Source organism: Leucobacter sp. UCMA 4100, from assembly GCF_027853335.1.
Lineage (GTDB): Bacteria > Actinomycetota > Actinomycetes > Actinomycetales > Microbacteriaceae > Leucobacter_A.
In genome coordinates this window covers 2,007,961-2,063,958 of sequence record NZ_JAFEUS010000002.1, presented here as the reverse complement: position 1 = coordinate 2,063,958, position 55,998 = coordinate 2,007,961, and the positions used below count along the sequence as shown (strand labels likewise).

Sequence of the window (55,998 nt, the reverse complement as noted above, 5' to 3'; positions counted from 1 at the left end):
TGGGTGTTCGGCATCGTCTTCCCTATCGCGCTCATCGCCCTCATCATCGGCACCAAACTCGTTCCGTCTGTCGGCGAGCACGCACGCACGCCCTTCGACCTCCTCTCGGTCATTCTCTCGGCGTTCGGCTTTGGCGGTATCGTCTACGGGCTCAGCCAAATCGGGCAGAGCACGGCCGGCTCCGGAGCACTCGCCCTCTGGGTTCCACTCGGGGTGGGAGCAGTGGGCATCGCGCTCTTCATTTGGCGCCAGCTCACCTTGCAGCGCGATGACGCCGCGATGCTTGACCTCAGGGTCTTCTCGTCGCTGAACTTCACGCTCTCGGTTTCTCAGTTCGGCGTACTCTCGTTTGCCTTCTTTGGCGCGATCACGGTGCTGCCGCTCTATCTGCAGCGCATTCACGGGCTCTCAGCACTCGACTCGGGCATGATCCTCCTGCCCGGTTCGCTCGCGATGGGCTTCGCAGGCCCATTCATCGGCCGAGTCTATGACCGTTTCGGCACCCGCGTGCTGCTCGTGCCGGGCGCGATCGCGGCCACCGCGGTGCTCTGGTTCTACACCACAATTTCTGAGACCACCGAGATCTGGCTGCTCATCGTGTCACAGACGGTGCTCTCGCTCGCTCTCGCGGCTTCGTTCACCCCACTGTCGACGGCCGCGCTCGCATCGCTCAGGCCACACCTCTACTCGCACGGTAGTGCGGTGCTTGGCACTGTTCAGCAGGTCGCCGGTGCTGCGGGCGTTGCGTTGCTCATCACCATCATGTCGTCGGTCTCATCGTCGACGGGCGGCGGCCCCGAGGCAATCACCGCCGAGGGTACGCAGCGTGCGTTCCTGATCGCGGCAATTGTCGCGATACCGCTCATCGTCGGTGCATGCTTTATTCGCAAGCCCGATGAGGTCGCAGTCGAAACGGCAAGCGCCTAGCGGCTTTTGACGGGTGCGGGCGCAGGCATACGACTCGTAATGCCCGCCCGCACTGCGTCGCGGTACATGCTCGTCTGGGCAAGGCCAGAGGCGAGCAGCGTGCTCTTCAGCAAGGTCTGCCACCCGGCACTCCAGGTGAGCTGCTCGGCGATGCCCCACACACTGAGGTCAGGGTTACGAGCGAGAATCGTCTCGACCTCGTGAGCCCGTTTGTGCACGTGCGCTGCCTGTTCGAGCCGCCGTTCTTTGAGCCCGTGAAAACGATACCCGTGGCCGGGGCACACCTCGTAGTCGTCAAAGGGTTCAAGCCGTTCAAGCGATGCTAAGAAGTCGACGACCGCGTTCTCGTTATCGCGGCTGCCACTCAGGCCGATCCCAGGATTCACGGTGGGCAAAACATGGTCGCCAGAGAATAAGAGTTTTTGCATGTCGTCAACGAGGCACATGTGACCGGCAGTGTGGCCGGGTGTTGCGACCACGCGCCAACCCGTCTCGGCGATCTCGTCACCGTCCTGCACGAGAACGTCGGCGCGAATATCAGGGTGCTCGCCGTAATCGGCGCGATCCATCATGTCGAGCAGGGCGCGCATCTCAGCGTCGGGCATGCCCCACGCGGCAACCTGCTCACGCAGCTGCGCAATGAGCCGGGACTGCGAGCCCTCAACCTCTTCTTGCTCACGCGCGTGCATCACCACCGTTGCCCCGCTCAACTCCCGGAGCCTCGCTGCGCTGCCGAGATGATCGGGGTGCGAGTGGGTGACGACGATCGTCGCGATATCGGCAAGCGAACGACCCTGCGAAGCAAGAAAATCACGAAAGATCTCGACCGTTGCTTCGCCCTCGCTGCCTGGGTCGATCACGTACACCTGCCCGTCAGCGTGCAGCATCACCATGCTCAGCGTGTACGAGAGAAACGAGCCGGGCATCGGAACAGCGACCGCCCAGAGCCCTTCACGCACCTCTTCATGGCGCGGCACCCCGTGCGCCGAGGCGGCCTCACACTGGTTGTCGCTCAACACTCGCACGGTGATCTCCCTTGAACGGTTATGACAGTGGCGATGTCGCCATATCCAGTCTAGCCACGTCCAGGGAAGGCCTTGATCGCGAGGTCGCTACGGTCAGTGACAAGGCCGTCGACGCCTAAGGCCACGAGTTCGCGCATGCGATGTTCGTCGTTCACGGTCCACACGTGCACCTCTACCCCGTGGTCGTGTGCGGCCCGCAGCAGTCGCGGCGTGAGTACACGGAATGGGCCCTGCCGCTCGGGAATCTGCAGAGCATCAAGCCCTCGAAGCGCACGTCCCGTGAGCGTGCGCGAACGAAGCGCCAACGCCCCGAGAAGCTGCAGGATGATCTGGCTTCCAGGAGAAGTCGCAGGACGCATTCGAGCCCCAGCACGACGAGCCGCCTCGAGACTCGCGAGCCGGTTCTTCTGTGAGAAGCTCGTGAGCAGCACACGGTCTGGGTGAGGAGCCGCAGCGCGCCCCGCGCCCTCTGCCGCGTCAAACACTTTGACATCGATGTTGAAGCGGGCCTCGGGAAACCGTTCGAGAGCCTCAGCGAGCGTGACGATGCCCCCGCGATCGGCAAACCTCGCTTCGAGTTCTGCCTTCGTTACGGCATCGACGCGCGTGGGATCACCCAGCACCTGCTTCAGATCAGCATCGTGGATCAGCACGACGTGGCCGTCTTTGCTGACGTGGCAATCACTCTCGATCGTCGTGACGCCAAGCTTGATCGCGGCGTCGAAGGCAGCAGCCGTGTTCTCGACGATGCCCTCGGCAGCAGCCTGGGTTGAAACAAACCCCTGGTGGGCGAGAACCCTTGGCCCCTTTTGGGGATGAAGAAACGGATGTTGCACCCACCCAGTATCGCACCCGGGGATAGCCCCGGGTGCGATAGCGAGTCTCGATTCGCCTAGTGGCGGGGCTTACGCTTTGGGCGGTCGTCGCGGAAGTCGCGTCGGCTATCGCCGCGCTCGCCACGATCGTCGCGGTATGACGAACGACCCTTGTCGCCGTAATCGCCACGGCCACCGCGTCGGTCGCCGCGATCATCACGGCGGTCACCGCGGTCGTCGCGGCGGTTGCGGTGCTGTGGCGGGCCCTGGTCTTCGCGCATCTCGATGAGTTTGCCGCTGATACGAGTATCTTGCAGGCGGTCAAAGACTTCTTTTGGCAGGTTCGCAGGAAGCTCGACGAGCGAGAAGTCAGGGCGAATCTGAATGTGCCCGAAGTCGTCACGCTTCAGCCCACCCTCGTTTGCGAGCGCGCCAACGATCTGACGCGGCTCGACCTTGTGACGGCGCCCCACAGCAATGCGGTACTGCTTTGTAGGGCCGTCATGGCGGCGGCGGGGGCCACGGTCTTCGCCGTCACCATCGCGGGTGGGGCGATCACGACGGTCGCCGCGACGTAACTCAAGCTCGTCTTCGGGCGAAAGCAGCAACGGGGTGTCGCCCTGCGCCACGACCGCGAGAGCGGCCGCGACATCGGCTTCTGGCACGTCGTGGTGCTCAACGTAGTGAGCAATGATGTCACGGAAGCGATCGATGCGATCGCGCTGCTCGAGCGCCGCGGTGATCGCGTCGTCGAAGCGCGAGAGTCTCGTTGCATTGACCTCGTCGACGTTGGGCAGCTGCATCTCGGTGAGGGGCTGCCTCGTTGCCTTCTCGATCGAGGTGAGCATGCGACGCTCACGCGGGGTAATGAAGCTGATCGCGTCGCCCGTACGACCCGCGCGGCCCGTGCGACCAATACGGTGCACGTATGACTCGGTGTCGATGGGAATATCGAAGTTCACGACGTGGCTGATGCGCTCAACGTCAAGACCGCGCGCCGCGACGTCGGTCGCAACGAGAATGTCGAGCTTGCCCGATTTCAGCTGGTTCACGGTGCGCTCGCGCTGCGCCTGCGGCACATCACCGTTAATTGCCGCCGCCGAGTGCCCGCGGGCCCGGAGCTTCTCGGCGAGGGTTTCGGTCTCGTTCTTCGTGCGAGTGAAGACGATCATGCCGTCAAAGTTCTCGACCTCGAGAATGCGGGTGAGCGCGTCGACCTTCTGTGAGTACGACACGACCAGGTAACGCTGGGCGATGTTGGCCGACGTGGTCGTCTTGCCCTTCACGGCGATCTCTTCGGGGTTGTTGAGGTGCTTGGCCGAGATGCGCTTAATCTGCGCTGGCATCGTTGCCGAGAAGAGCGCAACCTGCTTATCGGCGGGGGTCTCGGCGAGAATCGTATCGACGTCTTCGGCAAAGCCCATCTTCAGCATCTCGTCGGCCTCGTCGAGCACGAGGTACTTGAGCTCAGAGAGATCGAGCGTGCCCTTATCGAGGTGGTCCATGATGCGACCGGGAGTACCGACAACCACGTGCACGCCGCGGCGCAGTGCCGAAAGCTGCACGCCGTAGCCCTGCCCGCCGTAGACCGGCAGCACACGAACGCCCTTGAGGTGGGCTGCATAGCTTTCGAAGGCTTCACAGACCTGCAGGGCGAGCTCACGGGTTGGCGCGAGCACGAGCGCCTGGGGGTTCTTTTGTGACGCGTCGATGCGCGAGAGAATGGGCAGCGCAAAGGCCGCGGTCTTGCCGGTACCGGTTTGCGCGAGCCCCATCACATCGCGTCCCTCGAGCAGGTGCGGAATCGTCGCTGCCTGAATCGCAGAGGGTGTTTCGTAGCCAACATCCTTCAATGCTTTGAGCACGAGGTCGTCGAGCCCGAGCTCAGAAAAAGAAAGTTGTTCGCTGGTATTACTTGAAGCCATGCATTCAAGGTAACGGGTCAAGCCGTGTTTCGCCGCATCGAGAGGCAAGATTGTACAGATTTCTCGCGTTTTACGGCGTGGTGACCCCTCCGACGTACAAGCGGCACAAAATCTCGTCAGGATTCTTGGGGCGCTTGGGCGAGTAATCCGTCCCGGTAATCACGCACCGCGGCGAGCGCCCGCTGCACCGCAGCGACGAGCGGTGGCCCGAGCACCATCCCGATCACGCCGGCGACAACCCCGCCGACGATGGTCGAGAGCAGCACCATGACAGGGTGGATCTTGAGCGATGACCCCAGCACGTATGCGTTCACCGCATTTTGAATCGGGCCATTCGAAATAAGCAGGCCGATACCGACGATGAGCGCTGCCGGTGCTCCCCCGTACCCGAACGCGATGAGCACTGCGAAGAGTCCCGTGAGCCAAGCGCCGATGAAGGGCACGAAAGAAAGGAAGAAGTAGAGAATGATCATCGGCACCACGAGCGGGATGCCAAGCACGAGCAACGGAATCACGAAGATCGGCCCGGTGATGAGCGCGGTAATCGCGGTTCCCTTAAAGTAGGCCCGCAGCGAGGTGCGCACCTGAGCGTCAATCTCGGTCACGAGTACGGGATCGCGGTGGGTGATGCGCGCGATCCACCCGGGAAACATTTGCCCGTCTCTCAGGACGAAAAAGAGGAAGTACGTGGCGAAGAACGTGCCGATCGCAAAGGTGACCGCACCGTAGAGCGCGCTCGTCGCAAAGCCAACGGCGCCTCGGCCTGCCTGCGAGAGGTAATCGACTGCGGCCTCGCGCGCGGGTTCGATCCAGCTCGCATCAAGGCCCGCCGAACGCAGCGCCTGGTCGATGTGATGCCAGCCTCGCAACACCTGCTGTGAGATCTCGGGCACCTGCTGAATGAAGCCGTGCACGACGACGTACACGACACCGCCGAGCACCGTGAGGGTGACAAGCAAGACGACGGTCGCCGCGAGCGAGCGCGAGAGGCCCGTTTTGCACAGCCACCCCACGAGGGGCTCGAGCACTGCGCCGAGAATCACGGCAATCGTGAGCGGCACGAGAATGCCGCTCAGCGCACTCATGGCACCGGCGATAAGCACTGTGAGAACGATGACGCCAACGAGCGCCCAGCTCGTGAGGCCAAACGACCGAAGCTTCGAGGCGCCACCGACCTGAACCGTCACCGGTTCGCTCGGGGTTTCGGCGACTCCATCGCCGCCCTCCTTGGCCCAAGAATTCGACACCGATTACCCCATACCTTTCAGCGACTACCCTGCCACGTGCGCACCGCAGGGGCGCGCACGGCCTGCGCATCATCTTAGCGTCAGCCCCGCTCAGGGCTGTTGGTGAGGAGTACTCACACTTGGCCGGACACGAAGATTTTGGGTGCGCGTGTCACTGGTACCCGCTATCTTTGGGATATCTTTCGAGACAGGATCATCATGACCACTGCGGCCGAACTCACTGCTCGTATCGAGGCGCTCGAAGCAGAGAACGCTGCGCTCCGAGGCCCGAGCGAGTCACCCTCTCGCCGGAGTTTCTGGGGTCGGGGCCTGCTCTCGGTGCTCGCGATCTCACTCGGCCTCATTCTCGGCACCCTCAGCATCGTCACGACGCACGTGAAGACCCAACTCACGAACACCGATCTCTTCGTTTCGACCTTTGCGGTGTTGCCCGAAGAGCCCGCCGTGCAAACCACCATCATCGATGCGACTACGAAGGCGTTCACCGATGCCGTCGATCTGCCGGGGCTCACGAAAGACTTGTTTGACGGGATCCGCTCGCTCGGCCTGCCCGAAGAGGCCAAGGCGGCGCTCGGGCTCCTCGAAGGTCCCGCGGCACAGGGCGCTGAGAGCCTCGTGCACACCGCGGTGACCGAGGTGGTGACCTCGCCAACGTTTGCCCAGGTATGGCAGCAAGCGCTGCGCATGACGCACACGCAAATTGTTGCGACGTTAAGCGGTGAGGGCGACGGCGCCGTTTCGATCGGCGCTACCGGAACCCTCGAAATTCGTCTCGGGCCCGTCATCGAGAGCGTTCGAGACAAGCTCATTGCCGAGGGAGTGGGGCTCGCGCAGCTCATTCCACACACCAACTACAGCATCGTGCTCGTTCAGGACGAGGCGATCACGCAGCTCTCAACGCTGTATTCCCTCTTCACCACACTCGCGACGTGGCTGCCATGGGCCGCCCTCGCCCTCATCACAACGGGCGTCGCGCTCGCTCGTCGGCGCCGCAGGGCCCTCAAGATCACAGCGGTGAGCGCGGCCGTGCTCATGGTCACGCTCGGGTCGCTCCTCGCGGCTGGGCGGGGCATCGTCTCGACCCAGCTCGCGAAGCCACAGGAGTCGCTCAGCGCCGAGGCAATCGCCGTCTTTTACGATCACGCCACCGAGGCAGCAGGGCACCGAATTCTCGCGATTGGCGCAATCGCCGTTGCACTGTTGCTCGTGCTCTGGGCTACTGGTGCCTCGCGTCTCGCGGCAGTCATACGCCACGGGGTCGTCGCCTCATCGGCACGGCTGCGGGCAAAGCTCGGCACACCCTCGCGCGCTGCGCTCGCATGGGGGACGTGGATCGATCGTAACCACAGCTTCGTCTTGGGCGTCATTGCCGTCGCTGCCGCCGCGACCATCCTGCTCACTCGCCCGCTCTCGGTCACAACCGTGGTGCTCACGGCGCTTGGCGCACTCGTCATCGTGACCGCGGTGCAATTCGTGCGCATCCCGGCGGCTGCCCAGGCAAACTAGCCGCGTATCGCGGGCCCCTGGCCAAAGGTTTCAGGGTCGACCGGCCGGAGCCTTGCCGGCAGCTTCTCGACCACCAAGAGGTACGACTCGGTCACGAGATCATCAATGAGCTGATCACTCAGCTCATCGCCGGGCCCCAGCGTGATCCAGTGCTTCTTGTTCATGTGATAGCCGGGAGTAATGCTCTCGTAGGCAAGTTGCAGCACCCGCCCCTCCTCGGGAGTCACCTTGAGTACCACGACGGGCTGGCCCGGCATCTCGGTGTGCATCATGAACATTTTGCCGCAGACCTTAAACACGTCGACCTGCTCGCCGAAGGGATGCGAGCATTCAGCACCCGGCAGCTCGTTCGCGCGCGCCCTGGCCCGCGCTTGCACACGCGTCTGCCCCGGTGTCGTTTCATTCATGGGTCACCCATCTCACTGCCTGCTCGGCACTCGCCGCTCGAAAAGCCAGCTACAGAATACCGCGATGACCGCGGCAGCAACGACCGCCTCGATGCGCTGAACCCCGAGGCTCACGGCCGAGCCTTCGGAGGTGGTCGTGAGCAAGATCGCCGGCGTGAGAAACGTCACAAACATGGTGTAGTTCACCTCGCGCAAGTAGGCGACGCAGAGCAACAGCGAAGCCAGCGCCACCGCGAGCTGAACGGGCGCCGGCGCAAGGGTTGCGAGGGTGGCGAGCACGACGCCACCGAGCGATCCAATCACGCGGCCGGTTGCGCGCTCGGCCCTACGGTCGCCTCCGACCGCGAGAATGACGCAGAAGGTGAGCAACGCCCAGTCGGCATGCGCGAACGTGAGCGCCTCGGCGAGCAGCACGATGCTGACAGCACCGAGCGCGACCATGACGCCGTACCGCAGCCGGTCAGCGACCGGAACCTGCCGGTCACTGCCCTCGGTCCTGGCCGGAAGCTTTGAGGTCATGAGCAGAATGAACCCGGCCCCGATAACCGAGCCGAGCAGCACCTGCCAAGGGCGAACCTCGCCGTGTGAGATCGCGGCGAAGGCGATGAGGTTGACCGGTGAGCGGGTCAGGAACGCAACCTCGCCAAATTTGAAGAGCCCCTGTACGAGCGACACCGCCATGAGCGCGATGAGGGTTGCCCAGAGTCCAAGGGGGCCGACGAGGTAGCCGAGCATCGCGACGAGCACAGCCCAGGCGGCCGCAATGTAACGGTACCGTTTGCTCGGCGCGCGTGCCGCTGAGAGCAGCACCATGATCGAAAGGTAGCCCGCTTGCGCCGTGTGCGGCCCGATAAAGGCGTAACAGGCACCGAGCACCGCGGCGGCCGACCCGACGAGCACGAGTGCATACTTAGCGCTCGTCGAACCGATGCGCAGCGAGAAGCGAGGCTCAGACGCGTCGGGGTACGGCTTGGCCATCATGAACCCCCTCATCGCCCTCACGCGCGCCGCGCTTGAGGCCATTCTATTGAAGGGGCAGGGCCCGCTTCGCTAGCCGACGTCGGCTGGCATGTCGCCTGCGAGGTTCTGAGTCCAGTACCCCACGACGTTATGCCGGTCGCGCGCGAGTCCGAGACGACCCCGCAGATCTTTGCGGATCGCGCGGCTCGTTGCGGCCTCGCAGGCAACCCAGGCGTACCAGGGCACATCGGGCTCGCTGATCTTCTGCACCTCGTCGGCAAGTACGCTCGGTGCGAGGCCGTTGCCGCTTCCCGTTTTCCAGATCACCGTGACGTCGGCCTCGGTTGTGAGCTCAAGCACGTCGGCCTCGTCGCACACCTCAACGATCGCGGTCGCGCGCATATGGGCGGGCAGCTGCTCGAGAATTCGCCCGAGCCCTGGCAGCCCGGTCGCGTCGGCAACGAGCAGCTGGTACTCGGCGTCGGCGGGCTGGTTGTAGTACGAGGCGCTTGCGCTCTCTCGGTCGACCCCGAAGACGCCGATCATGTGCCCCGGCTCGGCCCGTTCTGCCCAGCTCGAAGCAATGCCACCGTCGTGCACCACGAAGTCGATGTCGATGCGCGCGCCCTCGTCGTGCACGTCGCGCACCGTGTAGTGGCGCCAGGGCGGCTCTTCGCCCTGCCAGCCGCGCCCGTATTCGGGCAGGTTGAAGGTGTCGAGTTCAGCGACCGTCTCGCCCGGGCGCGGAATCGCAATGTCGATGCGCTCGTCGCCCACCCCGTCGACGAACCAGCGCCAGCCGCCGACCGCCTCGAACTGAATGCGAATCATGTGCGGTGAAAGTCGCTTGGTGCTCACGACCCGTGCTGGTGAACAGGGAATTGCCATGGGTGGGCCTCGCTTCTCGAAGTCTTGAACGCTCAACGCCCCGCCGAACGCTTAGGCAAGGCTTACCTACATCAGACTACCCTCGTCAAATACCGCTATGTTGTGCAAACGTAGTGCTTTTTGACAGTGCCCCCGCACCTCCCGGGTATTACGAGAAGTAGGCCGCGGGGGTGCTCCCAAGCGTCGCGGTGAAGTGCTCAATAAACGTGCCCGCATTCGCGTACCCGAGGGCGCGAGCGGTCGCAACGACGGTCTCGCCCGAGGCGAGTGGCACGAGCGAGGCCTTCACCCGGGCCCGGATGCGCCACTGGGTCATACTGAGCCCGGTCTCATCGGCGAATGCTCGAGAAAGTTGCCTCGCGGGCATTCCCACCTGATCGGCCCAGTCGACCGTGGTCTTGTGTGCAGCCGGGTCGGCAAGAATGCGCTCAGCCACAAACAGAATGCGCGGGCTCACGGGCATCGCGAGGTCAACCTGAGCGCTCGGGCTTGGCCGCATAAGCTCAATCGCGAGCGCCTGCAGCCGCATACGCGTGTCGGCTGGCATCTCACTGCCCGCGTTCAAGAGCAGCAGTTCGCGGATCGCGGGCATGAGCTCAATCACCGTCGCCTCCCGCGGCAGGTGATCGGCGACCCCCACCGCGAGAAATGTCGCGTGCAGAATCGTGTCGGCCGAGGCTTCAATGGTGTGGGGAACGCCGGCCGGGATCCACACCGCTCGGTGCGCGGGGAGAGTCCAGAGCGCATCTCCCGCCCGCACCCGCGCGACCCCTGCCGTCGACCAGATGAGCTCGTCTTCGCCGTGCGTCTCATCGGCCCACTCTCGAATCGTGTGGGTCGTGTGTTTCACCGTCGTCAGGAGAAAGCCTCGGCTCTTGGCCGGGGTCTTTCGCAGCGAGAAGGCTCGGGTCACGGTTATAGCGTAGCGAGCAAAGCTGCGCCCAACGCACACCCCGGGTCGTTTCGGGCAGAATAGAACGATGATTCGAGAACTCCAGAGCGCCGAGCGCTCGTCGACCGCCATGCGCGGGCTCGTGTGGCTTGCCGCTGAGCTGCCAGACGAGGCCATCACCGCGATCATCACCGACGAGCTTCCCGGGCTCACGACGCTCGGGCTTTTCGGCGAGCAAGAGCCTCAGGAGCTCATCGGTTTCGTGTCGTTCGATGCCTCACGCGAACCCGTTGAAATTGAGTACATCGCGGTGGGCGCCGCTGCGCAACACGGCGGCCACGGCTCACGGCTCATCGAGGCGGTTCGCGATCACGTCGGCGGCGCCACGCTCTACGCCCAAACCGACGACGATGCCGTCGACTTCTATCGCAAGCGCGGCTTCACCATCACGAGCGCCGCGCCCGACCCGCGATGGCCTGAGCGGCAGCGCTATGACTGCGCGCTCACCTCGGCCTGAGCGCCAGGTTTCACGCCGTAGATGCGGTTGAGGATGAGGCGCTCACCGAGCGTCCACGCCGTCGTCGTCATGAGGTAGAGCGCCGCCGCGAGAGGAACGAACGTCGCAATCACCGCGGTCATGAACGGCATAAAGCTCAGCACCTTCGTGACGCCCGTGAGGTCGGGCATGCGCACCTCACCCGCGATTCCTGCGGGTTGCGGCGCCGGCTTCGCGGCCGGAGCGGGCGTGGGCGGCATGAGCAGTTTGCGCGATGTCGCAGCGCAGGCCGCGATGATGACCATGATGACGAGCATGAGCAGCGTCGACGCGAGCGTCACATCGCCGGCAAAAAGGCTCGGGAGAAACTTCGAAGAAAGCGGAACATCCCAGAGGGTGTGCCCCAGCAGCTCGTTCGGCTCGCCGCCGATGCGCTGCAACACAAAAAGTCCGTACACCGCCATGAGCACCGGCATTTGCGCGAGCACCGGCAGGCAGCCAGCGAAGGGTGAGGCTTTCTCGGCCTTGTACAGCTCCATCGTGCGACGCTGGAGTTCTTCGGGCTTCTTCGCGTACTTGCGTTGAATCTCGGCAAGCTGCGGCGCGAGGCGTTGCCTCGTGACCGTCGCTTTCACTTGCGAGCGGCCGACGGGAATGAGGCAGGCCCTCACGAGCACGGTGAGCGCGATGACCGCGAGGGCCGCGCTCTCGGTCCCGGCAAGCGGCTCAAGGAGCGCGCTCAGGTGCGTTACTGCCCAGTTCGCTGCACTCACCAGCAGCTTGATCGGGCCAAATTCGTAAATATTCATGGTTCTCTTTTCGTGCGTTTACGGTGCAAAAACCGCCCGAAAGCGGTGCTTTCGCTCGCACGGGAGTGAGCGCGGTGACGCGTGCCCCAAGAACGGGCAAGACGGCATCACTGTGATTCAGAGGGCAGCGCCGCATCGGCACGTCAAGCCCTCGAGACGGGTCTCACTCACGCGTGAGCGTGACCCGCGATCGCCGGTGCGCGCACGCGCACTGCCCCACGAATTCCGGGGTCACTCGAGACCCGCCAGCTGCGCGCCGGGGTGAGCGCCGCGGCCCGGCTTGAGGGAACGCCCCGAAAACCGTAGAAGCGTTTGTGGGCGAGGCTGATCCACCGCAGCATGAGGGTCAGCGCGGGAATGCCGAGCACGATCAGCACGAACAGCTGAACCGATGCTGGCTGCATTTCGGTGCCAACGGTGACCGCTCCCGTCACCGTACCGCTCACGCAGAGAAACTGCGCGAGCGCGAAGTAGCGTGCGAGCACCGAATCACCTCCGCTCTCAAACCAGACTCGGTTGTAGTCTAACGCGCGGTTCGTCTGAACGAACAGCCGCGAACACCTTAGGGCTTCGCTGCATTGTGGTGCGCCTGGTACAGCTCGACGAAGGCATCAGCCACGAGCGAGGCGCGTTCGAAGCCGAGCACCTCAATGACGTACTCACGATTCACCTCGGCCGCGACCACCTCGAGTTCGGCCGCAAGTTCAGCACCCTGAGCGGTGAGCTGCAAATAGCTCACCCTTCGATCGGCCGAACAAGCATTGCGCTCAGTGAACCCCCTCGCGGTGAGCTTGTCGGCCACCTTCGTGAAGCCGCCCGTCGAAAACCCTGCGGCCGTCGCGAGCGTATTGTGCCTGGCCTGATGATCGGGGCGTCGCACGAGACTTAATAGCGTCTCGACTTCTGCCTCGTTGAGATCAAAGCGTTCTTTGAACACCGCGTGCACCCGCCGGTTGGTCGCGGTGAACCCTCGAATGACGCGCCCCCAGAGCTCAACCGCGGTCGCATCGTCGACGGTGCTCGAACGATCGGTTGCCACGGGAGTCTCGCTTTCTGCGCGGGGCACCGCGCGTCGTGTGTCAAACCTACCAGCCAGGCATCTTCCCAGCAAGTAGTTTGCAAGCAAGATACTTTTGTGCAAACATTATTTCTTGTTCCGAGCGGCACGAGCGCCGCGTCAGCAACGCCAGCCCAAGGAGAACCATGGTCAAGATCGCCATCATCACCGGCTCAACTCGCCCCGGCCGCATTAACTACGGCCTTGCCGAGTGGCTGCACGCACGTGCAACCGAGCGCGGCGACGCACAGTACGAGCTCGTCGACATCGCCGACTACAACCTGCCCGTACTCAACGAGGGCCTGCCAGCGGCCATGGGCCAGTATGAGCACGCACACACCAAGGCTTGGGCCGAAAAGATCGCCCAGTTCGACGGCTTCATCTTCGTGACCGGCGAGTACAACCACTCGGTCCCGCCGGCACTCGCAAACGCACTCAGCTACCTGAACGCCGAGTGGGCCAACAAGGCAGCCGGCCTCGTGGGGTACGGCTCGGCCTTCGGCGTACGCGCCGTCGAGCATCTGCGCGGCATTCTCTCTGAGCTGCAGGTTGCACACGTGCAGAAGCAGGGCATGTTCTCGCTCTTCACCGACTTCGAGAACTTCCAGACGTTCGCGCCGACCGAACTGCAGGCAGCATCAGTAGAGCCAATGTTCGAGCAGGTCGTGACCTGGAGCAAGGCCATGCGCCAGGTGCGAACCGGCGCGCTCGCCGAGGCCTAGAGCCTCACGCCCGGCCCCCGCCTCAACGACGCAGTCGCCCGAACAGGGCTTCAGGCAAACAGAGGTGGGGGCAGGATTTGAACCTGCATATACGGCCTTGCGGGCCGCAACCTGACGTTCGGACACCCCACCGATCAACTTTCGTGCGCACGGCACGCCAGTTATTCGTGAGTATACGCGGTGATTATGAGAGACTCGAATCAGGAGCGAACGCCAGGGTTTCGCTCGCCGCAGGGGGTCACACATGTCAGAACAGTCATCATTCAAAGTCTCGCCGAAAATGATCATCGCGTTGCTCTTCATCGCAATCGGAGCCGTGTTTATCTTTTCGAACAGCGGCGACGCGACGATGCACTTCTTTGGCGTGGCCATGACGATGCCAGGCTGGCTCTGGGTACTGCTGCTGCTCGCAATCGGCGTCATCATCGGTTCGTTCTTCCCCTGGTTCCAGAAGCGAAAGAAGTAACGTGCTCGGCGGTATCACCGCCAGCATTGTGCAGCCTCAACAACACTTTTCCGCTTTCTTCTCATGAAAGCTATGGTGTGAGGCGTGTGGCATGGCAGCCCCACGTTTCTTCACACCATGCCAGGGGAGTCATCGTGAGTGAGCAAGCACCGGGTGAGCACGACATCACCATCGAATCACTGGTTTTCGAGGGTGAGGGCGGAGCGCCGCTCAGCGTGAAGCGGTTTTCGGCACCCGCCCAGACCGATCGGGTCGCGATCATTGCTGCGGCGATGAGCACCCCGCAAAGCTTCTACGCCCCGTTTGCAACGTGGCTCGCAGCTCAGGGCTTCACGGTCTACACCTTCGATTACCAGGGCTTCGCGGGCTCCATCGAGCCGGGCAAAACCCTCAAAGATACGAGGGCAACCATGACGACGTGGGGCGCAGACGCACGCATCATGCTCGAAACCGTTCGCGCTCGTGAAGGCCAAGACGCACGCATTCAGTGGATCGGCCAGAGCCTCGGTTCGCAGCTACTCGGCTTCACCGACACGACCGAGCTCGAGGCGGCGACGATCGTTGCGTGCGGAACCGGCTCGCTGCACTTCAGCCCCCGCAGCAACCGTTTCAAGGCCCCCCTGCTCTGGTACGTGCTGAGCCCGCTGCTCACGCGGGCATACGGCTACTTTCCGGGCAAAAAGTACCGCATTCTCGGCGACACCCCGCCCGATCTCATGCGCCAGTGGACAAGGTGGTGCAGGCGACGCGACTACATGTTTCACGAGCACCCCGAGCTTCGCGCGCAGTACGCCGCGGTCGAGATACCGATCACCTGCATCGCGTTCAGCGACGACGAGGTCATGTCGCCCGAAGCGACCGCCGAGCTCGAGTCCTGGTACTCGGGCGCCAACGTCACGAGCCTCAGCTACACGCCAGAGCAACTGGGGCGAAGCCGCATTGGCCACATGGGCATTTTTCGTTCAAGCAACGCCGAGACATGGCCGACCGTCTTTGCGCACCTCGTCGCGACCGAGGAAGCACACGGGCAGCACTAGCCCTGAAACGACGACGGCGGCTGCCCGAACACCTGCGAGAACGCAGCCGAGAACGCCGCGGGAGACTGGTACCCGAGCGTCGCCGAGACGTCGGTCACGCTCTCATGCCGCAGCATCCCGAGCGAGGCAAGCAGTCTCGCCCGTGCCCGCCATGCAGCCGGCGTTGACCCCGTGAGTTTCACAAAGTGCCGGTCAAACGAGCGGGGGCTCATGGCGGCCTCAGCTGCCCAGGCTCGGTTGTCGATCGCGAGGTGTGGTGCTTCGAGGTAGCGCTGGCACAGCCCCCGAAAGGGCTCTTCGTGCGGAACCGTGATGTGAAACGGCAGCGGCGTCTGGGCCCTGAGCTCGTGCAGCACGAGATCGATGAGCGAGCCGTCTCGCCCCCGCACCTCGTACTCGAGCGGCAGCGCATTTGCCGCTCGCAGCAGTTCGCGCAAGAGCGCGTTCACCTCGATCACCTCGCAGTGCTCGGGCCACCAGGGCACCGCGGCTGGCTCAATGTAGAGGCTCCACGTTGTCACGCCGTCCATGAGCACCTCGTGAGGCATGCCTGGCGGGATCAGTGCCGCGCGATCTTCGGGCACGATCCACGACCCCTCGTCGGTATCGAGCCGCATCACGCCCTTCGCGCCGTAGAGCAGCTGGGCCCTGCGGTGCTCGTGTCGCCGCAGCAGGTAGCCGGGCGGGTATTCGGTGCCGATGGGTAGCACCTGCGTGGCGAGGTGATCGGCGTCAGCGAGCGAGGTGTTAAGCACGCCTCCACTCTACTGGCTAAAACTCGCAAGAATCAGACAAACTATCGATTGTTTCACCGACGGCGATCAAGTGAAATGGTCTGGTGATCTTTTCTGCCTCGCTCCTCATCATCGTTCTCGTTGGCGTCATTGTCGGCATCACCACGGCGCTCTTCGGCTTCGGTGGCGGCTTCGTGACCGTGCCCATCATCGCGATCGTCGACGCGCACCTGGGAGGCGATGCCCTCGCGGTCGCGACAGCGACCTCAGCGCTCGTCATGCTCGTGAATGCCATCGTCGCGACGGTCGCGACCGACCGTGAGGCGCTCGCAACCCTGCGCGGGCACGGGTCACTCATCGCGCTGCTCGCACTCGGAGGAGCCCTTGGCGCGGCACTCGGCCGATTCTCGCCCGACTGGTTACTGCGCTGGGGTTTCGTCACCTACGTGCTCATCACGATCATTGACCTTGTAGCGCGGCCTGGCTTCATTACCCCAAAGCAGGCGGATCAGCCCGAGCAACAGCCCGCAACAAATGATTGCCGAACCCTCTTGCCCTCCTGGCTCGGCACCCCCATCGGCACGATCGCGGCCCTGCTCGGGGTGGGCGGTAGCGTCATGACGGTTCCACTCATGCGGCGCTCTGGCGCACCGATGTCACTCGCGACGACGCTCGCGAACCCGCTCACCCTCGCGATTGTCGCGCCCGCCCTGCTCGTCTCACTCTTGATTGCTCCTGGGCACGTCGCAGCCCCGGGGCTCGTCGGCTCGGTTGACCTCGTCGCGGGGCTCGCTCTGCTCGTGGGAGCCGTTCCCGTGATCGTGTACCTGCGCCGCAGAGCCCCGCGCATCAGCGATACCGTTCACGCCTGGAGCTACATCGGGCTCCTAGCGCTCTCAGCCTCGGCGGTTGCGCTCACGAGCCTCACCTGGTGAGCCCCGCCACCAACGACTGCTAGAGTATCGGGCATGCACATGAACCCCCAGCGCGGCACAAGCTGCCGCGAACGCAGGCCCCACGGCCTCATCTGGATCACGAGACCCGCGAACTAGCGCCTCTTCTCGGGCGCACAACGCACCCCTGTATTCATTGCTCGATGCGCGAGACTTCGCGCCTTCTTCGAGCGTTCTCGTGTGAGGTTTTTCATGTCTGCTTCTCGCAGCGAGGGCACCACTGTGCCCAAGGCCCGTTTTTGGGGCCCCGTCGCGGTCATTGGTACCGCGCAATTTCTTGTCATTATGAACAACGCGATCATCAACATCGCGCTCCCGAGCCTCGTCGCCGATCTCGGCATGAGCCCGGTCAACCAGTCGTGGGTGGTGACGAGTTACCTGCTCGCGTTTGGCGCGATGCTCGTGCTCGGCGGCCAGATCGGTGATTCGATCGGCCATCGCAGAGCGCTTATCATCGGCCTCGGCGTCACTGCCGTCGCTGCCATCGGCGCGGGCCTCGCGAGCGCCGGCTGGGCGCTTCTCGCGTGGCGCAGCCTGCAGGGAGCCGCCGCAGCACTCGTCTCGCCCTCGGCGGTCGCCCTGCTCTCGCTCACCTTCGCTGACCCGGCTCTGCGCAGGCGCGCGTTTGGCATTTACGGTGCGGTGACCGGAGCCGGAGGCGCGCTCGGGCTCATCGCGGGCGGGGTGCTCACCGATGCGTTCTCGTGGCGAGCGACGATGTTTGTCTCCGTCCCATTCGCCATTGTCGCAGCGGTCGGGGCGCTCTGGCTCCTGCCCGGCGCACGCAACACCTCGAAGCGCCAGTGGAATGTGCGGGGCGCAGGCCTCGTGGTGCTCGGCATCGGCGCACTGCTTTTGACCATTACCCGAATTGGCGCCAAGGGCGCTCCCCTCGTGGGTGTCATCGCTGGCATCGTTGCGGTCGTGTGCCTCTCGCTCTTCGCCCGCGCCGAGCGCACGAGCGCGAACCCCGTGATACCGCACGGCTTCTTTCGCTCACGCGATCGCTCGCTCGGGCTGCTCACCGTTGGTGTCGGGGCCCTCAGCATGACCGGAGTGTTCGTGATTCTGAGCGTGCACATGCAGGGCGAGATGGGACTCAGCGCGCTCGACACGAGCATCGCGACCCTTCCCTACCCCGTGGGCATGGTCGTCTCGACCCAGCTTGCGCCGAGACTCATTGGCCGCTTCGGCGCCCAGCGCACCGCCGTCACGGCAATGCTCGTGGCGGCGAGCGGTCTCGCCCCACTCGCTTGGAGCGGCACCCACTCATACTGGAGTCTCATGCTGCCATCGCTCATCTTCGTGAGCCTCGCGATCGGCCCGGCGTTCGTCGCCGGGTCGCAACTCGCGATGAGCGACGTTGCCGCCGAGACCTCTGGTGTTGCCGGTGCGCTCATGAATTCGGCCTCTGAGATCGGAGGGGCCATCGGCGTCGCGGCGCTGAGCGCTGCCTCGCTCTCGAGCCTCTCGCTACGGCCCGACGCTGGCAGCCCAGGCTTCGGCCTCGCCGTACTCCTCGCGACGGCGTTTCTGCTCATGGGCGGGATGCTCGGCGGCGTCTTGAATCGCCGAGCACCCCGCCTAGCTCGCTAGTCGCGGGCGACTGAGACCTCGCGCTGAGGCGCGGGAACCCGAATGCACAGCGCCAAAATGACGCCAGCGAGACTCACTGCCACGGCAACGCAGTAGAGGGTCTGGAAGGGTTCGGGGGCGAGGTGCGCTCCCGAACCCTGTGCGCTCAAGAGCAGTACGCCCGTAATCGGGGTGCCAATGGCCGAGCCGACGGTGCGCAGCACGCCGTTCAGTCCCGCGGCAGCCGCGATCTCACTCTTCGGGGCAAAGACGGTCACGAGGTCGGCCGCAACCGCGAAGCCGATGCCATTGCCGAGGCCAACGAGCCCGAAGAACACGATCACCGCGGTCATCGAACCGGGCATGAGCGCCGTACCCACGCTGCCGAGCAGCATGAGGAAGAGCGAGCCCGCAGCGACGAGCGAGCGGGAAAGCTTCGTGAGTAACCACGGCGTCGCGCGGCCACCAAAGAAGACGAGCACCGCGCTCGGAAGCATCGCGATGCCGACGCCCGTGACCGAGAGGCCGTGACCGATGCCGCCGCTCGCCCCCATGAGCACGGGAAGCCCAACGTAAAAGAGGTACGGCACCGCACCGAGAAACAGCGTGATGATGCTCGTAAGGGCGAGCCCCGGCTGCGGAGGTTCATGAGGGGCACCGTGGCGGCTCGCTCGACAATGACGAAGGCCGCGAAGCTCACGACGGCCGCTGCCACGAGCGACAGCACACCGATCGATGCCCAACCCCAGGCGTTGCCCTGCGTGAGGGCCAGCAACAGCGTGACAAGGCCGACGGTCAAGAGTGCCGCCCCAGCGAGGTCGATGCGACCGCCGCCCTTGGGTTGCGAGCGCGGCACCCACCGCACGATGAGGGCCATGCTCAGCAGCCCCATGATCGCTCCGATCGAAAAGAGCCAACGCCAGCCGATGAAGTCGGTCACGACCCCGCCGATGACGAGGGCCGCGCCGGCCCCGGCGCCCAGCATGCCGCTCAGCCAGCCCATTGCCGCGGGCTGGGCCGTGGGCATCAGGTCGCTGCGCACGATCGCGAGGGCGAGTGGGAACGTGGCGGTCGAGGCGCCCTGCAGAACCCTGGCGGCGAGGAGCGTCCCGAAGCTCGGAGCGACGAGCGCGAAGATGCTGCCGACCACGAAGAACCCGAGCGAGATAAGCAGCAGGCGCTTATGTCCATAGCGGTCGCCGAGCGCGCCGAGAATGGGCGCGGCGACGGCTCCGGCCAGAAGATAAGTGGTGAGGATCCACCCTCCCGAGGCCGCGTCGAGATCAAACGCGCGACTCAGCTCGGGCAGCGCGGGAACGAGCAGGGTTTGCATGAGCGAGAAGCTCAGCACCGCGATGGCGAGCGACCAGACGACCGGCCCCGCGTGGGCGACGGGTTCGGGGGTGTTCGTGTTCTGGGGCGCCTGGTACGCGGTCATATTCTCCCTTATTTCATTCGGAACGGAATGTTCCGTTCCGAATTACAGTATCACGGCGCTATCCTGTTGTCATGACTTCTTTTGCTGAAAACGGGCAGCCGCCGGCCGAGGCTCCCGCCGCGGCCCTTCGCGGCAGGGCCGCCGAGGCGCGCAGCAACGATGACGCGGTGCTCAACGCCGCCCGCGAGGTGTTCGTCGAACAGGGCTTCAACGCCCCCATGTCGGCCATTGCCGAGCGGGCGGGAGTTGGCGTCGCGAGCATCTACCGCCGCTACCAGAGCAAAGAACAGCTCACCCTCGAGCTACGCCTTCGGGCACTCCACCACGTCATCGACATCGCGCGCCGCATCGCCGACGAACCGGGCGACTTCGCGGTGCAGGGCTTCATGCAACGCCACCTCGCCGAGGCCGCCAGCCCCCTCGCCACCACCTTCGGCAAGCACGTGCTTCGAGACCCGAGCGTCGACGCCGCGGCCGAGGAGCTGCGGCAGGCGCTCGAAGCACTCATTGACCTCGACCGTCAGCGGGGCCTCGTTCCGAACGACTACAACGCGGGCGAACTCATGCTCGCGATCACCCACCTTCGCCCCTCGATTCCCGCCGAGCGCGAACGGGTCGTCGAACTCGGCCTACGCCAGCTCGACCACTACCTCATCGGCCTCAAACACAGTGCGAAGCACCCCGAAGCGGTGCGCGGCAAGCCCCTCACCTGGAACGAGTGGGTCGAGTTCAACAGCGCTGACTAGCGCGACTCGGCACCTGAGCCGAGCCTCGCGAGCTCTACGCGTGACTGAGCCCCCGTCTTCGCGTACAGCGCCCCGACGTGCGTTTTCACCGTCGTCACGCTCACGCGAAGCTCATCGGCAATGGCCTGATTACTCGCCCCGGTCACCACGAGCCGCAACACCTCACGCTCGCGCGGGGTGAGCTGCCCGAGTTCGAGCGGGCCGGGCGGCACCGGGGTGCGCTGGCTCGCGCGATCCGCCGCAAAGGTCTTGATGACCCCACCCGCGATCGCGGGATCGACGACGTGACGATCAGCGGCGACGTGATGAACCGACTGAATGAGCTCTGCCCCACTCGTGCTCTTCAGCAGGTAGCCGTGGGCGCCCGCGGCAAACGCCTCGCCGATGAGCTCGTCGGTGTCGTAGGTCGTGAGCACGATCACGCGGGTACGGGTTTCGCGCGTGATGCGCTGGGTGGCCCAGATTCCGTCGGTTCCGGGCATCCTGAGATCGATGAGGGCAACGTCAGGGTCGTGAGCGACACAGGCGGCGAGCGCGTCAAAACCATTCTCGGCTTCAGCAACCACCTCGATGCCAGGGTCGGTCCCGAGAATCGCTGCGACCCCGCTGCGCACGGCAACGTGGTCGTCGGCGAGCACCACACGTACGGGTGATATCACGCGGCCTCCTCTACCCGGCCTCGGCGATCAGAAGCTCTGCGCACCACACGGGCCCGTCAAGCCCATTATGCCGCTCCGGCCCGCCAGGCCGCTCTTCGGCGACGAGTTCGCCACCAATGTTCGCGAGCAAGAGCCTCGCGCCGGCGAGCCCCAGACTGTTCCCGGGGGAGCTCACCGTGTCGCCCGAGACCTCGTTCACCACCCGCAGGTTCAGGGTGCCGGCATCGCCAGCGCACACGAGCACGTCGCCGCGACCGTGTTTTGCGGCATTCGCGACAAGCTCCCGCATAACCCGCAGCAGCACCATCGCGCCGGCCTCGGGGAGCGATTCGCAGGCACGCATCAGGGCCTCGCGCGCGCCAGGCTGCCACGCGAGCTGACGGCCGCCCGGCAGCAGGTGTCGCAACTGCTCAATCCCTCGATCGATATCGAGCGTGCTGCCCTGCCCCGCTCCATCAACCTCGCTCAGCACTGCGATGAGCTCTCGCAGCCTCTGGTGTGCCTGATCAGCCCCGTGCTTCGCATGATCAAGGCTCGTGACGATGCGCGCGTCAACGGGCTCCTGGGCCGAGGCGATAAGCTTTGCCGCCTCGATGTGGAGCCCCGCGACCGCGATCTGGTTGGCCACGAGATCGTGCAAGTCGTGAGCGACGCGCCGCTGCAGGTCGCGGTGCTCGCGCTCGTGCAGGTCGGCGAGCCTCGCCTCGGTGCGCTTGCGCTCGCTGCGCACGTTCCATCCCCAGGCGCCAGAGATGAGCAGGATGAGCCAGGCCTGCACCACGATGACGGGAATCGCTCCGTCACGAAACGGCACCGCGATGAGCCAGACGGCACAGGCGACCGCGAGCGCCCCGGCACCCATGAGGGCACGCCGAACCGCCCGGTCGCTGCCGTACTTCATCGCGGCATACACGAGGTCGGTACCCACGATCACGACACCGAGGCTCCCGCCATACCCAAGGTCGACGGCGATGATCGGCACCCCGAGGCCGAGGGCCACGAACGGATGCCTGGACCGCACCGTCGCGACGAGCACCATCGCGACGAGCGTGAAGACGAAAGCACCGCCGCTCGTCTGCCACAGCGCCACATCGCCCCAGAGCGGGTAGGCGCCGAACTGCAGCAGCACAAGCCCGAGCGCGAGCCACAGCGCCGCGACGAGGGCGTCGCGCCTCGCCTGGTTCGCCCCAAGCGCCACCAACCACTCTTTCACCATGCCTCTAGTGTGCCGCACCCGAGCCACGGCCCCACTCATTCGATCGAACGAGGTGAGGCCGTTCGGTCGCACGATGTGCTCGCTCACGCGGGGCCCCACACTGGGTGACATGAACCTCATTGTGATCGGTATTCTCGCGTGCGAGATCGGCTTCTGGGTCGTGCTCGGCCTCGGTCTCGTCGCCCGCTATCTGCTGCGCCTGCGCGCCCTCTCGACCGTGCTGCTCTTGGGCGTTCCGGTTCTCGACGTGCTGTTGCTCAGCTTCATCGCCTGGGACCTGCTCGCTAACGGTGCCACCGCCGACTTCGCGCACGGGCTCGGAGCCCTGTACCTCGGGTTCACGGTCGCCTTCGGCCACCAGATTATCGCGAGGGTCGACGCTTCATTTGCCCACCGCTTTGCCGGCGGATCCGCGCCCGTAAAACCACCAAAGGAAGGCCTCGCGAGCCTGCGCTACGAGTGGCAACAGTGGCTCAAGATGCTCCTGTGCGCAGCCATCGCAACCGCGGTGCTCGGCGGCATCATCTTGCTCGTGGGCGACGCCTCGCGCACCGCCGAGCTCGACGGATGGATTGGCCGGGTGTGGCTCATCACCGCCGTCTGGTTCGTGGGCTGGCCAGTCTGGGCTACGGCCCGCTACGCCCTAAGTCCGCCGCGCGCGAACGCGAGTGAGCGCTAAGTATCATCTCGCGAGAAACCGCTCGGCCATACCCTCGAGCTCGCCCTCGATGCCGGCTGCGTCGCCCGCGAGCACGCGAAACGCGAGCGGCCCAATGAGCTCGGCGACGAGCCCCCGCAGGTCGCCCTCGCCCGCAAGGGCCCCGTGCGATTGAACCCGGCGGATCGTGCGCGCGGCCGCTCCCCCGAGAATGTCGGCCTCGCGCAGCAATTTCGCGACCGCTTCGTCGTGCTGCGCCTCGCCGAGCAGAGCCCGGTAGGCGAGCCCAGCATCAGAGCCGGTCAGAAACGCTGCGAGCGCCCCGAGAAATGCGGCGACCTCGGCCTCGGCGCTCTCGGCCGCGGGAACCGTGAGCTCATCGATCGCGTCATGCGTACATGCCTCGAGCAGAATCTCGGCCTTTGACGACCACCACCGGTACACCGTCTGCCGCCCGACCCCGGCGCGCTCGGCAATGCCCTTCATGGTCATCGCAGCATAGCCCTCTTCGACGAGCATGCCGTCGACCGCCTGCAAAATTGCCAGCCTGGCGTCTTCACTTCGGGGCCTGCCGGGAGACTTTGGGGGTGCAACCATGCCATCACCCTAGCAGTTTCGAGACAGGGTGAGCGGCAGCGATCCGCCGAAAATCATGTGTTATTCGGACTGCGCTCAGTGAATCGAGACACGGTGACTCGCAATGTGTTACGATTTCGAGACACCATGACTTGAATATAGGAGATCCCATGAATATCGCAGCACCGACGCCTGCGAACCGCACGCAGCGGTGGGCCGTCATCGCAACCGCCTTCGCTTTTCTCATCACGATGATGGGCACCACCCTGCCCACGCCCCTCTACGCCCTCTACGCTGAGCAGCTCGACTTCACACCGCTCACGGTCACCGCGCTGTTCGCCGTCTATGCGATCGGCGTCGTCGTCACGCTGCTGCTCTTCGGCAGACTCTCAGACGAACTCGGCCGCCGCCCCGTGCTCGCCGCCGCCGTCACCTTTGCGCTCATCAGCGCCCTGCTCTTTCTCCTGCCGACCAGGCTCGAAACGCTCATCATCGCCAGAGTCGTCTCAGGTCTCGGCGCCGGCCTCATGAGCGGCGCCGGAACCGCCGCGCTCATGGACCTCTTCGCCCCCGAGAAGCGCGGCACCGCCGGAGCCCTCGCGATCACCGTCAACACCGGAGGCCTCGCCATCGGCACCCTCTTTGCCGGGGTGCTCGCCGACACGATCGCGATGCCGCTCGTCGCACCCTTCATCGCACACCTCGCCCTCAGCGCGGTTGCCCTCGTGGGCCTCTTCGTCTTCACACCTGCGCCCGAGCGCATCGGCCGCTTCACGGTGAGGCCACAACGGCTGAGAGTCCCAGCGCATATCAAGGGGGCTTTTACTCGCGGGGTGCTCGCCGCGGGAGCCGGTTTCGCCGTGTGCGGCGTGCTCACCGCCGTCTCGGCACTCTTCCTCACTCGTGAGCTCATGCTCGACAGCCGCGCCCTCGCGGGCGGCGTCGTGTTTCTCGCGTTCGCCAGCATGGCGGCGGGCCAGCTCATTGCCAAGCGCGTCACCCCGCAGCGGGCACTGCCGATCGCGAGCGCGGGACTCACCGTGGCGAGCGCCTTTCTCGCATGGGCCCTGGCCGGCGTCGCACTCACGCCGCTGCTCATCTCGGCGGTCGTACTCGGCGTCTCGGCCGGCGTGTGCCTGAACGCAGGGCTGGCCACCACAGTCGAGCAGGTCGAAGCACACCAGCGCGGCGAGGTCTCATCGTCGTTCTTCGCTGGCCTCTACACGATGCTCGCGGTGCCCGCCATCGGCGTGGGATTCCTCACGAACGCCATCGGCCTGCGCCCCGCCGGGCTCATCTTCGCCGGCGCCATCGCCGTGCTCGCCACGATCATCGCGATCGCGACCTTCGCCGCCCGCGATCGCCGATAGCGGTAGCGCCGCCGCCGCTGCTCCGGGGAGGCGGGCGCCTGGGCGGCTGCCCTTGGGCTTAGTGCACGCACTTTTCGCGTCTACTTGACGAAAAGCAGGGTGTTTCGCGGCAAACACCCTGCTTTGTGACAAGTGAAGCGCCGCGCGCGTCGTCGAGGCGGCCACTCGACCCTCCTGGCGACTGCGCGAACACCCTCGCGAAAGCGTCCCTTGCCTCTACTTGACGGAAAGCAGGGTGTTTCTCCTCAAACACCCTGCTTTCCGTCAAGTGGATCGGCCAAGCCGATCTCGGGACGAGCGGGCGCCGCGGGGAGCGCCCCGCGTCACAGCCCCAGCTGCGCCAGCCGCGACTCGTAGCGAATCTGCACCTCTTCGTCATCGAGCACGCCCGAGCCAGCACCCTCGCCCGAGCCAGCACCAGCGCCATCACCAGCACCCCCGCCCACGTCAGTGCCCGAGTCGGGCCCGCCGTCAGCACCCGACCCAGCGCCATCGCCCGCGTCAGCGCCAGCACCCGCCGCCTCCCAGATCTGCGCGAGCTCGCGCTTCACGGCCTCGGGCAGCGCCGCGTACTTCTCGTCCCAGTCGGCGACCGGCGTCCAGTAGCCGATGACTTTGTAGCGCGCGGCTTCGAGGCCGAGCTCGCGGCGCAGGTACTTGCGCACGTCGCGCAGCGCCGCGGTTTCGCCAGCGACCCAGATGTAGCCGCCGTCGAGCGACTGGGTGGCGCCCACAGCGCTGCGCACGATCTCACCGAGACGGCTTGGGCCGTTGCCGTTTCCGCCGATAACCCAGGTCACCTCGACGTTCGCGGGAAGTTCGGGGTCGAAGCGGTCGGCCTCGGTCGGGATCTCGATGATGAGACGAGTGTGCAGCCCTGCGGAGCCTGCGGCGATGCGCAGCGCGGCGGGAACCGCAGTAAGGTCGGCGGCGAGCAGCTGCCAGGTGGTCTCGGCGGGCGGCGAGTAAAGGCCCGTCGGAGCGTTGAACCCGATGACGTGGCCGGGCTGAGCGGCCCGCGCCCACGGTCCCGCGACGCCAGCCTCGTGCACGACAAAGTCGATGTCGAGTTCGCCCCGTTCGGGGTTCACTCCGCTGATCGTGTAGGTGCGCTTGGGGGCCTCCGGCTGCCCCTCGGGCGTGCGCCACCAGTCTCCCTCGGGCACCGGCAGCGAGATATCGTGCGGATCATCGCCGTGCGGAAAGAATACGCGCACGTACTCGTCCGGTATCCCGGTCGAGATAAAGTCGGCGACGCCCTCGCCACCGAGCGTCACGCGCACGAGTGAGGCGCTCAGCTGGCTGGTCTTCATCACAACGGCTCGGAAAATGGTCACGGGGTTCCTCCTTGGTCCAGGGCAGCCTGGGTCGGGGCGCGGGAGGCCAACCCGCCCGACGTGCCGATGGGAAGCGCGTCGGCGTCTCGCTGGGCGATCCACAGGCCTCGGTATGGGCCAGCCTCGTCGGCGACGAGGGTTTCGTGCGGGGCGAGCTGCACCATGCGCCCGTTTTCAAACACGGCAATGCTGCTCGCGTCGATGACGGGGGCGAGCCGGTGCGCGATGAACACGGCCGTGCGCCCCTCGCGCAGCCGGGCGATCGCGGCCTCGACGTCGTCGCGGTACTGCAGCCCGACGTCGGCGGTCGGCTCGTCGAGAATGACAACGCTCGGATCGGCGATGAGCGCCCGCGCGATGGCGAGCTGCTGGATGCGGCCCTCGTCGGGAACCTCGTCGCTCTCGGCGATGGTGGCCGCGCGCTGCTCAGAGCCGGAGCGATCGAGTGCCCACTCGGCCCCGACGGCCTCCAGCGCAGCCACGAGCGTCGCGTCGCTCGCCTCGGGCGCGGCAAGCCGAAGGTTCTCGGCGATGCCTCCCCTGAACCAGTGCAGCTCTTGCGAGATCGTGTAGGGCAGCACGCCGCCCTCGATCTCGACGCTGCCCGAGTCTGGCACGTACTGGCCGGCGATGAGCTTCGCCACGGTGCTCTTGCCTGAGCCGGAGGCTCCAACGAAGGCGGTGGTGGTCGCCGGGTCGATGCGAAGGCTCACGTCACGCACCCCGCGGCCCGTGCGCGGGTAGCTGAAGCTCACGTCGCGCAGCTCGATCGCGGGGGCCGAATCGCTGCCCGAGCGCGGCTGCTCGGCGCCGCGCAAGGCATCGCGCTCGGCGTCGCCCTCTCGCCCGGTCACGATCACGCCAACGAGTCTCGCGAGGCCAATAGTCGCCCGCTGCACGTCGTCGAGACTGAAAATGAGTTGGCCGATGGGGCCAAAGAGGCGGTGAAACACGAGGGCCGCGGTGGTGACCATGCCCACCGTGAGCGCGCCTGCCCCGCTCAGCATCGCACCAGCGGCGAGCAGCGCGATCATGCCGAGCGCCTCGCCGCCGTGAATCGAGAGGAAGAGGCGGTTGCGCACGCGGGTGCCCTCGATTTGCATGCGGATCGACGCCTCTGCCCGAGTGGCAACGCGATCGAGCGCGCCTTCTTCTTCGCTCAGTGCGGTAAGGGTTTCGCGCCCCTCGACCACCTCAAGCACCGCCTGGCTGCGATGGGCCTCGCGAAGCCGCACCTCACGAAAGACGACCCGTGAGCGGCGCAGGAAGAGCCTCGTGCCGATCGCGTAGCTTGGCACGCAGACGAGGCCCGCGAGCGCGAGCCTGAGGTCGATCGCGGCGAGCGAGACGAGCGAGACCGCGATCGCAAAGCAGGCCGCGAGCAGCTCTGGCACGACGTCGCCGCCGGCCTCGGCGACCGCCTCGACGTCGCCGGTCACACGCGACACGAGGTCGGCGCTCTCGCCGTCGTCAATCGTCGCGACGGGCAGGCGCATGGCCGAGGCAAAGACCTCTTCGCGAAGCTTCGCGAGAATGTCTTGCACGAGTGAGACGAGCACCCGATTGCCCCAGAGCCCGAGCATTGCGGCGGCGATGGTACCAGCCGCCGCGGCCGCCACCCACCCGCCAATGATGAGCGGGCCAGCCTGCTCGACCACCGCGTCAACGATCTTGCCGAGGCTGAGCGGCAGGGTGAGGCCGAGCACGGCCGCGCTCAGAAAGAGGATGCAGACGCCCGTGGTTCTTGCGCGGTGGTCGCGCAGCAGCGCACGAAGCACGCCGCGCACCTCGGCGCCCGTGGCGATTGGAAGTTGATGCTCAGCCATGGTTTGCGGCCTCCTGCCCGGTCTCGCTACTGTCGCCGCCTGCCCCGCGCCACTCAATGACCCGGTCGCAGGCGGCGAGCATCGTCTCAGACGATGAGATGACGACGAGCGTGTCTTGTCGCTCACGAAACTTTGCCGCGATTTCGGTCTCGGTCACGGCGTCGACCGCCGAGGTTGGTTCGTCAACGACGAGCACACGAGCGCCTTCGTGGAGCCCCCGCGCGAGGCCGATGCGCTGCCGCTGGCCGCCCGAGAGCTTACGACCCGCCTCGCCAACGGGAGCCTCCCAACCGCCGAGCTCTGGTACGACCTCGGCGAGGTGAGCCGCGTCGATGATCGCGGCGTCTGGCTCGCGGGGCTCGGGCTCGTGCGCGGCTGCGAATGAACCGGTGACGGCCTCGCGTAGTGATCCGCTCATGACCATGTGTCGGTGTGGCATCGAGACCACGCGGCTGCGGTATTCGCCGGGTTCGAGGTCTCGCGCGTCGACGTGGCGACCCTCGCCTGCGCTGTCGCTCACAGCAATCGTGAGGTCGCCAGGCCCGACGGGGGCGCGCAGCCCAAGAACGCGTGAGGCCTCGCGGGCCTCGGCGGTCGTGCGGGGCCTGATGCCGAGGCGTTCGCCACTGAAAAGTTCGATGCGCTCGTCACCGTTACGAAAGGTCATGACGGCCGCCGAATGGAGTTGCTGCTCGCTTGACGATGCGGGCTGTTCGATGAGGTCGGGGGCGTTCATGAGACCCGCGAGACGCTTCGCCGAGGCGAGTTTGTGGGCCCAGTTTGCCGGGAACGACCCGGCGTATGCGAGGTAACCGCTCACGAACTGCGCGAGGCCAAGCACAGTGACGAGCTCGCCGATGCTGATCTGGCCTGCCGAAGCGAACCAGGCCGACATTCCCGCGAGCCCCGCCGTGGTGAGCGCCGCGAGGCTCTCGCTCACGGCCCCAGCACCAGCGATGGCGCGGCCGGCAGCGGTGCCGACAACGCGCGAGCGGTCACTCGCGGTGACGTAGCGCTTCACGGCCTCGTCTCTCGCGTTCATGCCGACGAGCACCCGGAAGCCGGTCATGAAGTCTGCTGCGACGGCGCCAGCACCGGTCGCTTCGTGCTGCTCGGCCATGCCGCGGCGCTCGAGCGGCCGCGACACAAAGCGCATCACAAACATCATGATGAGCGTCGAGGCGAACACCACGATCGTTGCCGCGGGTGAGATGACGAGCATCGCGAGCGCCGAGGCCACAATGGCGGCGACCGCTGCGCTCTGCTGCGCGACCGACCACGCGACGCCCGCCACGCGGTAGGTGTCAGAGGTCACGTAGGTGAGTGCCTCGCCTGCCGTGAGGCGCGTGGCGGTGAGCCGCGGGCGAAGAATCTGCTGCAGGGCTCGATGCCTGAGCGTCTGCTCGCCCCTTCCGTACACCGTCACCATGAGGCGCGAGGCGCTCTGGTACGAGGCGGTGAGCACGATGAAGACGCCGAGCAGGGCGCCCAGCCATGTGAAGAGCGCAGCGGTGTCGCCCGGCATGATCGCGCGGTCGACGACGACGCCGATGAGCACGGGAATCGCGGCCTCTGCGAGCGCGTGCACCATGAGCAGCACCGTGGCACCGGTGAGCGCGAACCCCCTGCCCTCACCCGTGAGCGCTGCGCGAAAAAGAGAGCCGGGAGCGACGGTCACGAATGACTCTTTCCGAGCGGCAACACGAGCGGCGCACCCGAAACCGGGTCGGTGATGACCTTGCAGGGCAGATCGTAGACCGCCTCAACGAGCTCTTCGGTGATGACCTCTCGCGGATCACCCTGGGCCACGATCGCGCCATCGCGCATCGCGACGAGGTGGGTTGCGTAGCGCGCCGCATGGTTCAGGTCGTGGAGCACAGCGACGACCGTCGTTCCCCCGCGGTGCAGCTCTGAGAAGAGTTCGAGCAGGTCGATCTGGTGCGCGATGTCGAGAAAGGTCGTCGGCTCGTCGAGCAGAAGGTGCTCAGTCTGCTGCGCGAGGGCCATCGCGACCCACACTCGCTGCCGCTGGCCGCCCGAGAGCTCATCGACGAGGCGATGCGAGAGTTCGGTTGTGTTGGTCGCTTCAAGCGCCTCGATCACCGCTTTCTCGTCCTGTTTGCTCCACGTGCGAAGCGCGCTCTGGTGCGGAAAGCGGCCGCGACCAACGAGGTCGCCCACCGTAATACCGTCGGGGGCGATCGATGACTGCGGCAGGAGCCCGAGGCGCCGCGCGACCACCTTGGGGCTCTGCGAGTGCAGGGTCTTGCCGTCAAGCAGCACGGCGCCATCAGCCGGCTTCAACAGTCGCGAGAAGCCGCGCAGCAGCGTCGATTTACCGCAGGCGTTGGGCCCGATAATGATCGTGAACGAGTGGTCGGGAACCTCGAGAGAAAGCCCCTCAATGATGTTCTTGTCACCGTAGCCGAGCGTCACATCGCGAGCGAGCAGTGAGGCGGTCATTGGGGTTTCCTTTCGTTCGGCTTGCCGTGAGCCGGTTGCGTGGTCAGAGGTTGCTGTGCGCATCATGCTCTGCTCCGATACTGGGTCGCGAGCAGCCACGCAAGGTATAGCCCGCCAACAGAAACCGTCACCACGCCAACGGGCACGGCGAGCAGCTGCGCCACCGCATCAGAGATCACCACGAGCGCCGCACCGGTCAGCATAACGGGCGCGAGCCCCATGGGAGTGTTCGAGCGGGTGAGCCGCTGCGAAATCTGCGGGGCCGCGAGCGCGATGAACGAGATGGGTCCCGCCGCAGCGGTGACGAGCGCCATGAGTGCGACGCCCAAGATCATAGCCGTGAGGCGCGTTCGTCCCGGTCTCATGCCGAGCTCCATGGCCGCGTCGTCGCCCATCTCGAGCACCGGAAGGGTTCGGGCGAGCGGCATCGAGGCGACCACCACGATCACGAAGACGACCGCCGCCGGCAGCAACTGGTCAAAGCCGAGGGAGGCGAGCGACCCCGCACCCCAGGTCGCGACCATCATCGCCTGCTCGACACTCACCGAAATGAGAATCCACGAGCTCAACGAGCCGAGGCCAGCCGAGACACCGATGCCCACGATGATGAGTCTGAACGATGACGAGGTGCGCTTCGCGGCAAGCACGTACACGAGCAAGGCCGTCAGCATGCCGCCTACGAGGGCGCCAGCTGCCTTGAAGAGATAGGTGTTGAGCCCGAACACGAGCAGCGTCAGCGTGACGCCGAATTGCGCACCAACGCCAAAGCCAATGATGTCGGGCGACCCGAGCGGGTTGCGCGTGAGCGATTGGAAGATGCCTCCCGAGAGCGCGAGAGCAGCACCGCACAGCACCGCGAAGAGCACGCGCGGCAAGCGCCACTCGAACACGACCTGCCGGGCATCGGGGTCAGACGCGGGATTGAAAAGCGCGTCAAGCACGGTCGCGAAGTCGAGTGAGTACGAGCCAATCGTCATTGAGAAGAGCCCCGCTGCGAGGGTGATGACGACGAGTACGAGACTCACGATGATCGAGCGCGTGGCGACTCGGCCTGATACCCGGTCACCGTCGATCCACGTCTGTTTTCTGCCAACGTTCACCGCTGATTGTTGCAACCTCATAGGGTGCTCACCCGCTTTCTGCGTACGAGGGCGATGAGCACGGGAGCGCCCAAGAGGCCGGTGACGATGCCGACGCGCAGCTCGCCGTTCGGCAGTACGATGCGGCCAAGAATATCGGCGATGAGTAAGAAGCTCGGGCCCACGAGCATCGAGATGCTCAGCACCCAACGCTGATCGGGGCCGGTGAACCAACGCACCGCGTGAGGAACCATGATGCCGATGAAGGCGATGGGACCTGCCGCCGCAACGCTTGTACCCGCGAGCAGCGTCACTGCAATGATGACCATGACGCGAGTGACGCGAATGCGCGTGCCGAGCGACTGTGCGAGGTCATCGCCGAGCGCAAGCGCGTTGAGCGACCTCGCACAGGCCATGCCGATGACGAGGCCCGCGACGATGAGTGGCAGCGCCCACTGCAGCTGATCCATGCTGCGGCCGCCGATCGAACCGACCGACCAGAACCGCATGACCTGCAGGGTGCTGTGGTTTTGCAACACGATTGCCGTGGTGAAGCCAGTGCAGGCGGCACCCAAGGCCACGCCAGCGAGGGTCAGTTTGGCCGGGGTCGCGCCGGCCGGGCCCACCGAACCGAGCACGTACACGAGCACCGTGAGGGCGAAGGCACCAAAGAGCGCGAAGGGCACGTACGCCCCAGGCGCGGTGAGGCCGAGCACGCCAACGGCAAAGGTGACCGAGAGCGAGGCGCCCGCGTTGACGCCCAGAATGCCAGGGTCAGCGAGCGGGTTGCGCGTAAACGCCTGAATGAGGCCGCCGCACATCGCGAGGGCGGCACCCACGAGAACGCCAAGAACGGTGCGCGGCAGCCGAAGCTCGTGCACCGTGAGGTGGGCGGGGTTTGTCTCGTCGTAGTGGAACAGGGCCTCGATGACGGTGGCCGGGTCAATCGCTTTACTGCCCACCGCCAACGACGCGATCGTCGCGGCGACCAGAACGGCCGCCGCGACGATCAATCCGATGATGCGGGATTTCACTTGCCAGAAATCGTCGGCTTGCCCTCGAGGGCGGCCGCAAGGTCATCGACGTACTTGGGCAGCATCGCCTGCAGTGAGAGCACCGTGGGTGCGCTCAAGGCCGAGGCTTCAGCTTCATCACCGTAAATGACGTACGACTTTGCTGCGATCGGCTGCCACCGAGCAACGATCTTGTTGTTCACGGTGTACTCGCCCTCGTCTTTACTTCCTGCCCATGCCGCAAAGAGATCGGCTTCGACCTCGTCGAGATTTTCGAGGCTTACGCCCGTGTACCAGTTGTCGCCCTCGGCGGTTTCGAAGAACGACTTCATTGCCGGGGTCGACTTGAAGCCGAGTTCTTCAGTGATGCGCACGCGGGGGTCGTAATCGAGGTAGACGCCAAGGTCGGTTGCTCCCTCGTTGAGGGTGAGCCCCCACACAAAGGTCTTGTCGTCAAACTCGGGGTGCTCGTCGGCGAGCGTCTCGATGAGCTCTTCGGTCTCACCGATGAGCTCTTCAGCCTTCTCGTCCTGCCACATCGCCTTACCGATGGTGCGGGTCATGTCTTGCCAGGTGCCCGGGTTCCAGGGCCCCTCGATGTAGGGAATGGTCGGGGCGATCTCGCTCAAGCGCTCGTACTCAACATCGGTAACGCCCGAGTACAGGCTCAGAATAAGGTCTGGCTTCAGCTCTTTAATGGCCTCGTAGTTCGGGCCCTCATCAGCGTAGGGAATCACCTCAGGCGTCTCACCGTACTCTTCAGTGACGAACTCTTCGAACCAGGGCTGGTAGCCGCTCTCGCCAGCGCCCCACACTTCTTCGATGCCGACCGGGTTCTCGCCGAGGGCCGCGACAACGTCGGGGCTCATCCAGCCGAGCGCCACGATGCGCTTGGGCTTTTCGGCGATATTCGTTGATCCGTGTGCGTGCTCGATGACGACACCGGTGGTCGACTCCTCTGCGGCCGGTTTCGCTTCTGCGCTCGCGCCGCAGCCGGTCAGCAGCAGGGCGGTCGTGGTCATGAGGGCAGCGAGCGCGGTGACTCGACGCAGCGGTCGGCGCGCGGGGGCGTGCAGCATAGTTCTCCTTCAGAACAGACGAAACCATCGCATTCATGCGATCTTCATTAGGCAAGCCTTACCTAACGTATCGATGCTAGGCCGTAAGCGCGCTCCCGTGTGTTCCCGAGCAGACAACTTCTATTGCAAAACGGTCATGCCGCTCAACCGAACGAACGCCAGTACCCCTGCTGAGCAGAATCGGCGCGCGCCCGCAGCGCGAATTGCCTTGGCGTCGACCCGAAATACCCCTTGAAAGCCGCCGAAAAGGCGCTCGTCGTTTCGTAGCCGCTCATCTGCCCCGCAATGCCAACCGGAGTGCCACCCACGATGAGCCTCGCCGCGCTCGTCATGCGCACTCCCGTGCGCCACTGCCCGAAGCTCATGCCCACCTCGCTCGTAAACACCCGCAGCACGGTGCGCTCATGCAGGCCGTGCTGCGCAAAGAGCTCCTGCGCTGTGCGCGGATCGCCGGGCTGCTCAAGCACCGCTTCGACGAGGGCCCTCACCCGTTCGTCGGCTGGCAATGGCACCTCGAGCGCCCCGTCTTCGCGGCTCAGCTCGGGGTCTTCAAGCATGTCGATGAGCACCTGCTGTGCTCGCACCCTGAGATCGGTTGGCATGTCGTGAATCGACAGGTGCAGCAGCATCTCTTGCACGGCACGCGGCACGACCACCCGCCGCACCTCGTCGACCTGCTCGGCGAGAGCCTCACCCGGTACATAGGTGTAGCAGCCCACGGCATCGCGCTCGTGACGCGCGGTGTGCGGCGTGCGCGGCGGCACCCACACCCCCTGCCCCGGCGAGAGGCGCCACATCGTGCTCTCGAGGTACACCCACACGGTGCCGCGATAGCACCACGCGAGCATCGCCTCGGGGTGGCTGTGTGGCGGCGAGACGAGGCGGCCAGGGCCGAGATCGTCGCCCATCACGACCCCGGTACCCATGAGGTACGGTTCGCGAATGGCCGTCGGGTGCTGCGCGCACGAGGCCCAGTCAGGCTGCCGGTACGAGTTCATCAGATGAATAGCGTAGCAGTGGCCTGGCCGCCAAACGCTTGAGAGTTGCCCGGCTCACCGCTATGCTGTCTCGCGGAGCGCTTTGTTAGGCGAGGCTCCTTTACGAACACAGGCCACTGATCTGACGACGTCGAGAGACGCCCAAGGTTAGGACAGATTTTCCCGGAGCAAGGGTTGATCCAATGTGGCTTCAGCGAGGCTGATACGTCGTGAAGTGCCAAAGCTCAAACGTGGAAGCCCAAGACTCGTGCATTTTGCACGTCCTTCCGTGCGCGCGCAGGAGGTGATTTCCCATGACTGATGGCTCTAGTCGATCTTTCTGGCTCACCTTTTCCTGCTCGCGCCGCTAACCTTCACCGGGTCTTGAAACCCGTTTCTCGTGCGCGCGAGCACGACTCGAACGGACGTTTCTCATGTTTGAAACCATCGATATTCTCTCGCGCATCGCAGCGAGCGTGCTGCTCGGCTCGCTCATCGGCATCGAACGCCAGTGGCGGTCGCGCTCGGCGGGCTTGCGCACCAACGCGCTCGTGAGCCTCGGCTCTGCGCTCTTCGTCGTGATGGGCGCTTACAGCTTCACGGGAACCGAGGCTGACCCGACGCGGGTCGCCGCCCAGGTCGCCTCCGGCATCGGCTTTCTCGGCGCCGGCGTGATCATGAAGCAGGGCGCCTCGGTGCGGGGCCTCAATACCGCGGCGACGCTGTGGGCCTCGGCGGCTGTCGGTGCCCTCGCGGGCGGCGGGATGCTGTGGATCGCTGCCGCTGGCACCGCCATGATCATGCTCGCGAACACGCTGCTCAGGCCCCTGAGCCGCGCACTCGATCGCAACCTCGCTGCCGCAGAGGCGCAGTCGAGTGGCCCCTTCTACGACGTCGAGGTTCGCTGCGAGCAGCGGCACGAGCCGCAGGTGCGCTCGCTCGTGCTCACGGCGCTCAGCAACGAAGACCTGCAAATTCACGAGGTCTCGACGAGCCTCGCAACTCCCGAGGTCTTTTCACTCACCGCGCGGGTGCAGGCCGAGCCCGGCATGGAGCGCCACATCGAGCACGCCCTCTATGGCGCGCTTCGCTCGCCCGAGGTCACGGCCATGCGCTGGGCCGCGGTATAAGTCGCGCTTCACCCTTCTGACCGATCGTTCATGCCCCCTGAAAGCGAGGCATCACCATGTCATTCGTTACCGTTTTTCTCACCAATGTGAGCTTTTACCGTCGCGCCCTCACCGAGACGAAGCGCGAGGCTCGGGCCGTTCGTACCCGGCGCGAGCCCGCTACCCCAGAACCGGCCCGCCCCCAGCCCCTCTCGCCGGGCGAGAGCATGGTTTTCTGGGGCGCCTGGCGCGGGCTCGGAATGCCGCTCTTGCTCACCCAGCTTCCCCGCGAGAGCGCCGAGCCCAACGACGAAAGCTGCGACCGCCCTCCCGCATGACTCGATTGTGCAAGGGTGAGACGCCCAGGGTCATGGCCCTCGTCAACGCCCAGGCTTACGGTTAGGTTAGCCTTCCCTTACTATTGATGTGGAGATGTTGACATGACTGAGAAAGCCACCCTGCCCCGCTTCGTTCACTACCGCGCAACGGTCGTTCGAACGAGGCTGCTTGGCCCCGATTTTCTTCGGGTGACCTTTGGTGGCGAGGGCCTCGTCGACTTTGCATGCTCGGGCGTCGCACCAAAGATCAAGGTATTTCTGCCCGACGAGACTCGCGCGCACGCGTCCGATGAGAGCCTCAAAGGGCTGCTCGAGGGGGCCACGATGCGCACCTACACCGTGCGGGCGCACCGGAAGCACGAGGCCGAGGTCGACATCGACTTTGTCATTCATCCAGAGGGGCCTGCGGGCCGTTGGGCAGCGCAGGCCGAGCCGGGCCAGGCGCTCGTGCTCAGTAACGCCGCAGGCAAAGACGCGCTCACAGCCAACGATGTGCTACTCATCGGCGACCCCTCGGCGGTTCCGGCGGTCATGACCATCGTCGAATCACTACCGAGCGATGCCAGGGCTCGCGTGCTCATTCGGGTCGACCGTGCCGAAGACCGCTTCGAGCTTGAGCCCGCTGCCGACGGTATTGCGCGGTGGATCGCGACGGGAGCCGACGCCGACCTACTCATGAGCGTCGTCGCCGACGAGATCTCGGTGCAGCGCCCCGACTACATCTGGGCCGCGGGCGAAGCCTCAACCCTAAAACCCCTGCGCCGCCTGCTGCGCGGCGATGCGCAGTACACGAAGCAGACCTCGCACACCGTCGGCTACTGGAGACGCCACTCAACCGCCGACGTGTACGACGCGCAAACCATCGCCCTCGCTTCACAAATGATCAACGATGGGCACGATCTCACCCCTCAGGACATGGATGAACTCAGCATCGATGTCGACCAGAAAGAGTAAGTACGCAATTGTTCACCATGTCTGATGCCGAAGTTATGCCAGGACCAACCATGATGGCTGCCGCAGAGCATGTCACGCTGAGCCGCGACATGTGCGCGCACACGCACGACTTCGCCGAAATCTCACTCGTGACGGCGGGAAGCGCCGAGCACTTTGGCGAGGAGGGCACGGCGTTTCTCAGCCCCGGCTCGCTCGTCATGCTCGGCCCCAGCAGTTGGCACTCAATTGCCAGCGCCAAGAACCTCGAGATGACCAACCTCTACCTCAGCACGCGCATGCTCGAGCTCGCAGCTCCCGTGCCTGCCGTCGTTGAGGCCATGCGCGCCGTGCTGAGCGAAATTAGCACGCTCGGCTCGGTCACCATGCGCGAACTGTCGCCAGCCGATACCGCCGAGCTCTCGCAGACTTTGAGTGCCTTCGTGCGTAACCCCGGCACGACCGTACTCGCCCAGCTCTCGGGCGTCTACGCGATTCTCGATCGCCTCGTCACCATTTGTCGCGAAGAGACGGCTACCGCCGCCGACCCTCTGCGCTATGAGCACGCGACGCTGCCAACGAACCTGTTGCGGCTCAGCCCGCGCATCAGCCACGCGGTGTCGATTCTGCACGATCGCCTCGAGTACTCGTGGTCGCTCGCCTCGCTCGCGAAGGAAATCGCTATCTCACCCTCGCAGCTCACGCGCGGCTTTCGGGCCGACCTCGGCATGGGGCCGATGAGCTACCTCCAGCAGCTTCGCGCAGAGCGCATGGCGTATCTCTTGCGCACCACGAATCTCACGGTGAGCGCTGCCGGCCGCGCTGTAGGGTGGAGCGACCCGAGCTACGCGAGCCGGCGCTTCAGCAAGCACTGGGGACTCTCGCCCAGCTGGTACCTCGTGCGCGTGCAAACCGGCACGGCGCCGGTGCCAGAGGTCGAACGCAACGAGCACCTCGCGGCACTCGGCTAGGGTCTGAGCCACTACCGAAGCTTCGAGTAGTCGCCAATCTCGTCACGCTCAAGCGCTCCAGATTTCCTGCGAATGTTTCGCAGGTGCGTCTCAACGGTGCGCACTGAGAGGCTCAGCGTCTCTGCGATCTGCGGGTTACTGAGACCCTTCGCAACAAGATCGATAATCTCGCGTTCACGCTGCGTGAAACCGATGCTCGACTCGACGCGAGCGGCGCTCGCAGCCGAAACCGACTGGTCACTCGCCATGAGATCGGCGATCTCTTCGCGCACCCGCTGCGCCTCATCTTCCTTACCCTCTGCGCGATACATGCGCACCGCAGAGGTGAGGTGGGTGAGCGCCGACTCGTTCGCCTGCTCGCGTCTGAGCCACCGAGCCGCTTCAACGAGCGAGGCGGCGTCTTGCCCGTGGCTCGCGATTTGCGCGTCGAGGTAAGCGAGAAACACCGTCGCCCCCATCTTGAGCAGCTTCTCGCGCTGCACGAGGGCAATCGTGAGGTCAAACTCGAGCAGAATGGCGAGCATGAGCGAACCGGCCGCCGAGAACTCGTAGCCGCGCTCAGTGAGGCCCTCGGCGAGCTCCCGGTAGAGCGCGCTCGTGACGGCGGGCTCCTCGTCAATCTCGGTCATGAGTGCCGCAGGGTAGCCCTCGGCCCCCATGGGCACGGCGTCGCTTCGCCCGTGGTACGAGGCCCCTCGCTCGATGAGTGTCTCGACCGATCCCGCGCGGCCGCTGCGAAGTGCGGCGGTCGCAAGCGCGTTCATGAGCGCCTTGTCTGGGCCAAACAGGAGATTCGCGGCCTGGAACTGGCCACCAGCCACAATGCTGCCCGCGGCGGTCGCGTCAGCGTAGCGGCTCATCGTGAGCAACGACATAACCGCGATATACGCCTGCGCAACCATCGCTGCTCGGTCGTACGCCTCACGTGCGAGGGTCAGCTGTGACGAAGCCCACTCGAACGCGGCGTTCGGGCTGCCACCAGTGACGAGCGCGAGACCGCGCAGCGGTGCGGCGAACCGGGCCACCCAGCTGCGATCCGCTTCTTGTTCAAGCGCTTCGATCTGCTCAAGCGCGAGCGATGGCTGCCCACCGAGCGCGTGCATCGCGACGTGCACGAGACCCGCGACCTGGCCATCGAGGCCAGGCATCTCGGCGAGCTCAGCAATGCGCGTGAGCGCCTCCTGCGTGATCGCGATGCGCTCGGCCCGAAACCCGATGATGAGGGCTTCGATCGCCGCCGGGTGGCCGAGGTCGCCCTCGCCCTGCAGCACCGCTTCGATCTGGTCGAGCGAAACCTCCTGCGTGACGAGCCAACGCGCGTGCAGATAGCGGTAGTAGAGAGCGTACATGCCCTCTGCTCCGCTCGTGTCGGTGCCATCGATAATGCGTTCGATCTGCCCGGCGGGCGACTCACCCGTGAGCCTCAGGTCGAGCGCGCGTATCGCGGGCATGAGGGTCTTATCGCGCTTCCACGCCTGCCACGTATGGGCAAGGTCAAGTTCAAAACGGTCACGAAAAGCACGCGCGAGCAGCGGCACCTCTGGCTGCGGAATGAGATCGGCAATAGCCCCGTTCTCATACACATGCCCATCCCACTCGAGCACCGCGTCGTCACCGAGCACCGCTTCGATGCGCTGCTTAAGGCGTACACCACGCACCGACTTCGGCTGGTGCCGAAAGTAGTCGCTAATCCCGGGAGGGTTCACCATCACAAGCGGCTGGCCGCCCGCGCTCAGGAGCCGCACAAGCCCACGGCCCTCAAGCTTCTCGAGTTCCTCTTGCCCGATGAGCCCGGCCGCCTGCTCGACGTCAATCGGCCCCGTGAGCACAAGCATTTCGAGGGCTTCTCGGGTGTGCTGCGGGTAGCGGTACAGCAGCGATTCGAAGGCACCCTCGAGCTCGTCTGACCAGAGATCGGGGCTGTCATGCCACACGCTGCCCTGTTTGCGGATCGTGCCGCGACGCTTACCAGCGTCAGCAAACGTGACCGCGAAGCCAGGCAGCCCGCCAGACTTCATGTGAATGCGACCGCTGAGCGATGGCGCGACGTGATCGCCGAGACGCTCTTCGAGCAGATCGTGGATCGCGTCGAGCGGCAACGGTTCTACGTTCACCTTGACGACCGGCTGGGCAACGCGAATCAACAGGTGGTCTTCTGGGTCAGGTCGCTGCGGGCCTCGACGGTGGCGATGATGGGCACACCGGTGGCCTTGTGCACCTGCTCGAGCAGCGCCCACGAGGCGTGGTCAAGAAAGTCGATGTCGTCGATGACCACGACCGCTGGCCCCTCGTTCAAGAGCTGTGAGACGACCCGCTGAATCTCGATCGCGAGATCGCTCTCGGGGTTGCGCACCTGGCGCAGGTTCGGAAACGCGACGCGAAACGCCTCGAGCGGCGGCGCATTTTCAATGCCCCTCAGCCGCAGCAGCGAGAGACCAATCCCGTTGAGCGCATCAGCGCACTGCCTCAGGAGCTCCGTACGCCCCGACCAGTGCTGGCCAACGATCGCCACCGAGGTGCCGTCGATGACATAGCGCACGACGCTTTGCACCAGTGCATTTCTCGGGTACATGAAACCTCCCCCTCCCGTGGTTCGCAGCCCGCTGGCCCCCAACGAACCATCATTCTGGGTGTCGCCATATGATGGCTTTAGCGTACCCGATATTGCTTCTTCCCAGCCACCATATTCATCTGGCCCGCGACCGGAAGACACGCCCCAAGCGCTTCGCTGTGGCATCTCTTGCGGCCGAGACTTGGCAGACAAACGATGCTCTCCTTTTCGCGTGGTAAAAGGCTCAAGCGAGCAAACTCACAGGGGCCCGTGAAGCTAATAAAAATAAGTCAGCGCCAAGCGGGACTCTTTGGGGCTCCTTACGGCTAGGGTCTTCCGAAAGGTTAGGGGTGAGTGCGGCTCGGCGCTGACTAGTTGTGTCTAATGGCGTCACAGCCATCAGGAGTTTTGAGTACCGCGGCCGGGATTCGGTTTCCCGTTTCCGTATTGGCCGTTGCGGTGATAGTTACTAGTAAACGCCACCGCTCAACCCCAACGAGGGCTTTCGCACAAAGATGCGTGCAACTTCGAGGCGAACTACGCGCACCTAAACTCTTGACTACGTGGCTGGGTAGCACCCCTCCCGAACGCTACGTGTCGTCGGAACCAAAGCACTCGCGCCGGGTACGCGTCGCGGGCACACGCCGGGCGCGATCCGCCACACGTCAGGCCGGAACCCCCATGGCGCGACGAAACCTCGGGTGCAGCCAGACAAACAACGCCACGAGCGCCATGAGCAGCGCCCCAACGATGAGCGGCAGCGGCTGCCACACGGCATAGAGCACGGTACTTGCCGTGGGAGCCAGCACAAACGTGAGGCCGTTCGTCGCGCCAATGAGCCCCGCAACGGCGCCCTGCTCTTCGGGCTGAACGCAGAGACTCGGGCCTGCCGTGTAGCCGGGCATCGCAATGCCGAGACCGAAGCCGATGAGCAAGATCGCGATGAGCAGCACCGCCATGCCGAGATCGGGCACGAGCAACGCGAACCCCGCGAAGGCGACGAGGCTACCAACGCGCAAGAGCGTGACCGGCCGCCACCCACTCCTCGGCACCACGACCGCCTGCGAGAAGACCATGCCGAGCCCCGCTGCGAGCAACGAAGCCCCCGTGACGACGCCCGTCGTTTCGGGGCTCAGATGCAGCCGGTCCTGCACCACGAAACCAATGAGTACCTGCATGAACCCGAGCGACGTAAACATGCCGAAGCCCGCGAGCAAGAAAGGCCAGATGCGCGTGTCAGTCGCCCGCACCCGCACCGCCGTCGCCGTGCTCTCGGTCGAGGCGCTCGAGCGAAGTTTCACGGCCACGAGCACGAGCGCACCAGCGAGCAACACCGGCACCGCCGAGATAGGTAGGAGCAGGTGTACGCCGGCGAGCGCCCCGCCAACGACGGCACCGCCGATCATCGCAACGCCCTGAACCGCGCCGATGCCAGCCATACCCTTCGTGCGGGTCGCCTCATCGTGCGTAACCGAGGCAACATACGACTGCGCGGTCGGGGCAACCGCGGCGATCGCGGCCCCAAACCCGACGCCGCGCAGCAGCAGGAAGAGGCAGAAGAGCGTCGCTCCGACGACGACGCCGCGCACGCCAAGCGCCACGACCACCGAAAAGCCCGCCATGCTGAGGGTCGCGAGCCCCAGGGCAACGATGAGCACCCGCTTGTGCCCTCGCACCTGCGAAGCCCTGCCCCAGAACTGGCTCGTGAGCACGACCATCATCGCGGCAACACTGATCGTCACCCCGACCTGCCACTCGGCAAGCCCCACCTTTCTCGCGAGCGGCGCGATGATGGGGTTGAGCGTCATTTGCCCGAGGTAGGCGAGAAAAACGGTGAGCAACAGCAGAACGATCTGCGGCTTCTCGGGTGCTGGGGCCTGCGAGCTTTGGGTGTGCATCGTATGGTGACTTTCTAGCCGGTGGTTGTCAGTTTTGCATTCAACGCCCTGCAACCCGCCTAATCAGTCGCTTGCTGGAGGAGCGCACAACCTGACTTCACGCGTTCTAGAACACTGATCTAGTATCATCACATGATAGTAAGGCCAACCTAATTAGCGCAACTGTCGGTACAACTGTCGACACAACTGTCGACACACTTTGTGCAGGCTGGGCTGGCGTTCACGTTCGCTTGCCCCCCGCCGCACGCCGGCACGGGGCACGAGACTCTTCACCGTGTGGTCAAAAAGTGTCGAAAAATCTCGAGAAATCGACACTTTTTGACCACACGAAGTGCCGTAGGCGGGTGGGCGCGAGCTCCCGTCGCGCCTAGGCCTGGAGCTGTTGCTCGAGGCCCGCTATCATCACCGTGATGAGTAGGCGGTAGTACTCGAGGCTGAGGGCCTTGCCGGCACCTTCGGGATCGGTCGAAAGCGGAACAAGCATCTCGTCAATCATCGTCGCGATACCGATGCTCCCCTCACGAATCGATTCGAAGCCGCGCTTCATGGCTCCGTGGTCACGCGGGCCATCTTCGCCGCCCTCGAGGCGTTCGTCGTTGAGCATTACCGTCAGCACTGCCGAGTTCACGAGCAGCGCGTACACGACAGCGGGTCGCTCAAAGCCAGCACGGGCAAGCGAGGTGTGACCGGCGTCAAAGAAACTGCGCACCGAGGGAAACGACGGGCCGTGCATCATGAGCCACTTGGCAGATCCGGGGTACTCGCGCAGAATCGGGTACATCTCAAGTAGGAACCCTCGAAAGTATTCCTGCCAGCACACGTCGGTGCGGGGTGGGGTGAGTTCGGCGACTGCGCCCTCGATCACGCATCGAATGATCTCTTGCTTACCGCCAATATGGTGGTAGATGACCGAGGGGGCGACGTCGAGGGCGGCGGCGAGGTCACGCACCGTCCAGGAGTGGAAGCCGCGCCCACGCGTGAGTTCTCTGGCCTCGGCGACAATTTTCGTCGGGGTCAACCCGACGCGTCGCTCCGGCCCCTTCGCCTGCTCGCCTTTTTCTCTCACCCTCTCAGCGTACCCTCCTTGCGTCAGGGCGCCACCCCCAGATCAGTCGGCGCGTCACGCCAGGAAACATGGCGCCGCAAGGTCTCACGGCCGCATCACGCCGCCACCTCACGCCACCACATCACACCGCAACGCGCGCACCCGCCGAGATGTAGGTGAAGGCAAGGTTGCCGCGCGGGTCGCGGTACGTCTCGCACGCAACCCCGTACACCTCGGCGATGAGCTCTGGCGTGAGTACCTCGACGGGTTCTCCCGCGGCCACAATACGCCCGGCCGCGACCACGTAAATGCGATCGCAGTAGCGTGCCGCGAGGTGCAGGTCGTGCAGGGCGGCCAAGACCCCAACCTCAAGCGCACGTACGGTGTCGAGCACCTCGAGTTGGTGCCGCACATCGAGGTGGTTCGTAGGCTCGTCGAGAATGAGAAACTTCGGCTCCTGCGCGAGCGAGCGAGCAAGAGCGACACGCTGCCGCTCACCGCCCGAGAGCGTCTGAATGCTGCGCTCGGCATCCTCTGAGAGCCCCACGACAGCGAGCGCCTCGGTCACAAGGGTCTGATGCACGTTTAGGTGACAGTTTGGTCAGGCAGCAAGTGCGACCTGTTTGTTCATGATGGTCTCGTATTCGATCGGCGTCAATCGCCCCAGCCGGGCTTGTCTGCGGCGTCGATGATAGGTGCGCTCGATCCAGGTCACGATTGCTGACCGGAGCTCGTCTCGGGTGGTCCAGGTCTTGCGGTTCAGGACGTTCTTCTGGAGCAGACTGAAGAACGATTCCATCGCCGCGTTGTCACCTGCAGCACCCACTCGCCCCATCGAACCAGCCATCCTATGACTGGTGAGTGCGCGCTGTAGTTTCCGGCTTCGGAACTGAGATCCACGATCCGTGTGCAGCACACACCCACGCACGTCACCGCGACGAAGCACGGCGTTGTTTAACGCGGTCACCGCAAGCGCGGACGTCATCTGCGAGTCGATGGAGTATCCCACGATCCGGTTGGAGAAGAGGTCTTTCACCGCGCACAGGTAGAGCTTGCCTTCACCAGTCCAATGCTCAGTGATGTCCGAAAGCCATAACTCGTTCGGAGCAGCTGCTACAAACTCGCGCTGCACAAGGTCGTCATGAACAGGCGGGCCGGGCTTCTTCCCTTTCCCGCGGGCTTTCTTCTTCCCGAATGCTGACCACCACTGCTGATCGCGGCAGAGCCGCCACGCAGTCCGGTCACACATCGGTTCCCCGAAGCTCTTCGCTTCGTCGGCGAGGAACCTGTATCCAAACTCCGGATCCTCGATATGGGCGTCGTGGAGCGCGTTCGCACGATACGCCTGCGTAAGGTCACGCTCAGTCACTGGGCTGCGGAGCCAGCGGTAGTAAGGCTGGCGTGAGAGCTTCAATACCCGGCACGACACCACGACAGGGACCCCGTCGCCGGCGAGCTCTTTCACGAGCGGGTAGAGCCTTTTCCCGGCAGATGCGCCTGCGAGAGATACGCGGCCGCCCGACGAAGCACTTCTACTTCTTGTTCAAGGAGCTTGTTCCGTTTACGAAGTTCACGCAACTCAGTGTTCTCGGAACGGGTCACGCCAGGTTTCTGTCCGGCCTCGACGCGTTCCTCTCGAAGCCATTTATCGAGAGTTCCGACGTGAATACTGAAGTCCTTCGCGATCTGCGCGAGCGTCACTTCCGGGCCGCGATCCAACGTGATCTTTACGACGTCGTCGCGGAACTCTTTGGGGTAACGAGGGGGCATAGATACATCCTTCCAGGCCAGCCGAAACTAGCCATGTCGAATGTCACCTAAACGTGCATCAGACCCGGGTGGGCTCAAACGCGAGCTTGAGGTTCGGGTTCGTACGGGGAGGAAGATCCGACACAGTCACCGTTCTGGCCAGTCTAGGCAGGGCCGAATTGCTGGGATGGTGAACATTGTTGACCGTCCCGCAGAAGCACTTGATCGGGCTGTTCCTGGGCATTGGGAAGGTGACTTAATTATCGGGAAAGATGGCAAGAGCGCTATCGGGACGGTCGTTGAACGCCACTCGAACTATCTATTCCTTGTTTGGTTAGACCCCTCGTTACCGCGGGTAGAAGCAGTCACTGAGGGGCTTATCGCGAAGATGAAAGAGTTACCTGATGTGCTTCGTCGGACTCTCACCTGGGACCAGGGCAAAGAGATGAGTAAGCATCAAGAAGTCGCTATGGGAGCTGATATTGATGTGTTCTTTTGCGACCCGCACTCGCCCTGGCAGCGGCCGACGAATGAGAACACGAATGGGTTACTGCGGGAGTATTTCCCCAAGGGCACTGATCTGAGTGTGTTCAGTCAGGCAGATCTCGATTATGTTGAGTGGGAGATGAACGACCGGCCCCGGAAACGGTTAGCGTTCGCGAAGCCGGCCGAGGTCATCGAAGAGATACTGTTGCGCTGACCGCTAGAAACCGCCCGCAATTTTCGACACTTTTTGACCACACGACGGGCGAAAGTGACCACAGGACGAGCGGATCGCGCCATTCGGCAGGCGGGCGGCGGCAGGCGTCACGACTGGCGGCGAGCGCCACGACGGACGGAACGTGCCGTCCGGCGAGTGAACGCAAACCAGATGCGCAGGATCCACCTGCCGAGGCATGCAACGGCCCAGCCACGCACCGAAGAACCCCCAGAAAACAGAAAAACCGCGATCTCTCGCGGTTTTCTCTCGGTCGGGCTGACAGGATTTGAACCTGCGACCCCTACACCCCCAGTGTAGTGCGCTACCAAACTGCGCCACAGCCCGATGTTGATCACGACCTGCGTGATGGCAACCCTTATATCTTACCCACATTTTTCCTGAACGCCGAACCAGAACGAGAACCGGGCAGAAAACTCCCACGAAATCATGGGGCTCGTCGGCTAGGCTCCCGCTATGACCATTGCTTTTATGAGACACGGGCAAACCGACTGGAACTTGGCCGGGAGGGTGCAGGGTCACACCAACATTCCGCTGAATGAGACCGGTCGCGAACAGGCGAGGCAGGCGGCGTCTGCCCCACTCGTGGCGCAGACCGAGTGGGGCCACATCACGAGCTCACCGCTCGACCGTGCCCGCGAAACCGCCGAGATTGTCTCTCAGGCCATGGGCGTTTCGCTCGGCGATGCGCTCGACCTGCTCATCGAGCAGAACTACGGCGAGGCCGAGGGCTGCAGCGTCACCGAGCTCGAAGAGCGCTGGCCCACCCGCGAGTTCGAGCGGGGCGAGTCACCCGCAGAGGTTGCGAAGCGCGCGCTCGATGCGCTGCACCTCCTCGAAGAGCGCCACGGCGATTCACCCGTGCTCGCCGTCACGCACGGCGCATATATTCGCAGGCTCATCGCGACCGTGCACGATCTTGATTACGGCGATGTGCCCGGCATCCTCAACGCGAGCCTCACGATGTTCGAGCGCGACGCCCAGGGCAACTGGCAAGCGACGCTCATCAACGACCAGCCAGCGTCACAGGCGCTGGATCTTTCACCGCAGAAACCCGCGGCCCCCTTCGCCGGCTTTGTAGCCCTCGGCGATCAGGGCGCCGGCGTCTGCTCGACCGACGGAGTGTGCACCGTATGACCACCCTGACCATCGACATCTGGAGCGATGTCATGTGCCCCTTCTGCTACCTAGGCGATTCGGTTCTCGCCAAAGCTCTCGCAGAGTTCGAGCACCGCGACCAGGTGACGGTGACCTATCACAGCTACCAGCTCATGCCCGAGCTTTCGGTCGAGCCGGTCAATTTGCAAGAGCTGCTCGCGGGGCGCTACGGCCCAGAGCAGCTCGCGGCCCAGCACGAGCACCTGGCGGCCCGTGGCAAGGAGCACGGTCTCGAGTACAACTTCGATACCTCGCTCGCGGTCAACACCCGCAAGGCACACGAGCTCAGCCACTTCGCGACGAGCAAGGGCAAGGGTCACGAGGCGATGCTGCGTCTTTTCAAGGCCCACTTCACCGAGGGCCTCAACGTTGCCGACGTCGACACTCTCGCCCGTCTCGCGGGTGAAGTCGGTCTTGACGAGGCCGAGGCACGCGCCTCGCTCGAGCGTGCAGAGTTCGCCGATGCGGTCGATAAAGACATCGTCGCCGCGCAGCAAATGGGCATCAACGGTGTTCCCTTCTTCGTGTTCGCCGGTAAATACGCGCTCTCTGGCGCGCAGCCGAAAGAGATGTTCGCGCAGGCCCTCAACACCGCGTGGGGTGAAACCGAGTGACGTCTGAAGAAGACCTCGAGATCCAGGCGCTCTTGCGCGGCGTGCGCGACCCGGGCGACGCCTGGGTGGTCGCCGCCGACGGCAACCGGTACTGGGGCACCTTTGGTGCTGCCGGCCTGCTCGCGGTCGACCCCGAACGGGGCATCCTCATGCAACACCGCGTCGCGTGGAGCGATCACGGCGGCACCTGGGCTGTTCCGGGTGGCGCGATCAACAAGGGTGAGTCGGCGATTGCGGGCGCGATCCGCGAGGCTCAAGAGGAGGCGGGCGTGCCCGACGACTCGGTTGACGTTCGTTTTACACACATCGTGGATCGCGGCGGCTGGACCTACACGACCGTCATCGCCGCCGTCACCACCGCCTTCGAACCGACGATCTCAGACCCCGAGAGCGTGGCGCTCGAGTGGGTCGCGCTCGACAAGGTCGCCGATCTCAAGCTGCACCCCGGGTTTGCGGGGTCATGGCCAGCGCTGCTCTCGCTCATCACCGCCGAGCAGTCGGGCTCAGGCGATGCCGAGCTTGAGCGGCTCACCGCTGCCGGGCTCGACGTCGCGCGCTGCCGGTAGCCCCCAGGTGCCTCCGGTTCGAACGCCGCTTCGTACCGGGGTACCATGCACCGCCGCGAAAGATCGTGCCTGAGAGCGATGCCAAGGGGTTCCGATCGCGGTTGAATAGAACCATTAAGCGATTGGAGCACTCATGAACGAGTCACAGAACACCCAGCCCGAAGAGGCCACCGGCACCGACCAGGCCTCACAGCCGACGACTCAGCTGCCAAACGAAACTGCCGCGCTTGGCGACACCGCCGTGCTTGGCGATACCGTTCAGGTGCCTGAGTTCGCCGCGCAAGATGCGCAGCCGACCGTGAACTACGGGGCCGCCGAGTTTGCGTCGTCGGCTTCGGGGCAGATTCCGCAGGTGCAGGCTTCAAGCCAGGTGCCCTCGGCCGAGCCCTATGCAGCGCCGAGCTTCGCTCCTGGTGCTGAGCAGTCGAGCGTTGGTGGGTCGCAGTACTCCGCTGGCGGATCACCCGTGGCCCAGTATGCTGCCCCACAGCAGTATGGCCCCCCGTACGCTGGCCAGCAGGGACACTACGCCCAGAACCCGTACACGCAGCAGGGCTCATATGACGCAGGCGCTTACGGGGCTGGCACTCAGTACCCGGCTGGCGCCCCTTACGCGGGCAACGCATCGTATGCGCAAAGCTACACAGCCCCCAGTGCCCCGGCCGCCCCCGGAGACGCCTTCTCGATCACGAGCTTTGTGATCGGTATCGTCTCGGTGTTCGCGGGCTTCACCTTCTTCGCGCCACTCGCCGGCCTCATCTTCGGCATTCTCGGCCGCCGCCGCGGCACCAACCATTCAGCCCTCAACATGTGGGGCATCGTCTTGAACGCCGTTATGCTCGGATTCTGGGCCCTCATCGTCGGTCTCTTCTTCTTGCTCGGCACCATCAGCTACTTCGCTAGCTACTCCTGGTACTTCTAGGCTCGCGGGGTCCTGGCCTCGCGAGGTTCCCACCCTCGCGATCCACCGATCGAGTCACCGTGTGGTCAAAAAGTGTCGATTTCTGAGCGAATTTCGACACTTTTGACCACACGAGGGTGGAAAGTGACCACACGACAGCGAAAACTGACCACACGGCGAGGCACGCCGCTCACACGCACCACATGCACTAAACGCAGTGCCCGAAACCTCCCGAACCCCCCAGAAACCTCCCGCAAACACGAATGGCGCCCCCGAAAATCACCGGGGGCGCCATTCGCGCATGAGGGCCGAGCCAGGACCGCGTTAGCGCTGTCGCTTCTCGCGAATGCGCATGTTCATGATGATCGGCGAACCCTCAAAACCGTAGGTTTCGCGCAGGCGGCGCTGAATATAGCGGCGGTAGCCGGGGTCGAGGAAGCCCGTCGTGAAGAGCACGAACGTTGGCGGCTGGCTCTGCACCTGTGACCCGTAGAGAATGCGGGGCTGCTTGCCGCCGCGCAGCGGGTGCGGATTCGCCTGCGTGAGCTCGGCGAGAAACGCGTTGAACTTCGCCGTCGGAATGCGGCTGTCCCATGACTCGAGCGCCTTGTCGAGCGCGGGCACGAGCTTCTCGAGGTGGCGGCCGGTGCGGGCCGACATGTTCACGCGAGGCGCCCAGTCGACATGGTCGAGGCGCTGCTCGATCTCGCGCTCGAGGTACTTGCGGCGTTCGTCGTCGAGCAGATCCCACTTGTTGAAGGCGATCACGAGGGCGCGGCCCGAATCGAGTGCGAGGTCGATGATCTTGAGGTCCTGATCGCTGAGTTCCTGGGTCACGTCGAGCACGACGATGGCGACCTCGGCCTTTTCGAGGGCGGTCGCGGTGCGCAGCGAGGCGTAGAAGTCGGCGCCCTGCTGCATATGCACGCGGCGGCGAATACCGGCGGTGTCAACGAAGGTCCACACGCGGCCGGCGATTTCAACCTGCTCGTCGACGGGGTCACGGGTGGTGCCAGCGACGTCGCTCACGACGGCGCGCTCCTCACCGGCAGCCTTGTTGAGCAGGCTCGACTTGCCCACGTTCGGGCGGCCAATGATCGCGACGCGGCGCGGGCCTGCGAGGCGGTTCTGCGCGACGGCAGATTCCTTGGGCATCGCTTTGACGGTGAGGTCAAGCAGGTCGGCAACGCCGCGACCGTGAAGGGCTGAAACGGGGTGGGGCTCGCCGAGACCGAGCGACCACAGAGCCGCGATCTGGGGCTCCTGCACCGCATCGTCGACCTTGTTGGCGACGAGCATGACGGGCTTCTTCGTGCGGCGCAGCAACTGCACCACGTGCTCGTCGGTCGCGGTCGCACCAACGCGCGAGTCGACGACGAAGAGCACGACGTCGCACAGCTCAATGGCAACCTCTGCCTGCATCGCGACCGAGGCGTCGAGCCCCTTCGCGTCAGGCTCCCAGCCGCCGGTGTCAACGAGGGTGAAGCGCTTGCCGCCCCACTCTGCGGGGTAGCTCACGCGGTCGCGGGTCACGCCTGGAACGTCTTCGACGACCGCCTCGCGACGACCGAGAATACGGTTTACGAGGGCCGACTTGCCCACGTTCGGGCGCCCGACGATCGCGACGACGGGCACTGACTCTTCGAGGGCGAAGTGTTCGATGTCGTCGAACGATCCCTCGATAATCGCTTCGTCGTCGTCGTCAAGCTCGAAGCCTTTGAGGCCCGAGCGCATGACGCGCGTGACCTCTTCGTCGCTCAGCTCGAGCGAGTTCGAGTCAAAGACCTCGGTTGGTTCGAGGTCGTCGTGTGAAAACTCTTGGCTCATGATGTTTCTCTCAGGGCATGCTGCCCGGTTATGCGCGAGCCTCGGCAGCGCGTACGACGTCGATGACGGCCTGTACTGACTGCGCGAAGTCGAGCTCGGTGGTGTCAATCAGCGTGACCCCGGGAGCGGGGTTCATGAAATCAACCACGAGTTGGTCTTTTGCGTCTCTTTCGAGAATCGCAGCGAGCACCTCGGCTTCTGATGATCCGCTCAGTTCGCCCGTGCGGCGTTTGGCACGTACCTCGGGCGAAGCGGTCATGAGAATGCGCACGGGTGCGTCAGGGGCCACCACGGTCGTGATGTCTCGCCCCTCAATAACAACCCCGGGAAGGCCTGACTCGGCCACAATGCTGAGAAACATGCGGTTGAGGCGCTCGCGCACCCCCGCGTGCTGTGACACACGGCTCACCTGTTTACTCACTCCGGGATCGCGAATTTCGTGGGTGGCGTCGGCCCCACACACGATGACAACTTGGGCTCCCTTGAGCGAAATTGAGAAACCCCAGTCGTCGAGCACCTCTTCGACCGCGATCGGGTCGTCGAGGTTTACATCTGCTTCGAGCGCTGCCCACGCGAGTGCGCGGTAGGCGGCGCCGGTATCGAGAATGCCGTACGAGAGCGCCTCGGCGACGGCCCTCGACACGCTTGATTTGCCACTGCCTGCCGGCCCGTCGATCGCGACGAGAAGTGGCGCGGTCTCGTGCGTTGCTGGTGTCTGCGTCACAGAATTCTCCATCCTCGTTCGGTCAGGTCGATGACCGCCTGCGGTGCGACCTCTGGCATCACGCCGATCTGGGCGAAGCCAATCTGGGCTCCGGGCGAGTGCTCAAGCTGTAGGTCTTCCATGTTAATGCCCAAATCACCAAGATCAGTGAGTAACATCGCAAGTTGGCCAGGCGTATCGTCGATGAGCGCCGTGAGGGTCGTGAAACGCGCCGATGAGCCGTGCTTCCCGGGAATGCGTTGCACGCCTCGATTACCAGAGGCCATGAGGTTCGCGATCGTGCGTTTTGCCCCTGGTTCGTCGGCGTCGCGAAGCGCCTGCACGAAGGTTGCGAGGTCGTCCTGGAAGGCCTCGAGCAGGCCCACGATCGATGCGCTGTTGGCGCCGAGAATCTGCACCCAGAGCTCGGGATCGCTCGATGCGATGCGCGTCGAGTCCCTGAGCCCCTGCCCCGCGAGCCCGACGGCGTGTTCGGGCGCCTCGACGAGGCGTGCGGCGAGCATCGAGGCAACGACCTGCGGCAGGTGCGAGACAAGTCCAACCGACGCGTCGTGCTCCTCGGGGGTCATCTCGATGGGGGTTGCCCCGACCTCGAGCGCGAGTGACTCGACGAGCGAGAGCGCGGCGGCAGGCGTTTCATGGTCGCGGCAAATAACCCAGGGGCGCGCGACAAAGAGGTCGGTGCGCGCCATGACCGCGCCACCGCGTTCGCGCCCTGCCATGGGGTGCGAACCGATGTAGTGAGTGAGGTCGACCCCGCGGCGACGCAGCTCGGCGTAGGGGGCGTATTTCACGCTTGCGACGTCGGTGACGACCGCTCCGGTAAAGCGTTCGAGCGCGTACTGCACCACGTCGGCGGTCACGTCTGGCGGAGTCGCAACGATCACGAGTGTCGGCTCGGCGTCGCCCTCGGCGCGCGGCCTGCCTGCCCCGTAATCGGCGGCGAGCGCCACGGCCGTCGGCGAGGCGTCTTCAAGGGTGACGTCGATCGAGCGTTCTGAGAGGGCAAGCCCGATGCTCGCGCCAAGCAACCCGGTGCCGATGATGTGCACGGGGCCTTGAACGCGGTTTGCGACCTGGGGTTCGCTCACGCTTTCTTCCCCTTCTTGTTCGGTTGGTTGCGATTCGCCTTGCGGGCGTTCGGTTTCTGCTGTTTTGAGGGTACCGTACGCTGGTGCGGCGCTGCGATTCCGCGCATGCCTTTTGCGCCGCGTCCGTCTCCCGGCCGCCCGGCGGTCACGCGAGCTTTGCCGCTCTGTGGTTCTCCGCCGCCAGCGGTGAGCAACGCCCCGCGTTCGGCGGCCGAGAGCTCACGCATCTCTCCGATTCCGAGCGACCCGAGGTGCAGCGGGCCGAATTGGCGGCGTACGAGCTCGACGACGGGGTGTCCCACGTGGTCGAACATGCGCCGAACAATGCGGTTCTTGCCCGAGTGCAGGGTGACCTCGACGAGCGAGTGCGAAGCGCTGCGACCCGCGGTGAGAATCTTGGCCAAGTCGACGCTGATGGGCCCGTCGTCGAGCACGATCCCGTCTTTGAGGCGTTGCAGCGTCGCGGGCGTCACTGAGCCTTTGACCTTTGCGACGTATGTTTTTTGCACCTCGTACTTCGGGTGGGCGAGCTCGTTGGCAAGCTCGCCGTCGTTCGTGAGAATGAGCAGGCCCGAGGTGTCGGTGTCGAGCCGGCCCACGTTGTAGATGCGCTCGGTAATCTGATCGGTGAACTCGGTCAGGTCGCGCCGCCCGTGCTCGTCGGCCATGGTCGAGACGACTCCGCGAGGCTTATTGAGCACGAAGTACCGTTTCGTCTGATCGAGCTGCACCACGACGCCGTCGACGCGCACCTCATCGGTCTCGGGGTCGATACGGGTGCCGAGTTCAAAGACCGTCTCACCGTTCACCTCAACGCGCCCGCGGCCAATGAGCACCTCGCATGCCCGCCGAGAGGCAACGCCAGCTGCGGCGAGCGCCTTCTGTAAGCGTTCCCCCGTGGGCTTTTCGCCGTCGCTTTCGCCCCACCCGCTGCCGGGATTCCAGGTGATCTCGACATCAACGATGTCACGCTCGTTTTTCTTGTTCACAGTACCGCCTCGTCAAAGTCGTTGTTTCCGTCGTCAAGCAGCGGCGCAATGGGCGGCAGCTCGCTGAGGCTCTGCACCCCAAGGTGCTCGAGCAGCATGTCGGTGGTGCCCCACAGCACGGCTCCGGTTTCGGGGTCGCTGCCGGCCTCGGTGATGAGCCCGCGGTTTGCGAGCGTGCGCACGACCGAGTCGACATTGACCGCGCGGATCGAAGCAATCGCTCCCCGCGAGATCGGCTGCCGGTACGCGATCACGGCGAGGGTTTCGAGCGCCGCCTGCGAGAGCTTCGCCGGCGACTCCCGGTGCACGAAGTCGGTCACGAGGTCGTCGAAGGTTTCACGCACGTACAGGCGATAGCCGCCGGCTGTCTCGCGCAGCTCGAAGCCACGCTCTGGCCCCTCGAGCTCGCCGTTATAGTCGGCGGTGAGGGTCTCGACCGCCGCGCGAACCTTCGCGACCGGTAGGCCGAGCGTCGTGGCGAGCCCCATGAGGCTCACGGGTTCTTCGGTCACGATGAGCAACGATTCAAGGCGCTGCATCGTGTGGCGGGTCTCTTCATCAGTCATAGTCGGTTCCTAGCATCGCGAGCGCGTCGTCTGACCACTGCTCGCTCGTCCATCGTACGTGCAATTCGCCGAGCGGCTCGGCCTGGTCGAAGCCGACGGCGGCCGTACGGTATAGCTCAAGGATCGCGAGAAAGCGCGCAACGATGACGCCCCGCTCGGTCACCCCGGTGATCATTTCGCGAAAGGTCACACTGCCCTGCGAGCGCAGCATCGACACGACGATCGCTGCCTGCTCGCGAATCGACACGAGCGGCGCGTGCAGGTGATCGAGGCCGAGCACGGGCAACTCCCTCGGGGTGAGGGCGAGCAACCCAATCGCCGCGAAGTCTTCAAGGCTGACCGTCCACTCGATCTCGGGGGCGCGTGAGCGGTATTTCTGGTCGACGGGCACCTGTCTCGCGTGGCGCGATGCCTCGGCCTCGATCCGCTTCCCGAACCACGAGCTCGCGAGTTTGAAGGCGCGGTACTGCAAGAGCCGCGCAAAGAGCAGGTCTCTCGCTTCAAGCAGCGCGACGCCCTCTTCGTCGATCACCTCACCCTGCGGCAAGAGCGACGCGATCTTCAGGTCGAGCAGCGTCGCCGCAACGACGAGAAACTCCGAGGCCTGGTCGAGGTCGTAGTCGCCCCTGCGCTCGCTCTCTGCGAGGTAGGCGATGAACTCGTCGGTCACGAGCGACAGCGACACCTCGGTGATGTCGAGCTCGTGCTTCGTGATGAGGCTGAGCAGCAGGTCGAAGGGTCCGTCAAAAACGTCGAGCGACACCGTGAACGGGGCCGTTGGCGCAGCCTCGGTCATGACTTCTCCCTACGCGACGAGGCCGCGTTGCACCATCTCGCGTGCGAGCGTAAGGTGGGCCTCTGCTGCCGGGTTCTCGGGTGCGTAGTCGAGCACGGGCTGGGCGGCAACCGATGCGTCGGGCACCTTCACGGTGCGGCGAATGACGGTGTCAAATACCGAGTCGCCGAAGGTGTCAACCACTCGTTCGAGTACCTCGCGCGAGTGCAGGGTGCGCGAGTCGTACATCGTGGTTACGATGCCATCGAGGGTGAGCTGCGGGTTGAGGCGGCTCTTGACCTTGTCGATCGTTTCGATGAGCAGTGCGACGCCGCGCAGGGCGAAAAACTCTGAGGCCAGCGGAATGAGCACGCCGTGGCTCGCGGTGAGCGCGTTCACGGTGAGCAGGCCGAGCGAGGGCTGGCAGTCAATGAGAATGACGTCGTACTCGTCAGAGACCTTGCGCAGAACGCTCGCGAGAATCTGTTCGCGCGCGACCTCGGTCACGAGGTGCACCTCGGCCGCCGAGAGGTCAATGTTCGCGGGAATCACGTCGAGGTTTGGCGTCTCGGTCGCCTGAATGACCTCGTGCGGGTCATC

General features: G+C 64.8%; 57 protein-coding genes, 2 tRNA genes, 1 pseudogene and 1 riboswitch (2 of these 61 cut by a window edge). Of the genes and pseudogenes, 20 read left to right on the top strand and 40 right to left on the bottom strand.

What is annotated here, in order from left to right; translation table 11 throughout:
• Window positions 1-927, top strand: the 3' portion of a protein-coding gene (locus JSO19_RS09640) for an MDR family MFS transporter (protein WP_270911380.1). 534 nt of this gene lie to the left of the window's left edge; 927 of the gene's 1,461 nt are visible here — the last part of the coding sequence; the start codon falls outside the window, past its left edge; the stop codon is at window positions 925-927.
• Here JSO19_RS09640 and JSO19_RS09635 read toward each other — a convergent pair.
• The 4 genes from JSO19_RS09635 to JSO19_RS09620 form a co-directional block, all read right to left on the bottom strand.
• Window positions 924-1,952 carry an MBL fold metallo-hydrolase gene (locus tag JSO19_RS09635; RefSeq protein ID WP_270911379.1) on the bottom strand — a complete coding sequence of 343 codons (1,029 nt, stop codon included), beginning with the start codon at window positions 1,950-1,952 and terminating at the stop codon, window positions 924-926. The genes JSO19_RS09640 and JSO19_RS09635 overlap by 4 nt on opposite strands.
• Before the next feature lie 50 nt (window positions 1,953-2,002).
• Complete coding sequence (locus JSO19_RS09630; protein ID WP_270911377.1) at window positions 2,003-2,788, bottom strand: glycerophosphodiester phosphodiesterase family protein; 786 nt, start codon at window positions 2,786-2,788, stop codon at window positions 2,003-2,005.
• A gap of 56 nt (window positions 2,789-2,844) precedes the next feature.
• Window positions 2,845-4,692, bottom strand: a complete 1,848-nt coding sequence (locus tag JSO19_RS09625; protein ID WP_270911374.1) for a DEAD/DEAH box helicase — start codon at window positions 4,690-4,692, stop codon at window positions 2,845-2,847.
• A gap of 116 nt (window positions 4,693-4,808) precedes the next feature.
• Window positions 4,809-5,939 (bottom strand): AI-2E family transporter, encoded by a 1,131-nt coding sequence (locus tag JSO19_RS09620; RefSeq protein WP_270911373.1) that lies wholly within the window; start codon window positions 5,937-5,939, stop codon window positions 4,809-4,811.
• Window positions 5,940-6,137: 198 nt separating this feature from the next.
• Here JSO19_RS09620 and JSO19_RS09615 point away from each other — a divergent pair, with 198 nt between their 5' ends.
• Window positions 6,138-7,445, top strand: a complete 1,308-nt coding sequence (locus JSO19_RS09615; RefSeq protein ID WP_270911372.1) for a hypothetical protein — start codon at window positions 6,138-6,140, stop codon at window positions 7,443-7,445.
• On the opposite strand, the gene JSO19_RS09610 is transcribed toward JSO19_RS09615, so the two are convergent.
• From JSO19_RS09610 to JSO19_RS09595, 4 genes are all read right to left on the bottom strand, one after another.
• Complete coding sequence (locus tag JSO19_RS09610) at window positions 7,442-7,852, bottom strand: MmcQ/YjbR family DNA-binding protein (protein ID WP_270911370.1); 411 nt, start codon at window positions 7,850-7,852, stop codon at window positions 7,442-7,444. The genes JSO19_RS09615 and JSO19_RS09610 overlap by 4 nt on opposite strands.
• A gap of 12 nt (window positions 7,853-7,864) precedes the next feature.
• Window positions 7,865-8,833, bottom strand: coding sequence for an FUSC family protein (locus JSO19_RS09605; RefSeq protein WP_270911368.1), 969 nt, complete (start codon window positions 8,831-8,833; stop codon window positions 7,865-7,867).
• Window positions 8,834-8,902: 69 nt separating this feature from the next.
• Complete coding sequence (locus JSO19_RS09600) at window positions 8,903-9,700, bottom strand: siderophore-interacting protein (protein ID WP_270911366.1); 798 nt, start codon at window positions 9,698-9,700, stop codon at window positions 8,903-8,905.
• A gap of 148 nt (window positions 9,701-9,848) precedes the next feature.
• Window positions 9,849-10,613, bottom strand: coding sequence for an AraC family transcriptional regulator (locus JSO19_RS09595; RefSeq protein ID WP_270911364.1), 765 nt, complete (start codon window positions 10,611-10,613; stop codon window positions 9,849-9,851).
• 67 nt (window positions 10,614-10,680) lie between these two features.
• Between JSO19_RS09595 and JSO19_RS09590 the strand changes: the two genes are divergently transcribed.
• Entirely contained in the window at window positions 10,681-11,109 is a 429-nt protein-coding gene (locus JSO19_RS09590; protein WP_270911362.1) for a GNAT family N-acetyltransferase, read from the top strand.
• Here the strand turns inward: JSO19_RS09590 and JSO19_RS09585 are convergent.
• From JSO19_RS09585 to JSO19_RS09575, 3 genes are all read right to left on the bottom strand, one after another.
• Entirely contained in the window at window positions 11,082-11,897 is an 816-nt protein-coding gene (locus JSO19_RS09585; RefSeq protein ID WP_270911360.1) for a YidC/Oxa1 family membrane protein insertase, read from the bottom strand. The genes JSO19_RS09590 and JSO19_RS09585 overlap by 28 nt on opposite strands.
• Window positions 11,898-12,064: 167 nt before the next feature.
• Complete coding sequence (locus tag JSO19_RS09580) at window positions 12,065-12,382, bottom strand: hypothetical protein (RefSeq protein ID WP_217135011.1); 318 nt, start codon at window positions 12,380-12,382, stop codon at window positions 12,065-12,067.
• Window positions 12,383-12,459: 77 nt separating this feature from the next.
• Window positions 12,460-12,936 carry a MarR family winged helix-turn-helix transcriptional regulator gene (locus JSO19_RS09575; RefSeq protein WP_270911358.1) on the bottom strand — a complete coding sequence of 159 codons (477 nt, stop codon included), beginning with the start codon at window positions 12,934-12,936 and terminating at the stop codon, window positions 12,460-12,462.
• 164 nt (window positions 12,937-13,100) lie between these two features.
• Between JSO19_RS09575 and JSO19_RS09570 the strand changes: the two genes are divergently transcribed.
• Window positions 13,101-13,676 carry an NADPH-dependent FMN reductase gene (locus tag JSO19_RS09570; protein ID WP_217135010.1) on the top strand — a complete coding sequence of 192 codons (576 nt, stop codon included), beginning with the start codon at window positions 13,101-13,103 and terminating at the stop codon, window positions 13,674-13,676.
• A gap of 62 nt (window positions 13,677-13,738) precedes the next feature.
• Here the strand turns inward: JSO19_RS09570 and JSO19_RS09565 are convergent.
• Window positions 13,739-13,808 (bottom strand) — tRNA-Cys (locus JSO19_RS09565).
• A 112-nt stretch (window positions 13,809-13,920) separates the two neighbouring features.
• On the opposite strand from JSO19_RS09565, the gene JSO19_RS09560 reads away from it, so the two are divergent.
• Both JSO19_RS09560 and JSO19_RS09555 read left to right on the top strand, forming a co-directional pair.
• Window positions 13,921-14,142 carry a hypothetical protein gene (locus JSO19_RS09560; protein ID WP_270911355.1) on the top strand — a complete coding sequence of 74 codons (222 nt, stop codon included), beginning with the start codon at window positions 13,921-13,923 and terminating at the stop codon, window positions 14,140-14,142.
• A gap of 134 nt (window positions 14,143-14,276) precedes the next feature.
• Window positions 14,277-15,179, top strand: a complete 903-nt coding sequence (locus tag JSO19_RS09555) for an alpha/beta hydrolase family protein (RefSeq protein WP_270911353.1) — start codon at window positions 14,277-14,279, stop codon at window positions 15,177-15,179.
• Here the strand turns inward: JSO19_RS09555 and JSO19_RS09550 are convergent.
• The gene (locus JSO19_RS09550) at window positions 15,176-15,934 is read right to left on the bottom strand and encodes an AraC family transcriptional regulator (RefSeq protein WP_270911351.1); all 759 of its coding nucleotides are present in this window, start codon (window positions 15,932-15,934) and stop codon (window positions 15,176-15,178) included. The two genes, JSO19_RS09555 and JSO19_RS09550, sit on opposite strands and share 4 nt — an antisense overlap.
• Window positions 15,935-16,017: 83 nt before the next feature.
• Between JSO19_RS09550 and JSO19_RS09545 the strand changes: the two genes are divergently transcribed.
• Window positions 16,018-16,848 carry a sulfite exporter TauE/SafE family protein gene (locus tag JSO19_RS09545; protein ID WP_270911350.1) on the top strand — a complete coding sequence of 277 codons (831 nt, stop codon included), beginning with the start codon at window positions 16,018-16,020 and terminating at the stop codon, window positions 16,846-16,848.
• A 210-nt stretch (window positions 16,849-17,058) separates the two neighbouring features.
• Window positions 17,059-18,462 carry an MFS transporter gene (locus tag JSO19_RS09540; protein WP_270911348.1) on the top strand — a complete coding sequence of 468 codons (1,404 nt, stop codon included), beginning with the start codon at window positions 17,059-17,061 and terminating at the stop codon, window positions 18,460-18,462.
• Here JSO19_RS09540 and JSO19_RS09535 read toward each other — a convergent pair.
• Together JSO19_RS09535 and JSO19_RS09530 are read right to left on the bottom strand one after the other, a co-directional pair.
• Entirely contained in the window at window positions 18,459-18,794 is a 336-nt protein-coding gene (locus JSO19_RS09535) for a hypothetical protein (RefSeq protein WP_270911347.1), read from the bottom strand. The two genes, JSO19_RS09540 and JSO19_RS09535, sit on opposite strands and share 4 nt — an antisense overlap.
• Window positions 18,791-19,879 (bottom strand): MFS transporter, encoded by a 1,089-nt coding sequence (locus tag JSO19_RS09530; RefSeq protein ID WP_270911346.1) that lies wholly within the window; start codon window positions 19,877-19,879, stop codon window positions 18,791-18,793. The genes JSO19_RS09535 and JSO19_RS09530 overlap by 4 nt, the downstream gene beginning before the upstream one ends.
• A gap of 71 nt (window positions 19,880-19,950) precedes the next feature.
• Between JSO19_RS09530 and JSO19_RS09525 the strand changes: the two genes are divergently transcribed.
• Window positions 19,951-20,625 carry a TetR/AcrR family transcriptional regulator gene (locus JSO19_RS09525; protein WP_270911345.1) on the top strand — a complete coding sequence of 225 codons (675 nt, stop codon included), beginning with the start codon at window positions 19,951-19,953 and terminating at the stop codon, window positions 20,623-20,625.
• Here JSO19_RS09525 and JSO19_RS09520 read toward each other — a convergent pair.
• Window positions 20,622-21,284 carry a response regulator gene (locus JSO19_RS09520; protein ID WP_270911344.1) on the bottom strand — a complete coding sequence of 221 codons (663 nt, stop codon included), beginning with the start codon at window positions 21,282-21,284 and terminating at the stop codon, window positions 20,622-20,624. The two genes, JSO19_RS09525 and JSO19_RS09520, sit on opposite strands and share 4 nt — an antisense overlap.
• A 10-nt stretch (window positions 21,285-21,294) precedes the next feature.
• The gene (locus tag JSO19_RS09515; RefSeq protein ID WP_270911342.1) at window positions 21,295-22,611 is read right to left on the bottom strand and encodes a sensor histidine kinase; all 1,317 of its coding nucleotides are present in this window, start codon (window positions 22,609-22,611) and stop codon (window positions 21,295-21,297) included.
• Here JSO19_RS09515 and JSO19_RS09510 point away from each other — a divergent pair.
• Entirely contained in the window at window positions 22,610-23,179 is a 570-nt protein-coding gene (locus tag JSO19_RS09510) for a hypothetical protein (protein ID WP_270911340.1), read from the top strand. The genes JSO19_RS09515 and JSO19_RS09510 overlap by 2 nt on opposite strands.
• Window positions 23,180-23,182: 3 nt before the next feature.
• Here JSO19_RS09510 and JSO19_RS09505 read toward each other — a convergent pair whose 3' ends face one another.
• Window positions 23,183-23,755: a TetR/AcrR family transcriptional regulator gene (locus JSO19_RS09505; RefSeq protein ID WP_270911339.1), complete on the bottom strand. Its 573-nt coding sequence runs from the start codon at window positions 23,753-23,755 to the stop codon at window positions 23,183-23,185.
• A 149-nt stretch (window positions 23,756-23,904) separates the two neighbouring features.
• Between JSO19_RS09505 and JSO19_RS09500 the strand changes: the two genes are divergently transcribed.
• Window positions 23,905-25,104: an MFS transporter gene (locus JSO19_RS09500; RefSeq protein WP_270911337.1), complete on the top strand. Its 1,200-nt coding sequence runs from the start codon at window positions 23,905-23,907 to the stop codon at window positions 25,102-25,104.
• Window positions 25,105-25,427: 323 nt separating this feature from the next.
• Here JSO19_RS09500 and JSO19_RS09495 read toward each other — a convergent pair whose 3' ends face one another.
• From JSO19_RS09495 to JSO19_RS09460, 8 genes are all read right to left on the bottom strand, one after another.
• Entirely contained in the window at window positions 25,428-26,441 is a 1,014-nt protein-coding gene (locus JSO19_RS09495) for a siderophore-interacting protein (RefSeq protein ID WP_270911335.1), read from the bottom strand.
• Complete coding sequence (locus JSO19_RS09490; RefSeq protein ID WP_270911334.1) at window positions 26,438-28,267, bottom strand: ABC transporter ATP-binding protein; 1,830 nt, start codon at window positions 28,265-28,267, stop codon at window positions 26,438-26,440. The genes JSO19_RS09495 and JSO19_RS09490 overlap by 4 nt, the downstream gene beginning before the upstream one ends.
• Window positions 28,260-29,945, bottom strand: a complete 1,686-nt coding sequence (locus tag JSO19_RS09485) for an ABC transporter transmembrane domain-containing protein (RefSeq protein WP_270911333.1) — start codon at window positions 29,943-29,945, stop codon at window positions 28,260-28,262. The genes JSO19_RS09490 and JSO19_RS09485 overlap by 8 nt, the downstream gene beginning before the upstream one ends.
• Entirely contained in the window at window positions 29,942-30,730 is a 789-nt protein-coding gene (locus tag JSO19_RS09480; protein ID WP_270911331.1) for an ABC transporter ATP-binding protein, read from the bottom strand. The genes JSO19_RS09485 and JSO19_RS09480 overlap by 4 nt, the downstream gene beginning before the upstream one ends.
• A gap of 62 nt (window positions 30,731-30,792) precedes the next feature.
• Window positions 30,793-31,851 carry a FecCD family ABC transporter permease gene (locus JSO19_RS09475; protein WP_270911329.1) on the bottom strand — a complete coding sequence of 353 codons (1,059 nt, stop codon included), beginning with the start codon at window positions 31,849-31,851 and terminating at the stop codon, window positions 30,793-30,795.
• Window positions 31,848-32,843, bottom strand: a complete 996-nt coding sequence (locus JSO19_RS09470) for a FecCD family ABC transporter permease (protein WP_217134983.1) — start codon at window positions 32,841-32,843, stop codon at window positions 31,848-31,850. The genes JSO19_RS09475 and JSO19_RS09470 overlap by 4 nt, the downstream gene beginning before the upstream one ends.
• Complete coding sequence (locus tag JSO19_RS09465; RefSeq protein WP_270911326.1) at window positions 32,840-33,901, bottom strand: ABC transporter substrate-binding protein; 1,062 nt, start codon at window positions 33,899-33,901, stop codon at window positions 32,840-32,842. The genes JSO19_RS09470 and JSO19_RS09465 overlap by 4 nt, the downstream gene beginning before the upstream one ends.
• A gap of 143 nt (window positions 33,902-34,044) precedes the next feature.
• Window positions 34,045-34,899, bottom strand: a complete 855-nt coding sequence (locus JSO19_RS09460; protein ID WP_270911325.1) for a helix-turn-helix transcriptional regulator — start codon at window positions 34,897-34,899, stop codon at window positions 34,045-34,047.
• 74 nt (window positions 34,900-34,973) lie between these two features.
• Window positions 34,974-35,142, top strand: a riboswitch (M-box (ykoK) riboswitch).
• Window positions 35,143-35,312: 170 nt separating this feature from the next.
• Here JSO19_RS09460 and JSO19_RS09455 point away from each other — a divergent pair.
• The 4 genes from JSO19_RS09455 to JSO19_RS09440 all read left to right on the top strand — a co-directional run bounded on the left by JSO19_RS09455 (window position 35,313) and on the right by JSO19_RS09440 (window position 38,226).
• On the top strand, window positions 35,313-36,008 hold the full coding sequence (locus JSO19_RS09455; protein WP_270911324.1) for an MgtC/SapB family protein: 696 nt from the start codon (window positions 35,313-35,315) through the stop codon (window positions 36,006-36,008).
• 56 nt (window positions 36,009-36,064) lie between these two features.
• Window positions 36,065-36,325, top strand: coding sequence for a hypothetical protein (locus JSO19_RS09450; RefSeq protein ID WP_270911323.1), 261 nt, complete (start codon window positions 36,065-36,067; stop codon window positions 36,323-36,325).
• 102 nt (window positions 36,326-36,427) lie between these two features.
• The gene (locus tag JSO19_RS09445; protein WP_270911322.1) at window positions 36,428-37,279 is read left to right on the top strand and encodes a siderophore-interacting protein; all 852 of its coding nucleotides are present in this window, start codon (window positions 36,428-36,430) and stop codon (window positions 37,277-37,279) included.
• Between the two features lie 17 nt (window positions 37,280-37,296).
• Window positions 37,297-38,226, top strand: coding sequence for an AraC family transcriptional regulator (locus JSO19_RS09440; protein ID WP_270911321.1), 930 nt, complete (start codon window positions 37,297-37,299; stop codon window positions 38,224-38,226).
• A gap of 11 nt (window positions 38,227-38,237) precedes the next feature.
• Here the strand turns inward: JSO19_RS09440 and JSO19_RS09435 are convergent, their stop codons facing one another.
• The 6 genes from JSO19_RS09435 to JSO19_RS09410 all read right to left on the bottom strand — a co-directional run bounded on the left by JSO19_RS09435 (window position 38,238) and on the right by JSO19_RS09410 (window position 45,490).
• On the bottom strand, window positions 38,238-40,370 hold the full coding sequence (locus tag JSO19_RS09435; RefSeq protein ID WP_270911320.1) for a helix-turn-helix transcriptional regulator: 2,133 nt from the start codon (window positions 40,368-40,370) through the stop codon (window positions 38,238-38,240).
• A complete protein-coding gene (locus JSO19_RS09430; RefSeq protein ID WP_270911317.1) occupies window positions 40,367-40,798 on the bottom strand; it encodes a hypothetical protein in 432 nt (143 codons plus the stop codon). The genes JSO19_RS09435 and JSO19_RS09430 overlap by 4 nt, the downstream gene beginning before the upstream one ends.
• A gap of 644 nt (window positions 40,799-41,442) precedes the next feature.
• Complete coding sequence (locus JSO19_RS09425) at window positions 41,443-42,675, bottom strand: MFS transporter (protein WP_270911316.1); 1,233 nt, start codon at window positions 42,673-42,675, stop codon at window positions 41,443-41,445.
• Between the two features lie 367 nt (window positions 42,676-43,042).
• Window positions 43,043-43,741, bottom strand: a complete 699-nt coding sequence (locus JSO19_RS09420; protein ID WP_270911315.1) for a TetR/AcrR family transcriptional regulator — start codon at window positions 43,739-43,741, stop codon at window positions 43,043-43,045.
• 121 nt (window positions 43,742-43,862) lie between these two features.
• Window positions 43,863-44,303, bottom strand: coding sequence for an ABC transporter ATP-binding protein (locus JSO19_RS09415; RefSeq protein ID WP_270911314.1), 441 nt, complete (start codon window positions 44,301-44,303; stop codon window positions 43,863-43,865).
• A gap of 18 nt (window positions 44,304-44,321) precedes the next feature.
• Window positions 44,322-45,490 (bottom strand): IS3 family transposase gene (locus JSO19_RS09410; RefSeq protein WP_270911313.1). Its coding sequence is split into 2 segments (ribosomal slippage): window positions 44,322-45,203 and window positions 45,206-45,490, totalling 1,167 coding nucleotides; the frame shifts between segments, so codons are not numbered across the junction.
• 67 nt (window positions 45,491-45,557) lie between these two features.
• Here JSO19_RS09410 and JSO19_RS09405 point away from each other — a divergent pair.
• Window positions 45,558-46,169 (top strand): annotated as a pseudogene (locus tag JSO19_RS09405) (IS30 family transposase); the annotation flags it as partial.
• A gap of 271 nt (window positions 46,170-46,440) precedes the next feature.
• On the opposite strand, the gene JSO19_RS09400 reads toward JSO19_RS09405, so the two are convergent.
• A tRNA-Pro gene (locus JSO19_RS09400) sits at window positions 46,441-46,514 on the bottom strand.
• Between the two features lie 129 nt (window positions 46,515-46,643).
• Between JSO19_RS09400 and JSO19_RS09395 the strand changes: the two genes are divergently transcribed.
• The 4 genes from JSO19_RS09395 (at window position 46,644) to JSO19_RS09380 (ending at window position 49,447) form a co-directional block, all read left to right on the top strand.
• Window positions 46,644-47,324 carry a histidine phosphatase family protein gene (locus tag JSO19_RS09395; RefSeq protein WP_270911311.1) on the top strand — a complete coding sequence of 227 codons (681 nt, stop codon included), beginning with the start codon at window positions 46,644-46,646 and terminating at the stop codon, window positions 47,322-47,324.
• The gene (locus tag JSO19_RS09390; protein ID WP_270911310.1) at window positions 47,321-47,959 is read left to right on the top strand and encodes a DsbA family oxidoreductase; all 639 of its coding nucleotides are present in this window, start codon (window positions 47,321-47,323) and stop codon (window positions 47,957-47,959) included. The genes JSO19_RS09395 and JSO19_RS09390 overlap by 4 nt, the downstream gene beginning before the upstream one ends.
• Window positions 47,956-48,525, top strand: a complete 570-nt coding sequence (locus tag JSO19_RS09385; RefSeq protein ID WP_270911309.1) for an NUDIX hydrolase — start codon at window positions 47,956-47,958, stop codon at window positions 48,523-48,525. The genes JSO19_RS09390 and JSO19_RS09385 overlap by 4 nt, the downstream gene beginning before the upstream one ends.
• 133 nt (window positions 48,526-48,658) lie before the next feature.
• Entirely contained in the window at window positions 48,659-49,447 is a 789-nt protein-coding gene (locus JSO19_RS09380; protein ID WP_270911307.1) for a hypothetical protein, read from the top strand.
• Between the two features lie 303 nt (window positions 49,448-49,750).
• Here the strand turns inward: JSO19_RS09380 and der are convergent, their stop codons facing one another.
• The 7 genes in view from der to JSO19_RS09345 are tightly spaced (at most 28 nt apart) and all read right to left on the bottom strand, a layout consistent with a single transcriptional unit that may run on beyond the window.
• On the bottom strand, window positions 49,751-51,253 hold the full coding sequence (der, locus tag JSO19_RS09375; protein WP_442915685.1) for a ribosome biogenesis GTPase Der: 1,503 nt from the start codon (window positions 51,251-51,253) through the stop codon (window positions 49,751-49,753).
• A 28-nt stretch (window positions 51,254-51,281) separates the two neighbouring features.
• Window positions 51,282-51,989, bottom strand: coding sequence for a (d)CMP kinase (cmk, locus tag JSO19_RS09370; RefSeq protein ID WP_270911305.1), 708 nt, complete (start codon window positions 51,987-51,989; stop codon window positions 51,282-51,284).
• Complete coding sequence (locus JSO19_RS09365) at window positions 51,974-53,068, bottom strand: prephenate dehydrogenase (protein ID WP_270911304.1); 1,095 nt, start codon at window positions 53,066-53,068, stop codon at window positions 51,974-51,976. The genes cmk and JSO19_RS09365 overlap by 16 nt, the downstream gene beginning before the upstream one ends.
• Complete coding sequence (locus tag JSO19_RS09360; RefSeq protein ID WP_333735210.1) at window positions 53,065-54,057, bottom strand: pseudouridine synthase; 993 nt, start codon at window positions 54,055-54,057, stop codon at window positions 53,065-53,067. The genes JSO19_RS09365 and JSO19_RS09360 overlap by 4 nt, the downstream gene beginning before the upstream one ends.
• Window positions 54,054-54,623 (bottom strand): SMC-Scp complex subunit ScpB, encoded by a 570-nt coding sequence (gene scpB, locus JSO19_RS09355; RefSeq protein ID WP_270911302.1) that lies wholly within the window; start codon window positions 54,621-54,623, stop codon window positions 54,054-54,056. Before scpB ends, JSO19_RS09360 begins: the two co-directional genes overlap by 4 nt.
• A complete protein-coding gene (locus tag JSO19_RS09350) occupies window positions 54,616-55,419 on the bottom strand; it encodes a segregation and condensation protein A (RefSeq protein ID WP_270911301.1) in 804 nt (267 codons plus the stop codon). Before JSO19_RS09350 ends, scpB begins: the two co-directional genes overlap by 8 nt.
• Before the next feature lie 9 nt (window positions 55,420-55,428).
• Window positions 55,429-55,998 carry the 3' portion of a ParA family protein gene (locus JSO19_RS09345; RefSeq protein WP_270911299.1) on the bottom strand. 279 nt of this gene lie beyond the right edge of the window, so 570 of the gene's 849 nt are visible here — the last part of the coding sequence; the start codon falls outside the window, past its right edge; the stop codon is at window positions 55,429-55,431.

Coding starts and splice junctions, on each gene's coding strand:
- JSO19_RS09625 (WP_270911374.1), bottom strand. CDS start 4,692: ATGGCTTCAAGTAATACCAGCGAACAACTTTCTTTTTCTGAGCTCGGG.
- JSO19_RS09615 (WP_270911372.1), top strand. CDS start 6,138: ATGACCACTGCGGCCGAACTCACTGCTCGTATCGAGGCGCTCGAAGCA.
- JSO19_RS09610 (WP_270911370.1), bottom strand. CDS start 7,852: ATGAATGAAACGACACCGGGGCAGACGCGTGTGCAAGCGCGGGCCAGG.
- JSO19_RS09605 (WP_270911368.1), bottom strand. CDS start 8,833: ATGATGGCCAAGCCGTACCCCGACGCGTCTGAGCCTCGCTTCTCGCTG.
- JSO19_RS09600 (WP_270911366.1), bottom strand. CDS start 9,700: ATGGCAATTCCCTGTTCACCAGCACGGGTCGTGAGCACCAAGCGACTT.
- JSO19_RS09590 (WP_270911362.1), top strand. CDS start 10,681: ATGATTCGAGAACTCCAGAGCGCCGAGCGCTCGTCGACCGCCATGCGC.
- JSO19_RS09585 (WP_270911360.1), bottom strand. CDS start 11,897: ATGAATATTTACGAATTTGGCCCGATCAAGCTGCTGGTGAGTGCAGCG.
- JSO19_RS09570 (WP_217135010.1), top strand. CDS start 13,101: ATGGTCAAGATCGCCATCATCACCGGCTCAACTCGCCCCGGCCGCATT.
- JSO19_RS09560 (WP_270911355.1), top strand. CDS start 13,921: ATGTCAGAACAGTCATCATTCAAAGTCTCGCCGAAAATGATCATCGCG.
- JSO19_RS09540 (WP_270911348.1), top strand. CDS start 17,059: ATGTCTGCTTCTCGCAGCGAGGGCACCACTGTGCCCAAGGCCCGTTTT.
- JSO19_RS09535 (WP_270911347.1), bottom strand. CDS start 18,794: ATGACCGCGGTGATCGTGTTCTTCGGGCTCGTTGGCCTCGGCAATGGC.
- JSO19_RS09530 (WP_270911346.1), bottom strand. CDS start 19,879: ATGACCGCGTACCAGGCGCCCCAGAACACGAACACCCCCGAACCCGTC.
- JSO19_RS09525 (WP_270911345.1), top strand. CDS start 19,951: ATGACTTCTTTTGCTGAAAACGGGCAGCCGCCGGCCGAGGCTCCCGCC.
- JSO19_RS09510 (WP_270911340.1), top strand. CDS start 22,610: ATGAACCTCATTGTGATCGGTATTCTCGCGTGCGAGATCGGCTTCTGG.
- JSO19_RS09515 (WP_270911342.1), bottom strand. CDS start 22,611: ATGTCACCCAGTGTGGGGCCCCGCGTGAGCGAGCACATCGTGCGACCG.
- JSO19_RS09505 (WP_270911339.1), bottom strand. CDS start 23,755: ATGGTTGCACCCCCAAAGTCTCCCGGCAGGCCCCGAAGTGAAGACGCC.
- JSO19_RS09500 (WP_270911337.1), top strand. CDS start 23,905: ATGAATATCGCAGCACCGACGCCTGCGAACCGCACGCAGCGGTGGGCC.
- JSO19_RS09490 (WP_270911334.1), bottom strand. CDS start 28,267: ATGGCTGAGCATCAACTTCCAATCGCCACGGGCGCCGAGGTGCGCGGC.
- JSO19_RS09480 (WP_270911331.1), bottom strand. CDS start 30,730: ATGACCGCCTCACTGCTCGCTCGCGATGTGACGCTCGGCTACGGTGAC.
- JSO19_RS09475 (WP_270911329.1), bottom strand. CDS start 31,851: ATGAGGTTGCAACAATCAGCGGTGAACGTTGGCAGAAAACAGACGTGG.
- JSO19_RS09465 (WP_270911326.1), bottom strand. CDS start 33,901: ATGCTGCACGCCCCCGCGCGCCGACCGCTGCGTCGAGTCACCGCGCTC.
- JSO19_RS09460 (WP_270911325.1), bottom strand. CDS start 34,899: ATGAACTCGTACCGGCAGCCTGACTGGGCCTCGTGCGCGCAGCACCCG.
- JSO19_RS09455 (WP_270911324.1), top strand. CDS start 35,313: ATGTTTGAAACCATCGATATTCTCTCGCGCATCGCAGCGAGCGTGCTG.
- JSO19_RS09450 (WP_270911323.1), top strand. CDS start 36,065: ATGTCATTCGTTACCGTTTTTCTCACCAATGTGAGCTTTTACCGTCGC.
- JSO19_RS09445 (WP_270911322.1), top strand. CDS start 36,428: ATGACTGAGAAAGCCACCCTGCCCCGCTTCGTTCACTACCGCGCAACG.
- JSO19_RS09440 (WP_270911321.1), top strand. CDS start 37,297: ATGTCTGATGCCGAAGTTATGCCAGGACCAACCATGATGGCTGCCGCA.
- JSO19_RS09430 (WP_270911317.1), bottom strand. CDS start 40,798: ATGTACCCGAGAAATGCACTGGTGCAAAGCGTCGTGCGCTATGTCATC.
- JSO19_RS09425 (WP_270911316.1), bottom strand. CDS start 42,675: ATGCACACCCAAAGCTCGCAGGCCCCAGCACCCGAGAAGCCGCAGATC.
- JSO19_RS09395 (WP_270911311.1), top strand. CDS start 46,644: ATGACCATTGCTTTTATGAGACACGGGCAAACCGACTGGAACTTGGCC.
- JSO19_RS09390 (WP_270911310.1), top strand. CDS start 47,321: ATGACCACCCTGACCATCGACATCTGGAGCGATGTCATGTGCCCCTTC.
- JSO19_RS09380 (WP_270911307.1), top strand. CDS start 48,659: ATGAACGAGTCACAGAACACCCAGCCCGAAGAGGCCACCGGCACCGAC.
- der (WP_442915685.1), bottom strand. CDS start 51,253: ATGAGCCAAGAGTTTTCACACGACGACCTCGAACCAACCGAGGTCTTT.
- cmk (WP_270911305.1), bottom strand. CDS start 51,989: ATGGAGAATTCTGTGACGCAGACACCAGCAACGCACGAGACCGCGCCA.
- scpB (WP_270911302.1), bottom strand. CDS start 54,623: ATGACTGATGAAGAGACCCGCCACACGATGCAGCGCCTTGAATCGTTG.
- JSO19_RS09350 (WP_270911301.1), bottom strand. CDS start 55,419: ATGACCGAGGCTGCGCCAACGGCCCCGTTCACGGTGTCGCTCGACGTT.